Annotated in this window: 59 protein-coding genes, 1 pseudogene and 1 riboswitch (2 of these 61 cut by a window edge); of the genes and pseudogenes, 25 read left to right on the forward strand and 35 right to left on the reverse strand. The window is 62.1% G+C overall.

Annotated elements, in window-relative coordinates; translation table 11 throughout:
• On the reverse strand, window positions 1-957 hold the 5' portion of the coding sequence (locus AC1RJY_RS07525) for an LLM class flavin-dependent oxidoreductase (protein ID WP_498602014.1). Its footprint begins 141 nt before the window's first position; only the first 957 of its 1,098 coding nucleotides appear in the window; it begins with the start codon at window positions 955-957; its stop codon lies off the left edge, out of view.
• Between the two features lie 35 nt (window positions 958-992).
• A riboswitch (SAM riboswitch) is annotated at window positions 993-1,102 on the reverse strand.
• A gap of 222 nt (window positions 1,103-1,324) precedes the next feature.
• Here AC1RJY_RS07525 and AC1RJY_RS07530 point away from each other — a divergent pair.
• Entirely contained in the window at window positions 1,325-2,461 is a 1,137-nt protein-coding gene (locus AC1RJY_RS07530) for an LLM class flavin-dependent oxidoreductase (protein ID WP_498602015.1), read from the forward strand.
• A 39-nt stretch (window positions 2,462-2,500) separates the two neighbouring features.
• Window positions 2,501-2,950, forward strand: a complete 450-nt coding sequence (locus tag AC1RJY_RS07535) for a rhodanese-like domain-containing protein (RefSeq protein ID WP_011776062.1) — start codon at window positions 2,501-2,503, stop codon at window positions 2,948-2,950.
• On the opposite strand, the gene AC1RJY_RS07540 is transcribed toward AC1RJY_RS07535, so the two are convergent.
• A complete protein-coding gene (locus AC1RJY_RS07540) occupies window positions 2,914-4,446 on the reverse strand; it encodes an MFS transporter (protein ID WP_498602016.1) in 1,533 nt (510 codons plus the stop codon). The genes AC1RJY_RS07535 and AC1RJY_RS07540 overlap by 37 nt on opposite strands.
• Before the next feature lie 193 nt (window positions 4,447-4,639).
• Between AC1RJY_RS07540 and AC1RJY_RS07545 the strand changes: the two genes are divergently transcribed.
• Window positions 4,640-6,046 carry a PLP-dependent cysteine synthase family protein gene (locus AC1RJY_RS07545; protein WP_498602017.1) on the forward strand — a complete coding sequence of 469 codons (1,407 nt, stop codon included), beginning with the start codon at window positions 4,640-4,642 and terminating at the stop codon, window positions 6,044-6,046.
• Window positions 6,047-6,429: 383 nt separating this feature from the next.
• Here the strand turns inward: AC1RJY_RS07545 and AC1RJY_RS07550 are convergent, their stop codons facing one another.
• Genes AC1RJY_RS07550 through AC1RJY_RS07560 form a run of 3 tightly spaced genes read right to left on the reverse strand, consistent with a single transcriptional unit; the run spans window position 6,430 to window position 9,394 of the window.
• Window positions 6,430-7,590 carry an LLM class flavin-dependent oxidoreductase gene (locus AC1RJY_RS07550; RefSeq protein ID WP_498602018.1) on the reverse strand — a complete coding sequence of 387 codons (1,161 nt, stop codon included), beginning with the start codon at window positions 7,588-7,590 and terminating at the stop codon, window positions 6,430-6,432.
• A gap of 23 nt (window positions 7,591-7,613) precedes the next feature.
• Complete coding sequence (locus AC1RJY_RS07555; RefSeq protein WP_498602019.1) at window positions 7,614-8,273, reverse strand: methionine ABC transporter permease; 660 nt, start codon at window positions 8,271-8,273, stop codon at window positions 7,614-7,616.
• Window positions 8,274-8,275: 2 nt separating this feature from the next.
• Window positions 8,276-9,394, reverse strand: coding sequence for a methionine ABC transporter ATP-binding protein (locus tag AC1RJY_RS07560; RefSeq protein WP_498602020.1), 1,119 nt, complete (start codon window positions 9,392-9,394; stop codon window positions 8,276-8,278).
• Between the two features lie 221 nt (window positions 9,395-9,615).
• On the opposite strand from AC1RJY_RS07560, the gene AC1RJY_RS07565 reads away from it, so the two are divergent.
• The 6 genes from AC1RJY_RS07565 (at window position 9,616) to AC1RJY_RS07590 (ending at window position 14,424) form a co-directional block, all read left to right on the forward strand.
• A complete protein-coding gene (locus AC1RJY_RS07565; RefSeq protein WP_498602021.1) occupies window positions 9,616-10,500 on the forward strand; it encodes a MetQ/NlpA family ABC transporter substrate-binding protein in 885 nt (294 codons plus the stop codon).
• A 59-nt stretch (window positions 10,501-10,559) separates the two neighbouring features.
• Window positions 10,560-11,909 (forward strand): LLM class flavin-dependent oxidoreductase, encoded by a 1,350-nt coding sequence (locus AC1RJY_RS07570; RefSeq protein WP_498602022.1) that lies wholly within the window; start codon window positions 10,560-10,562, stop codon window positions 11,907-11,909.
• Window positions 11,906-12,448 (forward strand): GNAT family N-acetyltransferase, encoded by a 543-nt coding sequence (locus tag AC1RJY_RS07575; RefSeq protein WP_011776069.1) that lies wholly within the window; start codon window positions 11,906-11,908, stop codon window positions 12,446-12,448. The genes AC1RJY_RS07570 and AC1RJY_RS07575 overlap by 4 nt, the downstream gene beginning before the upstream one ends.
• Before the next feature lie 221 nt (window positions 12,449-12,669).
• Window positions 12,670-12,840: a hypothetical protein gene (locus AC1RJY_RS07580; RefSeq protein ID WP_178994140.1), complete on the forward strand. Its 171-nt coding sequence runs from the start codon at window positions 12,670-12,672 to the stop codon at window positions 12,838-12,840.
• Window positions 12,841-13,135: 295 nt separating this feature from the next.
• Window positions 13,136-14,242 (forward strand): glycosyltransferase family 2 protein, encoded by a 1,107-nt coding sequence (locus tag AC1RJY_RS07585; RefSeq protein WP_011776071.1) that lies wholly within the window; start codon window positions 13,136-13,138, stop codon window positions 14,240-14,242.
• Window positions 14,243-14,250: 8 nt separating this feature from the next.
• Window positions 14,251-14,424, forward strand: a complete 174-nt coding sequence (locus AC1RJY_RS07590; protein ID WP_017200667.1) for a hypothetical protein — start codon at window positions 14,251-14,253, stop codon at window positions 14,422-14,424.
• Window positions 14,425-14,517: 93 nt separating this feature from the next.
• Here AC1RJY_RS07590 and AC1RJY_RS07595 read toward each other — a convergent pair whose 3' ends face one another.
• Window positions 14,518-15,768 carry a hypothetical protein gene (locus AC1RJY_RS07595; RefSeq protein ID WP_498602023.1) on the reverse strand — a complete coding sequence of 417 codons (1,251 nt, stop codon included), beginning with the start codon at window positions 15,766-15,768 and terminating at the stop codon, window positions 14,518-14,520.
• Between the two features lie 364 nt (window positions 15,769-16,132).
• Between AC1RJY_RS07595 and AC1RJY_RS07600 the strand changes: the two genes are divergently transcribed.
• The 3 genes from AC1RJY_RS07600 to AC1RJY_RS07610 all read left to right on the forward strand — a co-directional run bounded on the left by AC1RJY_RS07600 (window position 16,133) and on the right by AC1RJY_RS07610 (window position 18,698).
• Window positions 16,133-16,630: an NUDIX hydrolase gene (locus tag AC1RJY_RS07600; protein ID WP_043806326.1), complete on the forward strand. Its 498-nt coding sequence runs from the start codon at window positions 16,133-16,135 to the stop codon at window positions 16,628-16,630.
• A gap of 329 nt (window positions 16,631-16,959) precedes the next feature.
• Window positions 16,960-17,946, forward strand: coding sequence for a DNA/RNA non-specific endonuclease (locus tag AC1RJY_RS07605; protein WP_498602024.1), 987 nt, complete (start codon window positions 16,960-16,962; stop codon window positions 17,944-17,946).
• A gap of 419 nt (window positions 17,947-18,365) precedes the next feature.
• Entirely contained in the window at window positions 18,366-18,698 is a 333-nt protein-coding gene (locus AC1RJY_RS07610; protein WP_498602025.1) for a hypothetical protein, read from the forward strand.
• Between the two features lie 425 nt (window positions 18,699-19,123).
• Here the strand turns inward: AC1RJY_RS07610 and AC1RJY_RS07615 are convergent, their stop codons facing one another.
• From AC1RJY_RS07615 to AC1RJY_RS07625, 3 genes are read right to left on the reverse strand one after another with little or no spacing between them, the layout of a single operon-like run.
• Window positions 19,124-19,918 carry an alpha/beta fold hydrolase gene (locus AC1RJY_RS07615; protein WP_498602026.1) on the reverse strand — a complete coding sequence of 265 codons (795 nt, stop codon included), beginning with the start codon at window positions 19,916-19,918 and terminating at the stop codon, window positions 19,124-19,126.
• Window positions 19,919-19,972: 54 nt separating this feature from the next.
• Window positions 19,973-20,164 (reverse strand): helix-turn-helix transcriptional regulator, encoded by a 192-nt coding sequence (locus AC1RJY_RS07620; RefSeq protein WP_043470667.1) that lies wholly within the window; start codon window positions 20,162-20,164, stop codon window positions 19,973-19,975.
• The gene (locus AC1RJY_RS07625) at window positions 20,161-20,598 is read right to left on the reverse strand and encodes a hypothetical protein (protein WP_498602027.1); all 438 of its coding nucleotides are present in this window, start codon (window positions 20,596-20,598) and stop codon (window positions 20,161-20,163) included. The genes AC1RJY_RS07620 and AC1RJY_RS07625 overlap by 4 nt, the downstream gene beginning before the upstream one ends.
• A 64-nt stretch (window positions 20,599-20,662) precedes the next feature.
• On the opposite strand from AC1RJY_RS07625, the gene AC1RJY_RS07630 reads away from it, so the two are divergent.
• Both AC1RJY_RS07630 and AC1RJY_RS07635 read left to right on the forward strand, forming a co-directional pair.
• Window positions 20,663-21,235 carry an MOSC domain-containing protein gene (locus AC1RJY_RS07630; RefSeq protein WP_498602028.1) on the forward strand — a complete coding sequence of 191 codons (573 nt, stop codon included), beginning with the start codon at window positions 20,663-20,665 and terminating at the stop codon, window positions 21,233-21,235.
• Between the two features lie 70 nt (window positions 21,236-21,305).
• Window positions 21,306-22,004 carry a hypothetical protein gene (locus tag AC1RJY_RS07635; RefSeq protein ID WP_498602029.1) on the forward strand — a complete coding sequence of 233 codons (699 nt, stop codon included), beginning with the start codon at window positions 21,306-21,308 and terminating at the stop codon, window positions 22,002-22,004.
• Between the two features lie 118 nt (window positions 22,005-22,122).
• Here the strand turns inward: AC1RJY_RS07635 and AC1RJY_RS07640 are convergent.
• From AC1RJY_RS07640 to AC1RJY_RS07650, 3 genes and pseudogenes are all read right to left on the reverse strand, one after another.
• Window positions 22,123-24,091 (reverse strand): annotated as a pseudogene (locus AC1RJY_RS07640) (ABC transporter ATP-binding protein).
• A complete protein-coding gene (locus AC1RJY_RS07645; RefSeq protein ID WP_498602030.1) occupies window positions 24,088-25,821 on the reverse strand; it encodes an ABC transporter ATP-binding protein in 1,734 nt (577 codons plus the stop codon). The pseudogene AC1RJY_RS07640 and the gene AC1RJY_RS07645 overlap by 4 nt, the downstream one beginning before the upstream one ends.
• A gap of 82 nt (window positions 25,822-25,903) precedes the next feature.
• Complete coding sequence (locus AC1RJY_RS07650) at window positions 25,904-26,581, reverse strand: FMN-dependent NADH-azoreductase (RefSeq protein ID WP_498602031.1); 678 nt, start codon at window positions 26,579-26,581, stop codon at window positions 25,904-25,906.
• A 126-nt stretch (window positions 26,582-26,707) separates the two neighbouring features.
• On the opposite strand from AC1RJY_RS07650, the gene AC1RJY_RS07655 reads away from it, so the two are divergent.
• Together AC1RJY_RS07655 and AC1RJY_RS07660 are read left to right on the forward strand one after the other, a co-directional pair.
• Window positions 26,708-27,124: a winged helix-turn-helix transcriptional regulator gene (locus AC1RJY_RS07655; protein WP_498602032.1), complete on the forward strand. Its 417-nt coding sequence runs from the start codon at window positions 26,708-26,710 to the stop codon at window positions 27,122-27,124.
• 43 nt (window positions 27,125-27,167) lie between these two features.
• A complete protein-coding gene (locus tag AC1RJY_RS07660) occupies window positions 27,168-28,004 on the forward strand; it encodes an alpha/beta fold hydrolase (RefSeq protein WP_011776086.1) in 837 nt (278 codons plus the stop codon).
• Between the two features lie 4 nt (window positions 28,005-28,008).
• Here AC1RJY_RS07660 and AC1RJY_RS07665 read toward each other — a convergent pair whose 3' ends face one another.
• The 6 genes from AC1RJY_RS07665 to AC1RJY_RS07690 all read right to left on the reverse strand — a co-directional run bounded on the left by AC1RJY_RS07665 (window position 28,009) and on the right by AC1RJY_RS07690 (window position 32,664).
• The gene (locus AC1RJY_RS07665) at window positions 28,009-29,541 is read right to left on the reverse strand and encodes a CYTH and CHAD domain-containing protein (RefSeq protein ID WP_498602033.1); all 1,533 of its coding nucleotides are present in this window, start codon (window positions 29,539-29,541) and stop codon (window positions 28,009-28,011) included.
• A 145-nt stretch (window positions 29,542-29,686) separates the two neighbouring features.
• The gene (locus AC1RJY_RS07670; RefSeq protein ID WP_210065939.1) at window positions 29,687-30,301 is read right to left on the reverse strand and encodes an SRPBCC family protein; all 615 of its coding nucleotides are present in this window, start codon (window positions 30,299-30,301) and stop codon (window positions 29,687-29,689) included.
• Between the two features lie 113 nt (window positions 30,302-30,414).
• Entirely contained in the window at window positions 30,415-30,846 is a 432-nt protein-coding gene (locus AC1RJY_RS07675; RefSeq protein WP_498602034.1) for a hypothetical protein, read from the reverse strand.
• Between the two features lie 403 nt (window positions 30,847-31,249).
• Window positions 31,250-31,513, reverse strand: a complete 264-nt coding sequence (locus tag AC1RJY_RS07680) for a hypothetical protein (protein ID WP_498602035.1) — start codon at window positions 31,511-31,513, stop codon at window positions 31,250-31,252.
• Complete coding sequence (locus AC1RJY_RS07685; RefSeq protein ID WP_167532113.1) at window positions 31,510-31,668, reverse strand: hypothetical protein; 159 nt, start codon at window positions 31,666-31,668, stop codon at window positions 31,510-31,512. Before AC1RJY_RS07685 ends, AC1RJY_RS07680 begins: the two co-directional genes overlap by 4 nt.
• 231 nt (window positions 31,669-31,899) lie before the next feature.
• Window positions 31,900-32,664: an IclR family transcriptional regulator gene (locus tag AC1RJY_RS07690; protein ID WP_011776092.1), complete on the reverse strand. Its 765-nt coding sequence runs from the start codon at window positions 32,662-32,664 to the stop codon at window positions 31,900-31,902.
• A 252-nt stretch (window positions 32,665-32,916) separates the two neighbouring features.
• On the opposite strand from AC1RJY_RS07690, the gene AC1RJY_RS07695 reads away from it, so the two are divergent.
• The 4 genes from AC1RJY_RS07695 to AC1RJY_RS07710 all read left to right on the forward strand — a co-directional run bounded on the left by AC1RJY_RS07695 (window position 32,917) and on the right by AC1RJY_RS07710 (window position 36,182).
• Complete coding sequence (locus tag AC1RJY_RS07695) at window positions 32,917-34,134, forward strand: CaiB/BaiF CoA transferase family protein (RefSeq protein ID WP_498602036.1); 1,218 nt, start codon at window positions 32,917-32,919, stop codon at window positions 34,132-34,134.
• On the forward strand, window positions 34,131-34,949 hold the full coding sequence (locus AC1RJY_RS07700) for an enoyl-CoA hydratase/isomerase family protein (protein ID WP_498602037.1): 819 nt from the start codon (window positions 34,131-34,133) through the stop codon (window positions 34,947-34,949). The genes AC1RJY_RS07695 and AC1RJY_RS07700 overlap by 4 nt, the downstream gene beginning before the upstream one ends.
• A gap of 101 nt (window positions 34,950-35,050) precedes the next feature.
• Complete coding sequence (locus AC1RJY_RS07705; RefSeq protein WP_498602038.1) at window positions 35,051-35,632, forward strand: dTMP kinase; 582 nt, start codon at window positions 35,051-35,053, stop codon at window positions 35,630-35,632.
• A 94-nt stretch (window positions 35,633-35,726) separates the two neighbouring features.
• Window positions 35,727-36,182: a hypothetical protein gene (locus AC1RJY_RS07710; protein ID WP_498602039.1), complete on the forward strand. Its 456-nt coding sequence runs from the start codon at window positions 35,727-35,729 to the stop codon at window positions 36,180-36,182.
• 19 nt (window positions 36,183-36,201) lie between these two features.
• Here AC1RJY_RS07710 and AC1RJY_RS07715 read toward each other — a convergent pair whose 3' ends face one another.
• Window positions 36,202-36,963, reverse strand: a complete 762-nt coding sequence (locus tag AC1RJY_RS07715) for an NUDIX hydrolase (protein WP_498602040.1) — start codon at window positions 36,961-36,963, stop codon at window positions 36,202-36,204.
• A gap of 77 nt (window positions 36,964-37,040) precedes the next feature.
• Here AC1RJY_RS07715 and AC1RJY_RS07720 point away from each other — a divergent pair, with 77 nt between their 5' ends.
• The 4 genes from AC1RJY_RS07720 to ggt all read left to right on the forward strand — a co-directional run bounded on the left by AC1RJY_RS07720 (window position 37,041) and on the right by ggt (window position 42,059).
• On the forward strand, window positions 37,041-38,060 hold the full coding sequence (locus AC1RJY_RS07720) for an SPFH domain-containing protein (RefSeq protein WP_498602041.1): 1,020 nt from the start codon (window positions 37,041-37,043) through the stop codon (window positions 38,058-38,060).
• A 9-nt stretch (window positions 38,061-38,069) separates the two neighbouring features.
• Window positions 38,070-38,972, forward strand: a complete 903-nt coding sequence (locus AC1RJY_RS07725; RefSeq protein WP_498602042.1) for a diacylglycerol kinase catalytic domain-containing protein — start codon at window positions 38,070-38,072, stop codon at window positions 38,970-38,972.
• A 193-nt stretch (window positions 38,973-39,165) separates the two neighbouring features.
• A complete protein-coding gene (locus AC1RJY_RS07730) occupies window positions 39,166-40,110 on the forward strand; it encodes a hypothetical protein (RefSeq protein WP_498602043.1) in 945 nt (314 codons plus the stop codon).
• 107 nt (window positions 40,111-40,217) lie between these two features.
• Window positions 40,218-42,059: a gamma-glutamyltransferase gene (gene ggt, locus AC1RJY_RS07735; RefSeq protein WP_210065924.1), complete on the forward strand. Its 1,842-nt coding sequence runs from the start codon at window positions 40,218-40,220 to the stop codon at window positions 42,057-42,059.
• A gap of 132 nt (window positions 42,060-42,191) precedes the next feature.
• On the opposite strand, the gene AC1RJY_RS07740 is transcribed toward ggt, so the two are convergent.
• The 13 genes from AC1RJY_RS07740 to mpaB all read right to left on the reverse strand — a co-directional run bounded on the left by AC1RJY_RS07740 (window position 42,192) and on the right by mpaB (window position 52,408).
• Window positions 42,192-42,377, reverse strand: coding sequence for a hypothetical protein (locus AC1RJY_RS07740; protein ID WP_498602044.1), 186 nt, complete (start codon window positions 42,375-42,377; stop codon window positions 42,192-42,194).
• 31 nt (window positions 42,378-42,408) lie between these two features.
• On the reverse strand, window positions 42,409-43,107 hold the full coding sequence (locus AC1RJY_RS07745) for a hypothetical protein (RefSeq protein ID WP_498602045.1): 699 nt from the start codon (window positions 43,105-43,107) through the stop codon (window positions 42,409-42,411).
• Window positions 43,108-43,833: a hypothetical protein gene (locus AC1RJY_RS07750; RefSeq protein ID WP_498602046.1), complete on the reverse strand. Its 726-nt coding sequence runs from the start codon at window positions 43,831-43,833 to the stop codon at window positions 43,108-43,110. It abuts the gene before it with no gap.
• Window positions 43,834-43,853: 20 nt separating this feature from the next.
• Window positions 43,854-44,564 carry an ABC transporter ATP-binding protein gene (locus AC1RJY_RS07755; protein ID WP_498602047.1) on the reverse strand — a complete coding sequence of 237 codons (711 nt, stop codon included), beginning with the start codon at window positions 44,562-44,564 and terminating at the stop codon, window positions 43,854-43,856.
• Window positions 44,561-46,252, reverse strand: coding sequence for a daptide biosynthesis intramembrane metalloprotease (gene mpaP / locus AC1RJY_RS07760; RefSeq protein ID WP_498602048.1), 1,692 nt, complete (start codon window positions 46,250-46,252; stop codon window positions 44,561-44,563). Before mpaP ends, AC1RJY_RS07755 begins: the two co-directional genes overlap by 4 nt.
• The gene (locus AC1RJY_RS07765; RefSeq protein WP_498602049.1) at window positions 46,249-47,481 is read right to left on the reverse strand and encodes a YcaO-like family protein; all 1,233 of its coding nucleotides are present in this window, start codon (window positions 47,479-47,481) and stop codon (window positions 46,249-46,251) included. Before AC1RJY_RS07765 ends, mpaP begins: the two co-directional genes overlap by 4 nt.
• Window positions 47,478-48,293, reverse strand: coding sequence for a daptide-type RiPP biosynthesis methyltransferase (gene mpaM, locus AC1RJY_RS07770; RefSeq protein WP_011776108.1), 816 nt, complete (start codon window positions 48,291-48,293; stop codon window positions 47,478-47,480). The genes AC1RJY_RS07765 and mpaM overlap by 4 nt, the downstream gene beginning before the upstream one ends.
• Before the next feature lie 84 nt (window positions 48,294-48,377).
• Entirely contained in the window at window positions 48,378-48,515 is a 138-nt protein-coding gene (locus AC1RJY_RS07775; RefSeq protein WP_159101474.1) for a daptide-type RiPP, read from the reverse strand.
• Between the two features lie 46 nt (window positions 48,516-48,561).
• Window positions 48,562-48,687, reverse strand: coding sequence for a daptide-type RiPP (locus AC1RJY_RS07780; RefSeq protein ID WP_272941661.1), 126 nt, complete (start codon window positions 48,685-48,687; stop codon window positions 48,562-48,564).
• A 48-nt stretch (window positions 48,688-48,735) separates the two neighbouring features.
• Window positions 48,736-48,879, reverse strand: a complete 144-nt coding sequence (locus AC1RJY_RS07785) for a daptide-type RiPP (RefSeq protein WP_014922770.1) — start codon at window positions 48,877-48,879, stop codon at window positions 48,736-48,738.
• Window positions 48,876-50,099 (reverse strand): daptide-type RiPP biosynthesis dehydogenase, encoded by a 1,224-nt coding sequence (gene mpaC, locus AC1RJY_RS07790; RefSeq protein ID WP_498602050.1) that lies wholly within the window; start codon window positions 50,097-50,099, stop codon window positions 48,876-48,878. The genes AC1RJY_RS07785 and mpaC overlap by 4 nt, the downstream gene beginning before the upstream one ends.
• The gene (gene mpaD, locus AC1RJY_RS07795) at window positions 50,096-51,082 is read right to left on the reverse strand and encodes a daptide-type RiPP biosynthesis aminotransferase (RefSeq protein WP_498602177.1); all 987 of its coding nucleotides are present in this window, start codon (window positions 51,080-51,082) and stop codon (window positions 50,096-50,098) included. Before mpaD ends, mpaC begins: the two co-directional genes overlap by 4 nt.
• Window positions 51,083-51,385: 303 nt before the next feature.
• A complete protein-coding gene (gene mpaB, locus AC1RJY_RS07800) occupies window positions 51,386-52,408 on the reverse strand; it encodes a daptide biosynthesis RiPP recognition protein (RefSeq protein WP_498602051.1) in 1,023 nt (340 codons plus the stop codon).
• A gap of 277 nt (window positions 52,409-52,685) precedes the next feature.
• Between mpaB and AC1RJY_RS07805 the strand changes: the two genes are divergently transcribed.
• On the forward strand, window positions 52,686-53,087 hold the full coding sequence (locus AC1RJY_RS07805; RefSeq protein WP_498602052.1) for a hypothetical protein: 402 nt from the start codon (window positions 52,686-52,688) through the stop codon (window positions 53,085-53,087).
• A 600-nt stretch (window positions 53,088-53,687) separates the two neighbouring features.
• On the opposite strand, the gene AC1RJY_RS07810 is transcribed toward AC1RJY_RS07805, so the two are convergent.
• The 3 genes from AC1RJY_RS07810 to AC1RJY_RS07820 all read right to left on the reverse strand — a co-directional run.
• Window positions 53,688-54,098: a hypothetical protein gene (locus AC1RJY_RS07810; RefSeq protein WP_014922775.1), complete on the reverse strand. Its 411-nt coding sequence runs from the start codon at window positions 54,096-54,098 to the stop codon at window positions 53,688-53,690.
• Between the two features lie 97 nt (window positions 54,099-54,195).
• Window positions 54,196-54,945 (reverse strand): ThuA domain-containing protein, encoded by a 750-nt coding sequence (locus tag AC1RJY_RS07815; protein ID WP_011776116.1) that lies wholly within the window; start codon window positions 54,943-54,945, stop codon window positions 54,196-54,198.
• 1 nt (window position 54,946) lies between these two features.
• Window positions 54,947-54,989, reverse strand: partial view of a Gfo/Idh/MocA family protein gene (locus tag AC1RJY_RS07820; RefSeq protein WP_210065906.1) — the 3' portion only. It continues 1,061 nt past the right edge of the window; the window shows 43 of its 1,104 coding nt (coding positions 1,062-1,104); the start codon falls outside the window, past its right edge; its stop codon occupies window positions 54,947-54,949.

A 54,989-nucleotide genomic window follows, 5' to 3' on the forward strand; every position in this document is an offset into this window, starting at 1 on the left:
CAGTACCGCTGGCTTGAGGCGGACGCCGTCGGCTGCTGCGAACAGCGTGGTGAGCAATTCCACCAGCCCTTCCGCGCTGCCCACGTAGCGGGCACCGCCCGTCCACTCTTCGTACGAGTCCAGCTCGGCCAGGCGGTCCTCCGCGGCTTGTCCACGGGAATCGAGGATGACGTCCAGCTCCACGAGTGTCCGTGGAGCGCCGGCCGTGGCTGCCGCTTGGGCTGCCTTTGCGAGGGCGTCCGGGGTTTCCGCGGTGATCAGGGCAACGTCAGCTTCGACGGCGGGAAGCAGCTCAGCGGGCGCGAACACCACCACCTGGCCTTGCAAGGGGCGCGGGATGATGGACGGTCCCTTGACGGAGAAGCGTTCACCTTCGAAGTCGGCGTGGTGCAGCTTGTCCCGGTCAATGTAGCGGCCGGTGGAGACGTCACGGATCACCGCGTCGTCTTCCCAGGAGTCCCACAGCCGGCGGCTCGCCTGCACGGCGTCTGCGGCTTCGCTGGTGTTTTCTCCTGCAGGCAACGGTGCTCGGCCCACCGATCGGGCTTCCTCTTCAAGGTTGTCCGCGTTGACCAGCCACCCTGCCCTGCCCAGCGAGGAGTAGTCCAGGCTGGCCAACTGCGTAGCCACATGGAACGGTTCGGTGAAGAGCGTTCCGGCCTCAGGGACAAGACCGATGGACCGGGTGATCGCTGCTGCAAAGGCCGCCCGCTGGATCGCGTCCAAACGGCCCGCAATCCCGGTGCTTCCAGGATCCACAACGCGGGTGTCCTTGAACGTTGCCACATGGAAACCGGCGATGTCCGCTGCTTGGACAGTTTCACGGATCCGTGGGCCCCCCAATAGTGCCTGCGGATCATGGTGGGCCTTGCGCCACGACGCTGGGTGGGCGCCATCGCCGTCGAGCTCCAATGCGATGACGCGGGAGCGGAATTCAGGTACAGGAGTGGAAGGCATGATTCTCTCTTTCAGAGCCGCGCGGCGGCCGGGACGACATTCACTTGCCGCATGTGCGGCCTGGTCTGTTTCCGGAGCACCCCGCCACTTAATGCCTGAGGGTTGCCGCAGCACGAGCCGGTCCTTGGCATGCTGACTCTTGACCTGGACTTGAATCTAGGAGGCTGTCCAAGGAATGTACAAACCGCTGGACTTGCGGCGTCAAGGCGGGAAATACCGCGTCAACGGGCTGCCAGATTCGTCATTTTCGGGCCGGAGAAGGCGCTCTTGTGACGGTCCGTTTCGCCGGATTTCGCTGGATTTAGTCCGGTTGAGCGGGGTGACGGATCGGCTTTGGGCTCTGCGCCGGGCTCCGTAGTGTCGTGCCATGCCGAAGCCTTCAGTTACTCCCCTGTCCGTCCTTGACCTCAGCCCGGTGTCGGCCGGGCAGACCCCCGGCGAGGCACTGCGCAGCACGCTTGACCTCGCGGCTGCTGCCGAGGCTTCCGGCTACTCGCGCTACTGGTTGGCCGAGCACCACCTCAATACCGGCGTTGCTGGCTCTGCTCCGCACATCCTTGCCGGTTTGGTGGCATCGGCCACCAAGACCATCCGTGTAGGGACCGCGGCCACGCTACTGGGGAACTACAGGCCGCTTCAGATCGCAGAGAGCATCGGAACGCTCGCGGCAGTATTCCCTGACCGCCTGGACCTGGGCTTTGGTCGCTCAGGTCCGCCCAAGTCGCCCAGCGAACCGGCACCCGGAGTGGTTCCCGCTGCGGAAGCCGTCAGCGATCGCGTGGTTGACGGTTTGCTGATCCCTTCACCACGACCCATCTTCGGCGCTGTCCTGCCCAGGAAGTTCCGGTTGCAGGGTGAACTGCTGGGCCGCTTCCCCGGGGATACGGACAACTTCGAGAACGACGTCCAGGACATCATCGGGTTCTTCACCGGCGACTACCGAACGAAGCACGGCGAGGAAGTCACGGCTACCCCGGCTCTGGGACAGGCGCCGCAGTTCTGGGTCCACGGCTCAACAGCCGGGCCAAGCGCACGGCTAGCGGGAAAACTGGGCCTTCCCTTCGGTGCGAACTACCACGTTGCACCCGCGGGCGTGCTGGACTCCATCGCCGAGTACCGCGCACACTTCGAACCGTCCGATACCTTGCAGGAACCGCACGTGATCGTCTCGGCAGACGTGTTGGTGGCCCCGGACGAACACCAAGCACAGCGACTCGCCCGCGGCTACGCCCAGTGGGTTTACGGTATCCGCAGCGGCCAGGGTGCCATCCCCTACCCCTCGCCGGACGATGCCCTGGATCTTCCTTTGGAAGCGGAAGCCCAGGAACTGATCAAAGACCGCGTGGACACCAGACTGGTGGGCGACCCCCACCAAGTCAGCGCCAAGCTGCGCACGCTGCAACGCGCCACCGGAGCCCAGGAACTGCTCATCACCACCATTGCCCACGACCCCGCCGACCGGCAGAACTCCTACCAACTGCTCGCCGAGGCCTGGGGTCTCTAGCTTTCCGATTTTCCAACCACCACCTACAGAGGGAGCACCATGTCCATCGAAACCACAGTTCAGGAATCAGTCCAGGAAGCGGTACAAGAAGACACCCAGCTGATTACCGCCGAAGCCGCCGCCAAACTCATCGAAGAAGGCGCCCTCCTGATCGATGTCCGCAGCGAAGGCGGCCGCGCCAGCACCGGCGCAGTCCCCGGTGCTGTGGTGGTCAACCGCGAGCATGTGGAGGAAGACTTCAGCCCGGAATCCGCCCACCGCCTGGCCCAAGTCAGCGGGACGGACCAGAAGATCGTGGTGTTCTGCGGCTCCGTGAACGGCTCACGTCCCGTCGCGCAGAAGCTCAAGGTGCTCGGCTACGCCAACGCGGTCCACGTGGACGGCGGCTTCCCGGCACTCCGCGACGCCGGCGTCCCCACCACCGGGCCGACGGCCCCGCCGGCTCCCGCAGCTCAGGCGTCCACTGGTTCGGTGGCCTCCGAACGCTGAGCACCTCCCGCCGTCGGACGTTCCGGCGTAAGTACTGCCGCCGCCGTCGGGGCTTCCATCCCGGAAGTCACGACGGCGGCACTTGCGTTTCTGCGGTCCCGCGCCTCGCGGAACCAGTCGAGTCCGCCGGCGAGCAAGGCGACGCCCAGCAGGACACAGCACATCACGATGCCTTGGTGGAAAGCGTCCCTTGAAGCCTGGCCGGTGGCCGCTCCCTGGGCTTGCAGGAACATGCCTGCGGCCGCGGCTGAACACATTGCCGCCGCGAATCGTTGGCTGAGTTGGTAGAAACCCGCCGCCACTCCGGCGGTGCAGGCAGGTGCGTGCGCAAGCGTGAGTGTCTGGTTCGGGGCGACCACCAGTCCGGTGGCTACACCCTGGGCAAGCCCGACAGCAGCTACCGCGAGAGCCGCTGTCCCGCCGTCGAGCCTTTGCACGAAAAGGTCCTTGGCAATTAGGCAAGCCAAGCTGCCCACGAGCGCGAAGACGATTCCGGCACGCCCGTACCGGGCTACGAAACGCCAACTGAAACTGGACGCCAGCAGCATCCCGGCGGCTTGCGGCGCGAGGATGGCCGCGGCCGCCAACGGCGCCATCCCTGTCCCGGAGAGGAAGTAGAAAGCGGTCACCGCGGCCATTCCGGCGCCGACGCCGAACTGGCAGAGCGCCACCACCGTGCCCAAGGCGTAACCCCTGGATTTCACCAACGAGGCACTAAGCAACGGGGTTCGGCCGCTCCGGTGGTAGAGGATCTCCCAGCCGGCGAAGGCCAGGAGGGCTCCCGTACCGACCGCCAACGACGTCACGGCGATGATGCCCGCACCGTAAATCGTTGGGATGAGGGAAGCGATCACCACACCGCCGAGCAACAAGGCGCCCAGGACGTCTATTGAGGGCTTGCTGTTTTCCAGCCGCTTGGCCGGACGTGGCAGGAGCCTGAACGCAAGCGGCACGAGGATTAGCACCAGCGGAACATTCGCGAGGAACAGGATCCTCCATCCGATCTCGGGGTCGCCCAGGGACAAGACAAGTCCGCCGATCAGCGGTCCGCATACCGCCGCGGACCCGCCAGCGGCAGCGTAGGCGCCAAGTGCTTTCGCACGGTCGTGTCCCGAATAGATGTCCTGCAGGAGGCCAAGGACCTGCGGATTCAGGGTGCCCGCGCCGAGACCTTGGAGGAGCCTGGCGATGATGACCAGCGACGGGTCGGTGGCCAGGCCGCCCACCAGGCTGGATGCCCCGAAGACGGCAATGCCGGCGATGAAAAGCGTGCGCCTCCCGACGATGTCGCCCAGCCTGCCTGCGGGAACCAACGCGACGCCGAACGCCAGCGAGTAGCTGGCCAGGATCCACTGCACAGACCCTGAGTCGGCATGCAGGGAAGCGGACATCGCGGGAACCGCCAACACGAACATTGACTGGTCCAACAGCGTGATGAATCCTGCACCGAGGCAAAGCCAGAGAGCGGAACGTTTAGCGTGATTTCCGTGGCCCATGATTGAGGACTCTAGGCGCGTCCCTGCTGGCTTTTGGCATCGCAAGACACCCGGTTAAGGGGCATTAATCCGGGTTACCGCGGGTGACCTGTTTATGACTCTTTGGGGCTTGTTCGCCGACGCTCCGGTCACGGAAGGACGCAGCGGGAAACGCTTTTTTGTGGGGCGATGTCCGCGTCCTAGCGTGGGCCGCATGACCGTGTATGAATCAGTCTTGGACGCAATCGGCGGCACTCCCCTGCTTCGACTGAAGCGGCTTGGCGAAGGTGTCCGGCCCCGCATTTACGCGAAACTCGAGTTCCAGAACATCGGCGGGAGCGTGAAAGACCGGGCTGCCCTCTCCATGATCCGGGCCGCAGAAAGCGCGGGCCTGCTCGGACCGGGCGGGACTGTGGTGGAAGGGACCAGCGGTAACACCGGCATCGGCCTGAGCTTGGTGGCCGCGCAGCTGGGGTATCGCTCGGTGATCTTCGCTCCGGCGGCCACGGCTGCTGAAAAAATACGCCTCTTGCGCGCTTTCGGAGCCGAGGTCCACCTGGTGGTCGATTTCGTTCCGCGATCCGATCCCGGCCACCTGGCCAATCGGGCGGCGGCCTTCGCTGCGGAAACCCCGGGCGCCTGGCTCGCCTTGCAGTATGACAACCCTGCCAACCCCCAGGCCCACTTGGAGGGAACCGGGCCGGAGATCTGGGCCGACACCCGCGGGTCGGTAACCCACTTCGTGGCCAGCGTCGGGACGGGCGGGACCATTAGTGGAACCGGTCGGTTCTTGAAGCAGGCCAGCGACGGCCTGGTGCAGGTCATTGCCGCCGATCCCGAGCACTCCCGCTATGGAGGCGGCAATGGTTCGCTCAAATACACCGAGGGCGCGGGCCATCCTCTGCACCCGGCGTCTGTAGAAGACATCTGGCCCGAGGCGTTCGACACTGCTTTGGTGGACAAGTACATCAGCGTCAGCGATGGTGATGCCATTTTCACCGCCCGCCGCGCTGCCCGCGAGGAAGGCCTCCTCATCGGTGCCACCGGAGGGACCGCCCTGGCCGCAGCGTTGAACCTGGCCGAAACGTTGGACGAGGACCACACCATCGTGGTGATCCTGCCTGACTCCGGCAGGAACTACCTCTCCACCTACTTCGACGACCACTGGCTCACCTCGCTCGGATTCCTGGAACCCACTGCGCCGGAAGGAACCGTCCGCTCGTTGCTCTCCGGATCGCCCGCTGGAGTCCAGCTTCTGGCGAGTGGCCTCACAGTGGCGGAGGCCGCCGTCGAACTTCACTCCCGGGAACTGGCTCCGAACGAGCCTGTGTTCTTGGTGCTGGACCGGGGCGAAAGCTTTGGAACAGTCCACCCGCGCGAAGTTGTGGGAGTGGTGACGCTAGGCTCGTTGGAAACCGTTCAGCCCTCCGCGCCGGCCGTCTGTGCTGCCGTTCCCTATCGCACGTTTGCTGCGGGCATGCCGGTGAGTCTGGTGGTTGCGGAGAAGACGTCACAGTCCGCGAGCCGAGGCCCGGCGGAAACGGCTGCCGAAGGGGAGAGTGCCGAGCAGGAGATCATCGCGGTCCTGGTCGACGGCCGAATCGCCGCCACCCTCCCCTAACCACCGACGCTCTCTCACATCCCAAGCCCTTCCAGCCATCCCTCTCTCACATCGATGTGGCTAAAGGGGAGTGCCCGGGTGCCGGAATAGCGGTGGATCCGGGGTTGGCCTGACACTCCGGGCTTTGCCTGGCGGGCAGGACTCAAATACCTTCATCGGACGGTCCCAACGGCGGGAGCAGAGCTCGACGGCCTGCACGGTGGAAGCGGGCCGTGGGAACCTCTGCATTACCTTCCAACGAAGAATCACGTATAGAAGACCCACCGCCCGGGACGCCCCTAGGCGGGCGTTGGTGAACCCAACGGGATGTGAGAGAGGGACGGCGGGAAACGCTTGGGATGTGAGAGAGGGTCCACGGGAAAGGCATGGGATGTGAGAGAGGGTCAGGACGCGTCGGCCAGCACCCGTGCCCGGGCGGCGGCTCGGGTTGCAAGGAGCTCCTCGGCGGTGCGGCCATGTTCCCGGTGCGCCACTTCCTGTTTCAGCTGCGGGATCACGTGCTGGCCAAACTCAAGGGCATCAGGTACGAAGTCGTAACCGCGGAGACCGAAGATCTCGAAGCCGAGCTCGTGGTAGTCCAGGATCGCCTGGGTGACGGTGTCATAGGAGCCGACCAACGCCGTCGCGCTTCCTCCTCCGCCGCCTGCCGCTTTGGCGAGGGCCGTCCAGAGGGCGCGGTCGTGGAGGTCCGCGCGTTCCGCTGCCGCGAGGAGCCGTTGGGTGCCGGCGGCTTCGGGCTTCTGGTTATAGTGGCGGACAGGATCAATCACCTCGCCGGCAGACCGGCGGGACTCGAGCCTCGCAAGGATGGCGTGCGCTTTCTCCCAGGCCAGCCCATCGGTCGCCGCGACGATCGGCCGGAACGCGATCTGCCAGCGCAACGGCTCAGTACGCCCCACCGCGGCGGCCCTCGCAAGGATCTGCTCCTGCTGCGAAGCCGCGTCGACCAGCGGCTCACCGAAGAGCGCATAGATGTCAGCTTCGGCGGCGCCCACAGACCACGCGGCTTCCGAGGACCCGCCAAAGGAAATACCCGGTCTTTTCCCGGCAAAGGGCGCCAATCCGGAGGCGAAGTTCTCAAAGCGGTAGTGCTCGCTGTCCCAACTGAATGATTCGCCCGACCATGCCCGTCGCACGATCTGCATGTACTCCTGTGTCCGCCCATACCGCGCATCCTTGGACAGGAAGTCACCTTCGCGGGCTTGGTCGGCTTGGCTTCCACCGGTGATGAAGTGCACGGTCAGCCGCCCTTGGGCAATGTGGTCCAGCGTCAGGAAGGACCGCGCCGCAAATGTGGGGTGGGAGACGTTGGGGCGGTGCGCCAGTCGCAGTTGGATCCGTTCCGTGTTCGCGGCAACCCACGCAGCATGGACTGAGGGATCCTGTGTGGTGGAGTTGTACGCAAAGAGTACGTGGTCCCAGTTGTTGTCCTCGTGGATCCGCGCAATGCGGGCAGCGTAGTGGGGGTCGAAGAAGGGCGTGGTGGCCGGCGAAGTCTCCGTGGAGTCGTTGCCGGCACCCATGCCGAGGAACTCGATAGGCATTGAAGCTCTCCCTGAAAATAGAGTTAGCGGCGAAGGATGCGCTGGGCCAGGAAGTTGCCCAGCAACTGTGCGGCCTGCACCATAACGATGATGATCAGGACTGTCACCAGAGTGACTTCCCAGTTGAACTGCTGATAGCCGTACATGATGGCGAAATTGCCCAGCCCACCGCCGCCGATGTACCCGGCCATGGCAGACATGTCCACTATCGCGATGATCATGAACGTGTAGCCCAGGATCAGCGGTGCCAGCGACTCGGGAATCACTACGGACCACAGGATGTGCAGCCGGCTATCGCCCATAGCACGCGCGGCTTCCACCACGCCCGGGTCGGAGGCCACCAGGTTTTGCTCCACTACACGGCCAATCACGACGCCGGCCATCAGCGCCATGGGCAGGATCGCCGCCGTCGTGCCAATAGTGGTGCCCATGATGATCAAGGTCAGCGGCGCAATGGCCGTGATGAAGATGATGAACGGAATGGGCCGGATGATGTTCACCAGGAAGTTCAGGAACGAGAACACGGCTTTATTGGCAAACAGGTTTCCGGGCCTGGTGGCGTAGAGGGTGACGCCCAGCGCTAGCCCGGCGGTGCCACTGAGCAGGACGGTGATGACCACCATGTAGATGGTCTGTTGGAAGGATTCGCCCAGGACGGGCAGGAGGGTTGTCCAGTCGGTCATGGCTATTCTCCGGCGTTCGCGGGGACGGGAAGGTGCGGTACGGCACGCTCGGCTCGCGCCGCCGTCGGAATTTGGCGTTCGACGGCGGTGACGTCGCCAAGGTCGGCGAGCGCGGCGTCAATCGCGGCGTCGCTGCCCGTGAGTTCGTAGGTGAGTGTGCCCAGGATCTTGTTCTGGATCTCGGTGACGCCGCCGAACACCACGCTGGAGCCCACGCCGTGGCGTTCAAAAGTGGCGGCCACAAGCGGCGTGGGTGCAGCCTCGGAGATGCCAATGGAGACGAGTTGGCCGGGATGCGCGGCGGAGAGGCGGGTGACGGTGTCCGGCTCGGGTGTGCCGTGGACGGCTGTGGAGACGAAGCGTTGGGTGGAGGCGCTCTGGGGGTCGGCGAACACCGTGTACGTTGGTCCGGTTTCCACCACGCGGCCGGAGTCCATCATGACTACGGTGTCGCAGATTTCGCGGACTACGTGCATTTCGTGGGTGATCACCACAACGGTGGTGCCAAGTTCCTTGTTGATGCGGCGCAGGAGCCCCAGGACGTCGCGGGTGGTTTCCGGGTCCAGGGCGCTGGTGGCCTCATCGGCGAGCAGGACGTCCGGGGCGTTTGCCAGCGCACGGGCGATGCCCACGCGTTGCTGCTGCCCGCCGGAGAGTCGGCGGGGATAGGTACCGGCTTTGTCGGCGATGCCCACGAACTCAAGCAGCTCGTCCACGCGCGGCTTGATCTTATCTTTCGGCCAGCCCGCCACCTTGAGGGGGTACGCCACGTTCCCGAACACGGTGCGGGACTTCAGGAGGTTAAACTGCTGGAAGATCATGCCGATTCCGGCGCGGACTCTCCTCAGTTCGCCCTCGGGGAGCGAAGAAATGTCCTGTCCCTTCACGAACACCTGGCCCTGAGTGGGTCTCTCCAAGCCGTTGAGCAGGCGTACCAGCGTGGACTTGCCGGCACCGGAGTAACCAACAATGCCTACGACGGTCCCTTCTTCAACGTCCAGGGTGACGTCATCCACCGCGCGTACCGGTTCCGCTCGCCGGGTGCGTCTGCTTCCTTGGAGTTTGCCGCCTTGGACCGGGAACACTTTACTGACGCCGCGCAGCGAAACGATCGCGCTCACCGGAGCCTCCTTTAGGGGTTGATTGGATGCCCATTCCAACAGCGCCCCAGCCCTCGCATCGAACCCAATGACCCCCTGTGACCTGCGGTTTCTTTCCTTGACGGTGCGCGTCGGAGTGTTGCGAAGGCGTTCGATTCTCACCGCGGCAACTGCCTAGCGTGAGGCGGGGGAACACCCCGTACCTTCCATTCGCATCACTACCCTTTGTACGGAGAAGCATCATGAAGAACCGCCTGTTAGTAGCCGCCGTCGGCCTGATCGCCGCCCTATCGCTCTCGGCATGCGGGGGTGCTTCCAGTGGTTCGTCAACGGCCGCCAACACCAAGGTGGTCATCGGCGTGGACGACGGCGCCGAGGAACACTGGACCCTCCTGAAGAACAAGCTGACGGACCAGGGCATCGACCTTGAGGTCAAGAACTTCACGGACGGTGCCCAGATCAACACGGCAACCCAGCAGGGCCAAGTGGACATCAATCTGTTCCAGCACCTGAAGTACCTCTCGCAGTTCAACGTCAACAGCAACGGCACGCTGGTTCCTGTTGGCGCCACCGCTGTGTACCCGCTGGCGCTGTACTCGGAGAAGTTCAAGTCCGTGGAGGAGCTGCCGGCCGATGCCGAAGTTGCCATCCCGAACAACCCCACCAACCAGGCGCGTGCCTTGCTGAACCTGCAGACCGCGGGGCTGCTGCAGCTCAAGGACGGTGGCAACTCGCTGTCCACCCCTGCTGAGATCACCTCGAGCAAGATCAAGGTTGTCCCGGTGGACAGCAACCAGACGGTCAACGCGCTCAAGGGGACCACGGATGCCGCCGTGGTGAACAACACGCAGGCCCAGAAGGGCGGCTTGGGCGACGAGAAGATCATCTTCAAGGAAGACCTGAACTCGGAGTCCTTGGCACCTTACATCAACGGCTTCGTAGTGAAGGCGGACCGCAAGGACGATCCCACGTGGAAGAAGATCGTGGATGCTTACCACTCCCCCGAGGTTGAGGCGTCGGTGACCAAGCTCAACGACGGCAACCTTCAATTCAAGGCTGACTGGACGGCAGCCAAGCTGCAGGAAGTCCTCACCGCCGAAGAAGAAGCCATCAAGAAAACCAAGTAACTGTTTGCAGGGTGCCCGTCCCGGGCGGGCACCCTTTTCGAACATTCAGGAACAGGCCCATGAACCAGACACTCATCCGTGAACGCCAGCAGATCCATTTCTTCGCCTACCTCGTGGGCACCGGCATCCACCTGGCTTCATGGCGCCACGAGACAGCGTTCCCTCAGGCGAGCATCGATTTCGCCCACCAGGTACAGCTCGCCAAAACTGCCGAAGAAGCCAAGTTCGACGCGATCTTCCTGGGCGACTCCCTGGCGATCGACGAGACGTCCAACCCCGGCATCCTCAATCGCTTCGACCCCATCGGCCTGGTCACGGCCCTTGGCGCGGTCACCAGCACCATCGGCCTCATCGCCACGTCCTCCACGTCCTACGACGAGCCCTTCAATTTCGCCCGCGCCGCCCTCACCGCGGACCACATCAGCGGCGGACGTGTCGGCTGGAACATCGTCACCACCCGGGACCTGACCAACAGTACGGCCGGTAACTTCAGCGCCGATGAACACTTTGACCACAGCCTCCGCTACCGCCGCGCTGAAGAGTTCGTTGAGGTGACCCAGGGCCTGTGGAATTCCTGGGACAAGGACGCTTTCCTCTACAACAAACCGCAGGGACGATTCTTCGACCGCCGGAAACTCAGCCGCCTGGACTATCAGGGCGAGTTCTTCAAGGTCGCCGGTCCCCTCAACATCGGACCGTCCCCGCAGCACTCGCCCTTGCTGGCCCAGGCGGGCACGTCCGTCCCCGGGCAGCAGCTGGGGGCAAGGTCCGCCAACGCGCTTTTCGCGAGCCACCCGGACATACCGCAAGCACGGCAATATCGGGAATCAGTCCGTGCCCAAGCGCAGGCGTTCGGCCGTGATCCGGACGAGCTCTATGTCTACCAAGCCATCTCGCCCGTGGTCGCGGACACCCGCGAGGAAGCTTTGGAACGCATCCGGGAACTGGACAGCCTCATCACCGATCAGCAGGTCCTGGACTTCCTGCAGGAGTACTTCGCCGGCCAGCTCGATTTCACCGGGCTCGGAGCGGACGCCACGGTATCCCAGTCCGGCATTCCCACCATCACCCGGCCCCGGACCGACTTCCGTTCCGCCGGGGAACAGATCCAGGGCCGCGAGGACGAGGTAACACTCAAGGATCTCTATTCGATCCTCACCGGCGACAAACGCAACCACGACTTCATCGGAACCCCGCAGCACGTTGCCGACTCATTGGCACGCTGGCACGCAGAAGGCGCCGCCGACGGCTTCAACCTGATGTTCTCCCTGCTTCCCCAGGATCTGGAGCGCTTCGCCACCGGCGTCATTCCCTTGCTCCAAGAACGCGGTCTGGCCCGCACGGAGTATTCGGGAACCACGCTCAAGTCACACCTCGGACTCGATCCGCAGCAGAAAGGACGACCATGACCACCACAGCAACCGCCGCCACCGGCACCTATGTGATTCGCCAGGCCCGCCACGAGGAGTACGACGCCGTGGGGCGGCTGACATACCAAGGTTTCGGTCACCATCTTCCCGGCGCGCATCAGCCCGACGAAGAGCGTCTCAGTCTCTTGCTGGATGCTGCCGCCAGGGCCCGCGAAGGCGTGCTGCTGGTAGCCGAAGACGTGGAAACCGGCCGCTTGGTGGGCACTGCCAGCCTTCTGCCCTTCGGCTCACCCCTGAGTCGGCAGGCCGAAGAAGGCGAAGTGGAGCTCAGGCTGTTGGCGGTGCTGCCGGAAACGCGCAGGACGGGCCTTGGCCGCAGGCTCCTGAATGAATCTGCCCGCTTGGCCGCCGCCAGAGGTGCCGAACGGGTGGTCCTGGACACCGCCGTCGACAATGAAGCGTCCCAGCGCCTCTACCGCCGTCTGGGCTACGTCCGCCGGCCCGACCGTGAGAAGGAACGGCCCGCACCCAAGGTGCAGCTGGTGGTCTACACACTGGACTTGCTGCCCGCCGCTTGAGTCGCTGAGGCGGGGACGCGACGCACGGGTTACACGGAGTCATGAGGAACGTGTAATCGGTCACACTTAGCCGGATTTACTTGTCAACCGTGGTGGGCAGCATGAACCATGAATGAGGGAATTCGTTCCCATACAACCTGAATCAGCAATCCTCACCGACGAGGATGCGGCCCCTGCGAAGAAGCTTGGGGCTGTCAACGGCCTGAGTGAAAGTACTGACAATGACGACACATACTGACTCCATCACGCTGAAAATCTGGGACAAGTCGGCAATCGACCACACCATCGATGCCGCCATCGAGTCCCTCTCACACCGCGCTGCCGCCGAAAATTGCGGAATCGCAGTCACCCTGAGCGGACCGAAAACCTTCACGGTCAGCCTGAACCGCTAAGCAGCTCAAGCACTACGCAAGAGGACGACGCCGGGACCTCCCGACGTCGTCCTCTTGCGTTTAAGCGCGCGCATCTCCCGCAGTTGTTTGCCTCCCCCCATCTTGTACGGCGGGAGATTCGAACAAGTCCGGGTTCCATTTGTGCACCAGTGGTCCTCGAACCCGATTCGTGACGCCTTATGGAAAGTCCTGAGCAAACCTTGAGTTTTCCTTGACGGTTTCCCTCCCCTGATCTTGCGTTCGCGTTGGAACTCTTAGTGAGTCAACGCGTCAACGCACGAACGGAGGGATCACAATGCTCACGGAAATCACGGCTGCCAGGCCGCGACGATCCCACCGCGCGGCAGGCGGGGTGGTCACCGTCCTGGTTCCGGCACACAATGAGTCTGCCGGCATCACCGAGACGCTGCTCTCCTTGAAAAACCAGACTCATCGCCCGGACCGTGTGATCGTGGTGGCAGATAACTGCACCGATGACACCGAAGAGCTTGCCCTCGCCCAAGGCGCCGAAGTTATGCGCACCGTGGGAAACAAGGACAAGAAAGCCGGTGCCCTGAACTTCGCCCTCAGCGAGCTCCTCCCTGATGCCGACCCAGAGGACTTGGTCCTGGTCCAAGACGCCGACTCGCAACTTGCCCTCGACTTCATCGAAAACGCCACCAAGAACCTGCTGGCTGACGAACTGCTCGGCGCTGTTGGCGGAGTGTTCAGCGGTGGTCCGGGAGGCGGCTTTGTGGGCCACCTGCAGCGCAACGAATACGCCCGCTACGCACGGGATGTGAAGCGACTTCACGGCAAGTGCCTGGTAGTCACCGGCACGGCGGCCCTTTTCCGCGTCAAGACTTTGCGGGACGTCGTGGCCGCCCGGTTGAAGGGCGAGCTCCCTCCCGGAAACGGCAACGGCGGCGTCTATGACACCTCGGTGCTGACCGAGGACAACGAACTCTCTTTTGCCCTGTTGACCCTGGGCTACCGCATCGCGTCTCCATCCAACTGCACACTGGTCACGGAAGTCATGCCCACCTGGCGTGAATTGTGGTCACAGCGGCTGCGTTGGAAGCGCGGCGCGGTGGAGAACTGCGTGCAATACGGATGGACCAAGGTAACCAGGCCTTACTGGGGACGCCAGTTTCTTTCCATGATCGGCGTCCTCGTGACACTGGCCTACTTCGGTTCCCTCCTGTTCGCGTTGATTTCCGGTATGGGCCTGAACCTTCAACCCTTCTGGATTACCGTCACCGGCATTTTCATCCTGGAACGCATAGTTACTGTGCGTTTCCGGGGCTGGAGGTACATGCTCCTGGCCGCAACCATGTACGAAACCGTCATCGATATCTTCCTCCAGGCTGTCCACGCCAAGGCGTACCTGGATGCAGCACTCAACAGAAAGAAAGTTTGGTAAACCGACTCATGTACAACAACCCCGTAGCCCCAGTGTCAGGGGCAGTAGCAGCCGGGATGGGCTCAGGAACGCTTGCATTGACTGGAGCCGGAGACCTCTTCTGGTTCGCGCTGGCTGCCTTTGCCATGCTGGCTCTCGGACTTGCCGTTAAGAGGATCGTTCCGGTCCGGGCACAAAAGTAGGCACGGAAAAACCAGATGAGGCAACGAACCCGCAGTTGTGTCGCTACCTCCAGCGCGACACAATTGCGGGTTTGTTGTATTCGCCGTACTGGCCTACTGCACCAAGGCCGTGCTGGCCGAGAACTTGACCACCGTTGTGTAGCCGGCTTTGGTGCCGGTAACCCGCACGCTCATTGCGTCAGCCTGGTCAGCACTCACCAGCTTGTAGGAACGGGCCGTGGCCCCGGGGATTGCCACACCCGAGCGAAGCCACTGATACGTCAAGGTGGACCCGGATGTCCATGTACCAGGATTGGCCGTAAGCGTTGATCCCACTGTCGGCGTTCCCGTGATAATCGGGGTGGGCGCTACCAAAGTCCCGGCTACTACTGTCGCTGTGGGAGCAGACTCCCTGACGGCAGTTGCGTATCCGGCCTTGGTTCCCGTGACGCGGACCGTCAGGCTGGTGCCCTGATCCGCGGCGGCAAGGACCCTGGTGGCGCTGGTTGCACCGACAATTGCCGTGCCGTTCCGGAACCACTGATAGCCCAGGGCGGTGCCGGTGGTCCAGGTTCCCGGCGCGGCGGTCAACGTTGAGCCGACGGCTGCCGTGCCTGAGATGGTGGGTGTTGGTGCTGTGAGCTGACCCTGGTTGGCGGGAACAAAGGAGAAGTCCCGGATGGTGACTGTTTCAGGAGCCACGTGTGCGGCATCTCCGCCTCCACCGCCGGTTACCCAGAGATTGAAGTGAATTTGTTCCTTAGCGGGAAGCGGGACCGTGGAACCCTCCAAAACGGTTCTCTTGAGCAATGTGCCGTCGTAGCCTTCCCCCGCAAACGTCTCATAGGTCAGCTTGCCCGGTTCCCAGACCATCCTGTGGGTGAGAATCGGGGCATTGGTGACGTCAAAAGTGACGGTGTTGTTTCCCTGCCCAGGCGGCAGTGTGGCGTCAAACCAATACCCATGCCCTTGGGTCACAGGCCAGTCTTCGCCGTAGGCTGCGCCCCCACCCCAGGCAGAGGCTTCACAAAGGTCAATTTCCGTATAGCCCGGCTCCGCGTTGGGGTCGTAGGTGAACAGGCAGCCCCACACCACTTCCTTCTGAAGGGAGCTGACATCCTTTTCCACCGTGGTGCTGTAAGTGCCATACCCGAAACCTTCACGCGTGGACTGGAACTCCGCACCCTTCGGCGCCGACCCCGTGGGGTTGCTGATGGAAAGTTTGACATACCCGTTGGCGTCCGGATTACTCACATTGTTGGCATCCCAGCTCGCGTTATACATGGGCGCCCCGCCCCAAAAGCGCTTTTGCCAGTTGAACCCTTTCCACGCGAAGCTACCCACCGGGCCAGGGTCCTCAGCCATGGGCGTGGTGTCCGCCGCATGCGATGGGCCTATTCCTGTGAACATCGATAAACCGACCGCGACGACCACGGCCAACCCCATTGCTTTTCTTCCCCCATGTGGAAGGAGCCTCACTGAAAATGCCATAGCTGTTTCCTCCTGCTGATGCGCCCAGAACCGTCACCGGCTGTTACCGGTGACCGCAACCACGTTCCACCCCCGAGGAACGCCTGTCCTCGATTATCAAGTAGCAAGGGCCCTGTCGGAAGCAAAACGACCAAGCAGAATCATTTATGCGACATCAATTGGATAACGGCACCCACTCCACGAGTAGCCTTGACGTGACCGAGAATTTTGCGGGCATCACCAAAACCCGGGAGGGCACATCAGCATTCGCAGCGCCGGCATCCTCCTTCACCGACGAAACACGGCCGGGAAATTGGAGCTATGGATAGCCCACATGGGCGGACCCTTCTGGGCCCGCAAAGATGACCACGCCTGGTCGATTCCCAAGGGAGAATTCCCCGAAGACGAGGACGCTTTGGCGGCTGCGAAACGGGAATTTACCGAAGAAATCGGCACCCCACCGCCGACGGCCAGTTACGAATTATTAGGTGTTTTCCGGCAGCCCTCCGGCAAACTCATCACTGCGTTCGCGGCCGAAGCCAGCGACTTCCAACCCCAGCAAATTGTCAGCAACACCTTTCCCATGGAATGGCCCAAGGGCTCCGGTGCCGTTAAGGACTTCCCTGAGATCGACGACGCCCGATGGGTTGAGGAAACCGTGGCCCGGACCAAGCTCGTCAAAGGGCAGCTGCCCATTGTGGACGCATTGGTCCGGCACCTTGGTGAGATGGACAACGACGGCGGCACGCAGGACTGAAGCGACGCCCACCTCGGCCGCGGGCTCCTTCAAGAATCGGCCACCCGTCGTCGTCGGCTGCCACTATGTGCCCCCGTCCATGGCTAATTTTTGTGCTCATTTCAACCCGCCCCGTTCAACACCTAGACAGTTCCATTCAGGACTAGGGGTTGGTGTTTTCACCACCTAATTTGGCGCGAATGGGACTAGGGGTGGGCTTTTGGAGCACCTAGAGCCCGTTTTCCGTGGTTATCGTTTGGCCCGACCGAGCACTTCGATTGGGGAGAATCCATGGCTGGCATTGACCGGTCCGCCCGAACGTCCGCGGACCTAACCACATACGCCGTCCTATGAGCGCGGATTTCGCAGATGTCTGTGCTGCCGGTCCGGGCGCGTCCGGGATCAGTGTTGATGGGCTCCCGCCGCTGCCGGACCCCGACGCCCTCGAGACCCACGCGCGGGCGCTGGCAGTCTCCGGGAACGACGTCCATTCCGGGGTCAACGACGCCGCCAGGACCTGGGCAGGTCTTTCCGGGGCGTACGAGGCCCCCGAAGCCGGGCAGGTCCTGGCCGGGTTCAATCCCGTGTTCGCCCGCTCCCAGGACCTGGCCAACCTGACCAGTAACGCCGCCTCGGTCCTGGCCGCGTACGCGGACCGTGCCAGGGAACTGAAACAACGCATCAACACCCTCCGCGCCGACGTCCGGGCCCTGGACGAGCTCATCGGCGGCAACGATGACTGGCATGCAAACCTGTCCATCGTGGACCGGCACCGCGAGACCATGGACAAAGCCAGCGCCCTGGCCCAAGCGATCCTCGACTCCGACGCCACCTGCGCCACGGAACTGGCCGCCCTCACCGGCGGGCAACGCTACAGTGCCCCTGCCATCCCGAGAGCGACCCTGAACGGCAAGCGGATGCCCAACGTCACCTACAACGTGGTCGTGAAAACTGACGGCGGCCTGGAGAACCACTTCACGATCATCACCGATGACTTCGCCAAGCCCAAGAGCGTCGAAGCACACATCACCGGACTACTCAAAGGCGACATCAACCGCAGCGCGTGGCAACAAATACTCGCCGGCCGCCGTGTCGGCGGATTCGGCCACGACGGCGGCAACCTCATCGCGTCCCTCTTCGCAGGGCCAGGCGAAGGCGCCAACCTCCTGGCCCAACTCATGTTCCAAAACAGAGGCCACGGAACCCCCAACGTATCCGCCAACACCCTGGCGTTCTTCCAACTCGAAAGAGACCTCATGACCAAGGCCCTCCACCGCGTCGACACAGGACAACCCCTAGGCTTACACCTAAAGGTAGAAGCCATCCCAGGACCATAACCCGGGCTGCCCAGTGGGCTCAAAGTATCCCATGTTTTTGATAAGGACTTGATGCAAGATGATTTTTTCCCGAATCTTGAGTCCCCGAAATAGAGAGGCTCTTGATGCAGGATTCCGTGGTTGATAGCCCCCTTATTCGGCAGGGACTAGGCCGCCTTCAAGAGCACACTTTCTCCAAGGCCGGACTAGGCTTTGGCGCTCAGGAAGTCATAAGCACCTCGCTGATGTTTCACGATACGTCGAGGCGCTACGTCGATGTTTGCCGCGACGGTCAGTGGGGTGGCCGAGACTGGAAAACCGATTTCTCATCTGAACTGCTTGACTACTGGCTGATGGAAGTCAGACGGGAACTATATGTTCCTGGAGCCGGCGCTTGGAAAACCTTCAGGGTGTTTCTTTCCCCGTCCGACAAAGGGCGCGTGGAGGCATTCGATTATGAGATTCTGACTCGCGGCATATTCGGTGATCCGAAGAATTCCAACAGCGCAGCATCAGGGCAGGCCGTCAAGATGGATCTTCTGACCTTCCCCCGGACACTGGACAACATTCAGGGATGGATGTGGACTGCGCTACGGACGGATGCTCTGGCGCCCCCGGTGTACAACTCTCAATTGAATACCGTCGAGTGGGACAACAAACGCCTTCCCGTCACCGAAAACGGCACCGACTTCTCCGTCGAACCGGAGATCATTGACCCATCCAAGGAACCGGGTGTCTTCGCAAAGATCGGCCGAAAGCTCTTCGGCGGGTAAGAAGGAACACGCCGAACGACCTGCAGTACCACCGCACCTGGAGCAGCCGCGATCCAAGCTTTGGGAAGAAGCGGAGCTGCGTCCGCCGTCGTCGGGCTCCATAGTCCACTGGACTGCTCAAAGGCGACATGAACCGCAGCGCGTTGCAACAAATACTCGCCGGCCGCCGTGCCGGCGGTCGCGGCTACGACGGCGGCCACCGCCTTGCCTCCCTCTTCGCAGGACCAGGCGAAGGCGCCAACACTCTGGCCTTCTACCAACTCGAAAGAGAGCTGATGGGCAAGGCCCTCCACCGCGTCGGAACCGGACAATCTGGGCTGCCGGACAGCGCCGAAGTTACGGACGGCTTCGATTTGGAGACGCCAGTGACACGCGAGTTTTCGAACCTGATGCCCGATCCGACAGCCACCTTTCGAATGCAGGACTCACGGACGCAATCCCCTAGCGTTCTTCCTCGCGATGAACTGCCGGATCCACTCGACCGTCTCCGGGTGGTCCAAGTGAAGGCCGTGCCCTGCACCGGGAACCCTCACCAGGACGGAGCGTGGGATGTGCTCGCGAAGAAGCAGGGCATTGGGCAAGGGCGTGAGCGCGTCCTCAGTTCCATGGAGTATGAGCGTGGGTGCTTGGATTTCGCTGAGCCGACTCCAAGCATCGTGCTCGCGACTGGCCGTGAAATGGCGCGCTTTGGCCCAAGCCGAAGCATGGGAGTTGAAGAACGTATGCGTCGCTGCGGGATTGTTCATGACCCACTCCGCATCGAAGAAGAGCGGCTCCAGACGCGACATATCTCCACTGGTCAAGGCTTCCAGGGCCGCCTTATCCGGAAGGGTTCCAGCGTCGGGCCACTTTCCACCGCTCGTTGCGGCAAGAACCAGAGTGCGGACTTTTTGCGGATGATCGATGGCCAGCCATTGGGCAATCCGCCCTCCCATCGAGTGGCCGTACACGTGTGCTAAATCCACACCCGCGGCGTCAAGGACAGCAACAGCATCTTGGGCGAGAAGCCGCGTCGTGTAGCGCTCGGCGTCACCCTTCCCGCTCCGACCAATCCCCCGGTGGTCGAAGCGGATGACGCGGTAAGAGCGGGACAGAAGTTCCGCCGTCGGGCCCCAACCGTCCATGGACGTGGCCTGTCCGGCGATCAGGAGCATTGGTTCGCCCTCGCCTTCAGACGTCCAGGCGAGTTCAGCGCCGTCGGCGGCCTCCGCAAAGTTCACCGTGCCACAGTATCCGGGCCGCCCTCAAAGCGCTGCGGCGCAGGACACAGTGTGTCAATCAGCAGTGAAAATGTCCTCTATGGCGCAGTCGAAGGTGCGCGCAATGAGGAACGCCAACGGCAGCGAGGGATCGAACTTCTCACGTTCGATGGAAATCACCGTCTGCCGGGACACTCCGAGCGCGGCAGCCAAGTCAGCCTGCGTCCAGTTGCGTCCGGCCCGGCGCTCGGCGAGGTTGTTCTTCACTTCAGAGCCCGGTGGCGGATTACGAGGTAACGCACCCCGGCGTCCACCGCGCTCAAGCCAACGACAGCCAGGAGGACCGGCGTCGCATCCACGGTGATGCGTCCGATGACCAGCACCAGGACAGCAACCAGCACGGCGACCAGAATATCCAGGAACGCACCCGCTGCGGCTTGGCGCATCCACTGCAACTCAACACTCTGCTCGCCATGCATATCACGCGTGACCGTGTGGTTCGACACGAAGACCTTGGCTCCCAGTGACATAGCCGGGTAGGCGGCACAAAGGGCTCCAATCCCCGCAGCGAGCCAGAAGTCATCCGGATTTGATGCACCCACCAGGACAGAGATGGCGATTGTGAGGATGGCGCCGAGGATGATTGCCAAGACGTAGTGATGGAAAGGCGCCCGCCTGGATGTAAAGGAAGCTTTACTCATCTTGAAAGTAAAGCACCCTTTACATCCAGAGGCAATGGTTGCGCATCGGGGCTAGCGTTGAGGGATGACCGCTGACTACAGGTACGACGTCGAGGTGCTGCACCTTTTGGTGTCGCCGGCCCACGCCTACTTTGGCCGTGCCCGGGAAGGCGCGGCGGAGGTCCCCACCACCGACGCGGACCACGCGGAACTGGTTGCGGGCAAAGGCATTGTTGGCGACAGGTTCTTCGGCAAGGCCGCACACATGGACGCTGCCGTGACGTTGTTCGCGGTGGAGGCTCTTGAGTCCATCGCAGCTGAGCTCGGAGCCGGACCGTTTGATCCCCTCCTCACCCGTAGAAACGTGGTGCTGCGAGGAGTTGAGTTGGCCCCGTTGCTTGGCCATGAGTTCACGCTTGAGTCCGGCGGAGACACGGTTCGGCTTAAGGCCGGGCGACCTGCCCACCCCTGCGCCTGGATGGATGAAATGCTCGCCCCCGGCGCTCACAAGGCCATGCGCGGGCGTGGTGGTGTCCGGTGCCAGGTGATCGCGGGCGGCTTGCTGCACCGAGGCCCCGCAGTACTGGTCAGCCCCGTGCCGCTCGACCCGACTAAGGCCGGGGACGCGAACGTGCTGAGGCCATCGAGGTTGCCATAAGGACCTCCACCCCGCGTCCGCGAAGGTCAGCACCCTGTCATTCGATGGCCTCCCCGCATAGGGTGATCAGGTGGATACCGTCAGCAGCAAAGTACAAGCCTTGGCCGGATCCGCGTTCGCTGCGCTCTTCCGGGCCATAAAAGTTGTGCGTCCGCATAGGCCGATCCACCCAAAGGGCATCCGGCTGGTGGGAACCTTGGAAAGGGACGCCGGTCCGCGGGAGCCGTCGGGAATCCCTTGGCTGGACACTGCGGGGAGCAACGTGGTGGACGCGCGGCTCTCGCGCTCCATCGGTTTGCCGGACGCCTTCCCTGACATCATCGGATTGGCCGTGCGCTTCACTGAGCAGGACAAACTGTCCGACATGCTCCTTGCCACCACCGGCCCGACAGGTCTTGGCCGGTTCATCCTCCGGCTGAGGCGGGATGCAGCGTCTGCGGTTTTCTCCAGCATGATGCCGTACAAGTCTGACGACGGCCCCGTATTGATAGCAGCAAGGACCATCGGCGGACCCGCTAAGCTGCCCGTGGAACCGAGTGCTTTCCGGTCACTTCTGGGTGATGAGACGTGGATCCTTGAACTCCATCACGGCAGCCCACTGGGTCCATGGAACAGGTTCGGCACTCTAACCCTCAGCCTCGCCGACCATGCCGAAGATACCCCCGAGCGATTTGATCCGGTCCTCAATCTGCTTCCAACAGCAGGAACGTACGGCTGGACGAGGCGACTGCGCGAACCTTCCTACGCGTTGGCCCGCCGACGGGATTAGACGCGTGGCTTCCAGCCCTTCTTTGAGCCATCAGTACCTCAAAATCAACCTACGGCAGTTGTAGACCGACCCGCCGGCGTCGAAAGATGGGCCAGAAGCGTACGCCGCGGGCCGCGCCTCACACCTCGGATACCGGCGCCGCGAACTGCGCCTCGTACAGCCGGGAGTACGCCCCACCCGAGGCCAGCAACTCCGAGTGCGTCCCCTGCTCCACGATCTGCCCGGCTTCCATCACCAGGATGAGGTGGGCGTCCCGAATGGTTGAGAGGCGGTGGGCGATCACGAAGCTCGTCCGGTCAGACCTCAACGCGTTCATGGCTTTCTGCACCAACACCTCAGTCCGGGTATCCACCGAGCTTGTGGCCTCGTCCAGGATCAGCACCGATGGGCGGGACAGGAAGGCCCTGGCAATGGTGAGCAGTTGCTTCTCCCCGGCTGAGTACGTTTCCGCCTTCGTCGTCGAGCAAGGTGTCGTATCCCTCGGGCAAGGACCGAACAAACCTGTCCACATACGTCGCCTGCGCGGCTTCCATGATTTCCGCTTCGGAAGCGGTTGGCCGTCCATAGGCAATGTTGTCGCGGATCGTCCCGCCGAACAGCCAGGTGTCTTGGAGGACCATCCCCATCCGCGAGCGCAGCTCCTGCCGCGAGAGGGACGCGATATCCACGCCGTCCAGGGTTATGCGCCCGGAGTCCAGCTCGTAGAAACGCATCATGAGGTTCACCAACGTGGTTTTTCCCGCTCCTGTCGGCCCAACAATCGCGATGCTCTGACCCGGCTCGGCAACCAAACTGAGGTCTGTGATCAGCGGCTTGTCCGGGGAGTACCGGAAGGACACGTTCTCGAACACGAGCCGCCCGCGCGAAGGACCAGCACCGGAAGGCTCAGGTTCGGCCGACTCTTCCTCCTCATCCAGCAGATCGAACACACGCTCGGCCGAGGCCACCCCGGACTGCAGCATGTTCGCCATGGAGCCGAGCTGCGCCAAGGGCATGGTGAACTGCCGTGAGTACTGGATGAAAGCCTGGACATCGCCCAACTGCATGGAACCGGAGGCCACCTGCAGACCGCCCACCACGGCAATTCCCACATAAACCAGGTTCCCGATGAAGGTCATGGCCGGCATGATCAGGCCGCTCACGAACTGCGCCCCGAAGCTCGCCTGATACAGCTCCGAGTTCTTGAGACGGAATTTCTCCTGCACCTCGTTCTGCCGTCCGAAGACCTTCACCAACGCATGCCCGGTGTAGGTTTCCTCGATCTGGCCGTTGAGTTCGCCGGTGTTCTTCCACTGCGCCACGAACAGCTTCTGCGAGCGTTTTGCGATCAGCAGCGTGGTCCCCAGCGTCAACGGAATAGTTACTAAGGCAATCAGTGCCAGCAGCGGCGAGAGCAGGAACATCATCACCAACACACCCACCACGGTCAGCAGGGACGAGACCACTTGGCTGATGGATTGCTGCAGGCTTTGGGAGATGTTGTCTACATCGTTGGTCACCCTGCTCAGCAGCTCGCCGCGCTGGATGGAGTCGAAATAGCGCAGGGGCAGCCGGTGGATTTTCGCTTCTATCCGCTCACGGAGGCGGTACACGGTCCGTTGAACGACGCCGTTGAGCACGTACGCCTGCATCCAGCCGAACGCTGAGGCCAGGACATACAGTGCCAATGCCCACAGCAGCACCGAGGCCAACGCACCGAAGTCGATTCCGACGCCGGGCGTGAGTGCCATGGCGCTCAGCATGTCGGCTTTGCTGTCCTCACCTGAGGCGCGCAGCCCTGCGATCACGTCGGCTTTGGAGGCACCAGCGGGGAGCTGTTTGGAGACGACTCCGGCGAAGATCAGGTTGGTGCCTTCACCCAGCAGCCGGGGTCCGATCACGGACAAAGCAACACTGACCACGGCGAAAACCAGCACCAGGATCAGCCAGAATCGTTCAGGCCGCAGCGTTCCCAACAAACGGCGGGCGGAGGCACTGAAGTTCGAGGCCTTCTCGGCCGGGATGTTCATACCGGCGAAAGGACCACCCCTGCCCGGCCCCATGGCCGGCCGCTGGGGACCGCGGGGGCCAGCTGACACAGAACTCATGCCGCCTCCTCCGCCGCGAGTTGGGAGGACACGATTTCCCTGTACGTTTCGGAAGTCTCCAGCAACTCGTCGTGCGTTCCGCGCCCAACGATCCTGCCGTCGTCGAGCACCAAGATCTGGTCAGCATCCGCAATGCTGGAGACCCGCTGCGCCACGATCACCAGCGTGGCTCCGTTAATGTGGCGTTTGAGGGCCTGCCGGAGCCGGGCATCAGTGGCGGTGTCCAAGGATGAGAAGGAGTCGTCAAAGATGTAGAGCTCAGGCTGCTTCACCAGGGCACGGGCGATCGCGAGCCGTTGCCGCTGGCCGCCGGACACGTTGGTGCCGCCCTGCGAAATGACGGCGTCCAGGCCGCGGTCCATTTCCTCAACAAAGTCCCGGGCCTGGGCCACAGCGAGCGCCTGCCACAATTCATCCTCAGTGGCGTCGGGTTTGCCGTAGTGAAGGTTGCTGCGGACCGTCCCGGAGAACAGGTAGGGCCGTTGCGGCACCAGCCCGATGTGCCCCCACAGCAGGTCCGGGTGCAGCTCTCGGACGTCCACGCCGTCCATTCGTACGGATCCGGAGGTGGCGTCGAACAGCCGCGGCATGAGGTTCACCAAAGTGGTCTTGCCCGCGCCGGTGCTGCCGATGATCGCGGTGGTCTCGCCCGCCCGGGCGGTGAACGAAAGCCCGCTCAGCACCGGCTGTTCGGCACCCGGGTAGGCGAATCCGACGTCGCGCATTTCCAGTTCGCCGCGGCGGATGCCGCCCGTGACAGGGTTCGACGGCGGCTGGACACTTGAGTCTGTTTCCAGCACCTCGCCGATGCGGTCGGCGGAAACGGACGCGCGCGGGATCATCACGGCCATGAACGTTGCCATCATGACGGACATGAGGATCTGCATCAGGTAGCTCAGGAACGCGATCAACGTGCCCACCTGCATGGAGCCGTCCTCGATCCTGAAGGACCCGAACCAGATCACCGCCACGCTGGAAACATTCATGACCAGCATGACCGCAGGGAACATGAGCGCCATCAAACGGCCGGCCCGGAGCGCAACGTCAGTGACGTCGTCGTTCGCTTTGCCGAACCGTGTGGCTTCCATATCCTCCCGGACGAAGGCCCGCACCACCCGGATGCCGGTGAGCTGCTCGCGGAGGACCCTGTTGACGGCGTCGATCCGGACCTGCATCTTCCGGAACAGCGGCACCATCCGCGTGACGATCAGCCCGACAGCCACAAGCAACACCGGCACGCACACTGCGATCAGCCACGATAACTGCGCGTCCTGCCGCACCGCCATGATCACGCCGCCGATGCTCAGCATGGGCGCCGCGACCATGAGCGTACAGGACATGAGCACCAGTTGCTGTACCTGTTGGACGTCGTTGGTGGATCGGGTAATCAAGGACGGCGCCCCGAATCTGGTGACCTCCTGCTCCGAGAATTCCCCCACCCTGCTGAAGATGGCATCCCGGAGGTCACGGCCCATCCCCATGGCAGCCTTCGCACCGAAATACACGGCAACCACGGCACAGGCGATCTGCAGCAAGGTAATGAGCAGCATGAGTCCGCCCATGCGCAGGATGTAGTCGGTATCACCGGTGGCGACGCCGTTGTCGATGATGTCCGCGTTCAGCGTCGGCAGGTACAGGGACGCGATGGACTGCGCCAACTGAAAGATGACGACGGCGATCAGCAGCCGCTGATGCGGCCGCAGGAACCGAACAAGAACCTTCCACAGCATGGGATCTCCGAGCCAGCCGATGTGAACCGAAGGCCAGTTTACGTCTGGTTGCTGCGGGCAACTAGAGGAAGTTCTCGCTGATTTAGTCTGTGGCGAACTGCAACCGCCCCACAGCCTGGAGCTTCCCCGCGAACAGCAGTGCGGCGTCGCTGAGTTCATTCTCGGCAAGAATGCGAGTGCCTTCGACGTCCGCGTTGAGCACTGTCGGGGCGAAGCGGACGTGCGTAGCGTCCTCGATGCCCACAAAGTTCAACCAGTCAGCAACGTAGCTGCTGCTGAAGTCGGAGCCGAAAGCTGCCGGAACCCCCGGGGCATAAACACCGCTCGTGTGGATGGCGACGGTCTGCTTGCCTTCCATGAGTCCGCTATAGCCCCTTTCGGGGTCGAACCCGAAGCTCCAGCCGGGCTGGGTGATGATGTCGATCCACTGCTTCAGCACGTAGGGCACGCCCGAGTTCCACATGGGAATGTTGAAGACATAAGCGTCTGCGGCTGCGAATTGGTCAAAGACTGCGCGGGCGGCTTCCCAGGCCGCAACCTGTTCCGGTGTCTGGTCCTGACCTGTGAAGACAGCCATTTTCGCCGCGGCCGCGGTCCGGCCGAAAGCCGGCAACGCGCCGTCGTCCAACAGGTTCACCGTCTCCACCTCGAAGGTCTCCGAGGCAGCAGCCTGAACGGAGTCGATGAAGTGGCGGGCGAGCCGCAGAGAATCGCTGTTCGCGTAACGGGGCGAAGCGTTGATGTGGAGGATGGAGGGCATGGTGTTCCTTTCGAATCGGGGGAAGCTTTTACCCCCGATTCGATCCTCACCCGAGTACGTCGTACAGCGTAAGAACGCACTTTATTGTGCCCAAGGCACCTCAAAGTACCTGCAATGATGAGGAGCATGACACTCACAGCTGATCAGACACGGCGCAGAGCACAGCACCACTACAACGCCTCCTTGGAGCTCTGCCCTGCACGCCAACTGCTGGAAGCCATCAGCAGCAAATGGGTGACGTTGGTGATGCTCGCCTTGGAGGAAGGGCCGCAGCGGCACAGTGGACTGCGCCGGCGCATTCCGGGAGCCAGTCAGAAAATGCTGACTTCCACGCTCCGCTCGCTGGAGTGGGACGGACTGATTCACCGTGAAGTCACTGCATCTGTTCCGGTGCGGACGGACTATGAGCTCACACCCCTTGGCCGGTCCCTGCTCCCGATCATTTTCGACATGAAGGAGTGGGCTGAGGACAACATGGATGCCGTGGCTGCGTCCCGCCAACACCAGGACAGGGACCGCGCCAGCGTCACCCCCGGACAGTAGGCTGGAAACGTTCGTGTTGAACCGCATCGAAGGGACTTGAGTTTTGGCTTACATCACCGTCGGAAACGAAAACAGCACTGAGATTGAGCTTTACTACGAAGACCATGGGACCGGCCAGGCAGTGGTCCTGATCCACGGCTATCCGTTGGACGGTTCCTCCTGGGAGAAGCAGACTGCAGCACTGCTCGACGCCGGCTACCGCGTCGTCACGTACGACCGCCGCGGGTTCGGCAAGTCCAGCCAACCGACTGAAGGCTACGATTACGACACCTTCGCCGCTGACCTGAAGACCGTGCTGGATACCCTGGACCTGAACGACGCCGTGTTGGTGGGCTTCTCCATGGGTACCGGCGAGGTTGCGCGCTACATCAGCACGTATGGCTCGGCCCGCGTTGCCAAGGCTGTGTTCCTTGGTTCGCTGGAGCCGTTCCTCCTGAAGACCGACGACAACCCGGACGGTGTTCCCCAGGAGGTCTTCGATGGCCTTTCGGCCGCCGTCACAGCAGACCGCTATGCCTTCTTCACCGATTTCTTCAAGAACTTCTACAACAGCGATACCTTCCTTGGCACCGCACGCCTCAGCCAGGAATCCGTGGATGCAAGCTGGAACATCGCCAGCAAGTCGGGGGCCTTCGCATCAGTGGCCGCCCAGCCCACCTGGCTCACGGACTTCCGCGCAGACATCCCCAAGATCGATGTCCCGGCCTTGATCGTCCACGGCACGGCGGACAACATCCTGCCGATCGACGTCACGGGCCGACGATTCAAGGACGCCCTGCCTAGCGCCGAGTACCTGGAAATCGAGGGCGCACCGCACGGGCTGCTCTGGACGCACGGGGCCGAAATCAACGACGCCCTGCTGGCGTTCCTCAAGAAGTAAAGCCCTAGGAGTTTTTGAGGCGTAGCTTCCGAGCCTTCTTGCCTTTCTTCAGGTACTCCTGCTGCTGCGCGTCGGCGGTGGTGCGCTCCATCGCGTGGAGCACGCCATATGTGAAAGCACCGCTGCCGACGTCCGGCACCGATCCGAGCTTCAGCAGCTCCGCCCGCGCCATCACGCTGTCCTGGTGGTCGCCAAGGATCGACTGAACCCTATGCGCCGCACTCCCCAGCTTCACGGCACGCTTGCCGTGAATGCTCTCCACGGCCGCCGCGGCGAAGCGCAGCTTCTTGGCGGCCTTCCGGACTTCATGGAACGCCTTATCGCGTTGAGGCCCGACGGCGGCACTCACCGCTTCGTCGTGCCGTTTGCGGAGCCTTTTGCCGGCTTTGTTAACGAGCTTTGCCGTGGTCTCCTTGGCCGGCCCGGAACCCTTGGACGTAGAGGGTGGAACGTCGATGAAAGCTTCCAGATCGTCCAGTAATGTGAAATAGCGGGGGCTGTTCAGCCGGTTCCTGATGGCGGACATCGCAGTTTCGGCCCTCAGAGCCATGCGCTCTTCCAGTTCATTGTGGAGCTGACCCAGGACGAGCTTCCCCGGCAATTCATCAAGGCTGTTCTTCAAGCGTTCGTGCAAGACTTCCACATCGCGATACCGGCCAAGGGTCTTTGCAAGCGATTTCAGCTCCCCCTCCAAGTCCTTCACCGGTGCCTGCTCGAACAGCGCGCTGTAACCATGCAGCACTGCACGGATGCGGCGGATTTGGGAGCGCATTTGGTGGACTGAGTCGTCCCGGGCAAGGCGGACGTGGGAGTCCTGAAGGAGCAGATCGGCAACTTGTTCGTCCAGATAATTGAGCACCGGGATCACGGCTGGACCGTTTCCGCTGGGCTCTTCACGGTCTGTTCGCTTCGAAGCGGGCCACGAGTCGCCCAGTGCTGTGGCCAGTTTGGAGGTGCGCTCGCTCGGCTTTGCTCCGGCGTCGGAAAGTTGCTGTGTCAGGGTGCTCAGCAAGGTATCGTCACCGTCGCCGGTTTCGTCCGGTGCCAGCTCCACCTCCCACTCCCTCCATTCCAGCTGACGAGGTTCACCGATTACGGACTGGGCTTGGACCGAGTCGTCCACGAAGTCGGCCATCCGGTGGCCATCGTTGCCATACAAGGAGTAGCTGGTACGTTCCGTGGTCAGTGTTGCAACTGCAGCCACTGCGTGACCCCGGGTGTAGGCAATGATGCGGTCCATGAGTTCTACCGGGACAGTATCGGCTCTGCCCAACGGTGCTTGGATTTCCGTTCGCTTTCCCGCACTGTGCGGGAGCTTCAGGTGCCAGCCGGCGTCCGGCCCACCCGTGCGGCGTCGCAGTGTGATTCCCCGGGAAGCAAGGGCCAGGTGACGCGTGTCAAAGTAGATGGCTTCCAGGCTGTGGGTTGCGGGTTCACCCACGCGCCCTACCCCGTCGATCGCTTTCAGGTCAGGCAGCGGCGTGGACGCTTCGGCGTCGAATTTCTGCTCAACTTCCATATTGCTGGACGTTGCCATGACTGCCAGAACTCCCTCTGCCGTTGATTTTCCTTATGCCACGAGGGCCGGCCCGTTGTGATGGCCGGCCCTCGTTGGAGCTACTTTTTACTTCTATAACCAGTTTGAGCCAGTCCGGAGCCTGGCGCCAGAGCTGGAGCCCTTACTAGAGACCAGGAGTGCGCGGCTGCGGCGGCTCGGCAGGACCCTCGTTGGACGCGGGCGCTGAGACGTCGGCCGCGGGCGCTGAGAGATCCGGATCGACTGGCGGGAACTCGGCTGTCGCCACTCCCCCGTTTCCGAAGGGTTCGCCCGTGTCATCAACATCTCCACCGGACACCGTGCCACGCCAGGCACCTGTTTCATGCCCCTGGGCTTCGATGAACTTCTTGAACTTGTCCAAGTCGGCACCAACACGCAGGCTGTCCACTCCAAGGGCGGAGCCCGCCTTTTCCGCGAGGCCATCCGGCTCCCAGACGATCTCCACGTTGACCCGGGTGCTGCCTGCGTCGAGGGGCTCGAAGCTCACCGTCCCCCCGTTGCGGGGACCGTCCACGCTGGCCCAGCTGACCAAGGAATCGGGGACCTGCTCAATGATCTGGGCGTTGTATTCGCGCTTCACGCCGCCCACGTTGGTTGAGAAGTGAAGGCCCGTTTCATCGATCTGCTCTACGGCCTCCACCCCGTTCATGAATTGAGGGAAGGTCTCGAACTGCGTCCACTGGTTGTAGGCAACAGATACAGGTACATCCACTTCGATTGACTTATTGACCGTAGCCATAGGTTGCTCCTTCGATCGTGTCTCGGGTGCTTACGCGGTACTGCTTGTGGCGCGCCAGCCAGCTGGCTGCTTAACCAGTGGCGCGCCTGTCTAAAGCGCGCCAGCCAAAGCTCTTAGCCGGCGTCGAAACTTTCATCGTCATCGTCGTTGGGAGACTCTTCTTGTGGCAGGTCGTTGCCGCTGCCGTCCGGCAATTCATCATCGTTGCCGTCGGGCTGGGTGGACTGCTCGGCCAAGTACTGCTCGTCGGTTCCGCCGAAACGGCCCGCGCCTGGTTCGCCGGAGCTGTCCGAATCCTCAGGATCCAGGTGGCTGAGGTTCGGCGCGCCGGTGCCTTCTCCGAGGGAGGCTTCCTCGATGTCTTCTTCCACGCGGGGCTGGGCCTGCCCTCCGCCGGCTTCCTGCTCTGCCGTAGGAGTGCCGTAGCCTCCCACTTCCTCTTCCGGTGTGGCATTTTGCTTGTCCATGAGACCTGTCCTTTCCAAAGCGGTGAACGTGTTTATGGAACTCTTCGAACCTATAAGTGCAGCTGGTGGCATGTCCATGCCCTGACGAAATTAGTCAGTAATCTTAGCGATTTGAGAGTGAAAGCGTTACTGTTCAGCCCCTAAAATCATCGACTCACGATGGTTGTGGAATTTCGCAACCACCCTGGGGATCCAATCCTGTGTAATTCAATGGCCCCGCGACAATATTCAGGGCGATGGTGGCAAACTGCGAGCACTGCGCGGGCGGAGCCGTGAAGTAACCCCGCTGACCCGCTGCCACGGCCCCAATAATGAGCCACACCACCACGAACAGCCCGATAAGAGAACCGATCCGCATCACTACCCCAATCGCTGAACTGACATCCCCAGCTATTAGTAAGCATACTGACAAACCTGCCGAAGACCAAAGAAACGCGGCCACGACCGGGATTTCTCCCTGCCGCAGCCGCGTCTCCCCGAATCAATCCGTAGGGTTTGTTTCGGTTGTCAGACCACGGTTGTCCGCGGTCTTTTCGTCCTTCTCTTCGGCCGGCCCGGGCGGGTTGGCTGATTCGCTGGGACCAGCGTCGACGGCGTCTTCCGGACTTTCCGACGACGAATCACCCACTGATACCTGGCTGCTCGATTCCGGCGCCCCGGGGTCCCTGGGAATGGGATGTCCCGGGGTGGTTGTTCCATCGCGAACTTGCGCGAAACCGGCAACCTCGCTCGGATCAGTGGTCATGCGCGCGACCGACCACGACCCACTACCCAACCAATAAGGGCCAGCACCAACAGGATGATTCCCACCCACAGGAGGAAACTGAGGGCTTGGTTGAATCCGCCGACGAGGAGCAAGATGATCGCGATAACACCGGCGATTATTAAGAGTGTATTCATTGAGCTACGCATCCCTTCAATAACGGTTGTCTATTCAGGAAGGCGTCCGCTGGTACTCCATTTCTGAAGCGCCACCCATGCCAACGGGCACCGATCGGAGAATTACTCCTCCATATCGCTTACGTACCCCCACGGAAATGCGTTCAAACAGAACTCATGCCCGGGAGAGGCACGTACATAGCATCATGATAGGCGTGCACTGCCCCGCGGCGAAGGAGTTCGACAGGAAACTTAGTACGCTTTTGTCGAGAACGCTCCAAGGGCCCGGCTGATCTCCAAGGCAGTTCCTGCCGCAGCCTCGCCATATTCCTGATACTTGGCGGGCACAATTCTGCTCGATGGCCCGGAGATGGAGATGGAGCCTGCAGCGACCCCGCCGGAACCCAACAGAGGCACGCCGATCGAGGTGATCCCCGTACTCAGCCCCTGCTCATTGATGGAATATCCGCGGGCCCGGGTGTCCGCGATCATCACGCGAAGCTGGGCAGCGTCCACCACGGTCTGCGGCGTCAAGGCTTCAAGCTGGCCGGCCAGATACTCATCCACAAAGGCGTCGTCGGCTGCCGAAAGGTACGCGATTCCCGTGGAGGAGGCGTGCATGGGGAGCCTTGACCCCAGGGGCAGGAACGCCCGGAGGACATGCGGGGTGTCCAGGCGTTCGATGATCAGCATGTAGCCGCGGTCCGGCACTGCCAGGTGCACGGTCTCGGTGGTGTCCAACTGCAGCGCGTTCAGTGGACCCATGGCGGCATCACGGATAACCGAACCACTGCTTCCGCGGCTGGCAACGGCAAAGGCGTGGTTGGTCAGGACCCACTTCCCGGCCTGAGCCTCGGACTGCGCAACCCACCCCAGCTCGCCAAGCGTCCGGAGCATGCGCAGCACCGTCGCCTTGGGCACATCCACTTCACGGCTCAGCTCGGAAAGGCCGGCCGGCTGATTGTCCGAGACCGCTTCCAGGACCCGAATTGCCGTGACCACGCTCTGAGTACTCATCCACACTCCCGCTTGACCGAGTTCTTTCCGTGCCCTACATTACAGGCGACTTCCCAAAATGAACCAACGGTTCATCCAGTGAACCGATGCAGCTTGATTGGAGAAAGTGCCCATGTTCGCAGCGGATGCCGGCGTTGGCGTGTGGATGGCTGCAATGACCATCGACACGGTGGTGGTCAGGCGGCTCGTCCTTGTTGGCGCCCTGGTGCTTCCGTCCAGTCTCTTAGAACCCTTCATCGATAGGACAACACAGTGCTCAAACCACTCCGCGGAATCACCGTGATCGACCTCAGCCGTGCCCTTGCCGGCCCTTACTGCACCGCCCTCCTGGCCGATATGGGTGCCAGGATCATCAAGGTGGAAAGCATCAACGGGGGTGACACCGCCCGCCAATGGCCTCCGTTCCAGGACGGTCACAGCCTCTACTTTGACTCCGTCAACCGCAATAAAGTCTCGGTGTGCATCGACTTCTACTCGGCGGAGGGGCGTGGCATCCTCGCCGGCCTGATCGCTGACGCGGACGTCCTGGTGGAGAACTTCAAGCCCGGCACCCTGGAAAAGATGGGGTTCACTCCAGCACGGCTGGAGGAACTCAACCCGGGACTCGTGGTTGGATCCGTCACCGGCTTCGGCAACACCGGTCCGCTCAAGGACGACGCCGGACTGGACCAGGTGATCCAAGGAATGTCCGGGCTGATGTCCGTCACTGGGCCCGGACCCGGCTCGGCCTATCGCGTGGGGGTGCCAATCGTGGACATCACCTCGGGAATGATTTGCGCGTTCGGAATCGTCTCCTCGCTTCTGGGGGCCCGAAACGGCGAGCGCCCCAGCCGGGTGTCCACTTCCCTTCTTGAGACCGCGCTGAACCTTTCAGCCTTCCAGGGACAAAAAGCCCTGAGCCTCAGAGAAGCACCTACGCCGCAGGGCAACAATCACCCCGTCATTGCCCCATATGGCATGTTCGCCACGGCCACGGAGCCCATCAACATCGCGGTGGGAAGCGACAAGCAATGGCGGGCGTTCTGCGACTTGCTCGGCATTCCCGCAGCCGTCGAGGACCCCCGGTTCATCACCGGAGCGGACCGTTCGGCCAATAGGGACCCGCTGTCAGAGCTCATTGAAAGTACTCTCAGCGCCAAGTCCGCCGCCGACTGGGTTCCCCTCATCAGCCACGCCGGAATCCCCTGCGGCCCTATCTATGACTACACTCAGGCCCTCGCCTCGGAACAGGTTGGCGCTTTGGGACTCGTGCAGCGCCGCCAACGCGCGGATGGGTCCGAGCTCCCCCTGCTCCGCGGCCCACTCAGTTTGGACGGCGAGGCCAGCGAAATCCTTTCGCCGCCTCCGCTGCTGGGCGAGCACACCGCCCAAGTACTGATGGAACGCGGAATGACGCACGACGACGTCACCCGGCTTGAGCGCGAGGGTCGTGTTGTGTGCGGGTCGGCAAAGATTGGAGCAACGCGATGAGCACCGTTTCCGAAGTAGCGCGTCCCCGGACCGGCCGAATCTCTGTCGCGATCGCTGACGGCGTGGCCAGTGTGGAGATTTCCAACCTGGCGCAGAGAAACGCTCTGACCAAGGACATGTGCCTGGAGATCCAGGAACTGATGCCTCAACTGGACGCCGATCCGGACGTTGCGGTGGTTTTGCTGCGCGGCGCCGGAGATACGTTCTGCGCCGGGGCGTCCATCAGTGAACTGGCCTCGGTGCTGCTGGATCCCCAGCCGGACGGTTCCACGGCGGATCACCTCAGCAGGGCAGATTCGGCCATCGCAGCCCTGTCGAAGCCCGCCGTTGCCCTGGTGGATGGCGCCTGCATGGGCGGCGGGTGGCAGATCGCGTCGGCTTGCGACTTCATCATCGCCAACGAGCGTGCCGTCATAGGGCTCACCCCGGCCAAGATCGGCATCATCTACCCACGGCCCGGCCTCGAACGGCTGGTCCGGTTAGTGGGACATGCCAACGCGAAGTACATCCTGCTCACCGGACAGACGTTCAGCGCTCCTGAAGCTCGAGCGCTCGGGCTGGTTGCCGACGTCGTGCCTTCCGAATCCTTTGAGGAGAAGTGCGCAGCGCTTGTCCGTTCCCTGCGGAGCCGCTCCCGGTTCTCCATGCACTCCATGAAGCGGCTGGTGGACTTGACGGACAGTGTGCCTGCGGCCGGCATTGATCAGGAATGGGCGGCAGCTTGGTCGGCGATGCCCGACAGCCCGGACATGGGGATCGGCATCAGCGCATTCCTGAACCGCGAGCAGCCCCGGTTCATGTGGCGGCCTGCATAGTGAGCAGCCCCTGAGCTGTGATCCGCGCCTCATCCGGCACAACTGAGGCCCTCCCCGCGTTGTACAGGGAACGAGTTGTACAGAAGACGAAGGGAGGGCTCATGCTCATTGTTCTGACGGGAATTGACGGCTCAGGAAAAACGACGGCGGCCCGCGCCTTGGTCGATTCAGCTCAGGCTGAGGGACGAAGCGCCCTGCTGCTCAGTAATCACGCTGCACGCCGAAGGATGTCGCTCCTATCGGCGCGGTATGGGTGGAAGGTGCCGCCACGCGTCGCGGACTTCATCGAAACCGGCGTTCGCGTGTTCAACGTGCTGGTGAACCACGCGCGCGCCCGGCAATTCGACGGCCTGGTGGTCATGGACCGCCACCTCCATTGCCAGCTGGCCTTACGCCAGGCCAACGGATTGCGTCGCGGCCGGCTGCTGCCATGGCTGCTGGAGAAACTCCCGGCTGCTGACCTGCACGTCCACTTCGACGCGGATCCCACCATCGCCCATGAGCGGGTTATGGCGCGTGGGACGGACCAAGAGACAGTTGCCGATCTGAGGGCATTCAGGGACGCATACCGTTCACTGCCTGAATATGAAGACTTTGCCGTGGTGGACGCCAGCGGCGAACCTGGCGACGTCCAGGCCCAGCTGAACCGTGTGATCACTGGTAAGGAACCACTCCACGCCTAGCCCAAGCGGCTCGCAGCGCGGCCGGTTGACTTGCAGCATCTCTTTTGCAGGGTAGGCTCGCGCAGATGAGCCGGCTTGCGAAGGAACATCTTCAGTGATTTCAGAGGCTAGGATCAGCCGCGGATCCCAGAAAGTCATTTCAAGCGTTGTGGGCGTGGCCTGCTTCTTCATCATTGCGACTGCTATTCCCAGCGGCGTCCTGCTAATCAGCCTGGCGCTGGCTGTTCTTATGCTCCTTTTGACAGCGCTGGTGCTGCGTATGACCGTGAGCATCGAATCCACAGAACGCACCTTGGTATTCAGATGCCGGCCGTTCTACTCCCGGACGGTCCCACTGAAGGACATCGTCGATGCCTCCCCCGCCCCATCCAGCTCCCTGACCGAGGGCTTTGGCATTTGCTACTTGGGCCGGAAAACATGGGGGCTGCTGGTCGGCGGACCAGCCATCGTCATCGAAACGCCCAACCGCACGTGGATCATCTCGACCCCGAACCCCGAGTCCACAGCCGCAGCCATCCTCGCCCACGCCGGCAAACTGAGGGACAGGTAGTTGGGTACATAGCGGCCGGTCAATCCCGCGGGCGCATTAGCGGAGGGTTGAGTACGGCGCGGGTTGGCTGGCCCGGCGTCGGACGTGCCTCGGAGGCGAGCCTGAACAGCGCAGCCGGCCGTCCGGCGTCGCCCGTTGTCATTCGGCCGGTGTCTTCAAGAAATCCAGGCGTCCCCGTGGCTTTTCTGTGGAAGTTCCGCGGGTCCAGGCGTGTGCCCCACACAGCCTCGTAGACGGAGCGGAGCTGGGCGATGGTGAACTCCTCGCCGCAGAACGCCGCGCCCAGGGGCGAGTATTCAAGCTTCGACTTTGCCCGCTCCAAGGCGTCGGCGAGGATCCGCGCGTGGTCGAAGGCCAGATCAAGCTTCCCATCGAGGACATCACGAACCAGGTACCACGCAGCCTGCTCAGCGTCACTACCGGCCGACAACACCGGGAAGTCCGGCGCCAGCAGCAGATGAGCCACGGTCAGGACGTCGCCACGAGGGTCGCGCCCCTTCGGGCCGTAGCTCCCCAATTGCTCCAGGTGACCCGGAAGATGTTCGACGCCGGTCTCCTCCGCGAGCTCCCGACCAGCCGCTTCGAGGAGGTCCTCGCCCGCGAGCACGAAGCCACCCGGTAGAGCGAGCTTGCCGCGGAAGGGCTCAATAAGGCGGGTGATGAGGAGGACGTTCAACTCGCCGTCGCGGACCGTCAGGGCAACGACGTCGACTGTCACGGGGAAGCGCTCAGGCGCCGGATGGGATTCAGGCATGAAGCAATCGTAGGAAATTATCGTCATCTTGACAATAAAGCTGGATCCACTCTAGTGTTTGATTATCGTCAAGTTGACGATAATCAAATGAAAGAGAGAACATCATGGCCAACATCAAGCGCTACCCCTGGATCAGCCACTTCCTTGGCAGTCCCACCGGTTACGTCGTCCACCTCCAGAAGGGGACGGTCAGGCACCAAGGAGTTGGCCAGGCATTCTGGTTCCGCCCCGCGAACTCGGTACTGAGCGAGGTCCCCGTAGATGACCAGGAACTGCCCACGCTCTTCCACGCCATCACCCGCGACCACCAGGACGTGAGTGTTCAGGCCAACGTGACCTACCGGTTCATCGATCCCGTGGCCGTCTCCATGCGCCTCGACTTCGGCTTGCAAACTGCGGGCAAGGCGCCGGCAACCGGACGTGAGCAGGTGTCCACCATCATCGGCCAGCTGTGCCAAAGCCACGCGATCGACCAGATCGCCACCACCACACTCGCCGAGGCGCTGGAACGCGGAGTAAGCCAACTGCGTCTCGTCCTTACCGAAGCACTGCGAGCCGACGCCAGGCTTCAGTCCACTGGCATCGAAATCCTCGGCGTGCAGGTCCTCGCAGTTCGTCCTGAATCCGACGTCGAGCGCGCCCTCCAGACTCCGGTACGTGAGCAGCTCCAAGCCGAAGCGGACCGGGCTGTGTACGAGAGGCGGGCAGTCGCCGTCGAACGTGAACGCACCATCTCCGAGAACGAAATGGCGAGCCAAATCGAACTGGCCGTACGCCGCGAAAATCTGGTGGCCCAAGAAGGCGCAAACGCCCGGCGCGCTGCTGAAGAGAAAGCAGCCGCGGGACTCATTGAGGCCCAGGGTTCAGCTGAACGAAAGGGTATTGGCGCCGCCGCCGAAGCCAATCAGATCCGACTGGTCGGCGAAGCAGCTGCAGCCCGCGAAGCCGCAACCATGGAGGTCTACCGCGGCATGGAACAGGCCACACTCCTGGCGTTGGCACTCAAGGATGCAGCCGGCAGCCTCCCGAACATCGGGAACCTCACCATCACTCCGGACCTGCTCAGCGGAGCACTTGCCGGACTGTTCAAGGAACCCGCCGCTACTGTAGAACCCACCAAGTAAGGACCGGTCATGGCAACCCCGCGCATCGTCATCGTCCACCGACGAACAGAACTCCAGGAACTTCTGGACCGGCACGCCACCCGTGGCCAGGCCGAGTTCTTCCTCCGTACGCGTGGCCGCAACATCCAGGACGTGCAGGATCGGCACGATCAGCTCACCTCCGCTCTCGCAACCATCAGGGCGGCAGTACCCTCCGATTGGCGCCAGGCAGAAGTAGAACGGGCGGACCTGAGCCGCTTCCTGCTCACGGCCGAGGACATCATCGCCGTGGTGGGGCAGGACGGACTCGTGGCGAATGTTGCCAAGTACCTGAATGGCCAGCCGGTGATCGGCATCGATCCTGAGCCAGGCGCAAACCCGGGCGTACTGGTCCGGCACACGCCCGCAGCGGCCGCCGCCTTGCTGGGTGCCGGCGACCTTGGGCGGCTCCGCTGCCAAAATCTCACCACCGTGACGGCAACGCTCGACGACGGTCAGCAGCTTTCGGCGCTCAACGAAGTTTTCGTCGGGCACGCCTCGCACCAATCGGCGAAGTACTCCATCGCAGCGCCGGGTTTCACGGTTCCGGGCGGGCAAACAGAGCGGCAGTCGTCGTCGGGCCTCATCGTCTCCACAGGGACCGGCGCCACCGGCTGGTGCGCCTCCATTGCTTTGGAACGTGGAGGGCGGGCACTGCCTGGACCCACCGATCCGCGGCTCGCATGGTTTGTCCGCGAAGCCTGGCCCTCCCCGGTCACCGGCGCCTCGTTGACCGAAGGTGTCCTGGAAGCAGGCGAAGTCCTTCGGATTACCGTGGCTTCCGATCAACTGGTGGTGTTCGGCGACGGCATGGAAGATGACCGGCTGACGGCATCGTGGGGGCAGGAGATCACGGTGCAGTTGGGGCAGCGGCCGCTGAAGCTGGTTGTTTGATCTTCACCTGTGCAGCCACCACCCACTTTGATGGTGGATTCGAGCCAACACGCCGTTTTTAGGCCATCCCCCTGGGCCGGATCGCTCAAAGTTAGTGATGACGGCCCGCCTTGCAGCAGCAACGTCCCGCAGGTTATTCCATTCGGCGCAGTATTCTAGGGCTTCATACCCCTGCCGTACCCTAGGAGCTTCCGTGAGCCATGCCGAGATAGCTACCGAGCGGACTGACGAGTCAGAGAAGCGTCCACGCGGTGCCGCGAGCAGTGCGGCCCTGGGGTTATTGATTGGCATCCTTGCCGCAGCGTTGGGCCTCGTCCCTTGGTGGATTTCCGGTGCCCGGTTGCCTCTGCAGAACCTCTGGGCAACGCAGGTCATGCCGGGCCAGATGCCCTTGGCACTCCTGCCCCTGAGCCAATATGAGGTGCTCACCCTTGTCGCTCTCCTGACAACGGGCGGCGCAGCAGCGGGGCTTGCGATACGTGTCTGGTCCCCCGTTCGACGCCGACTCGTCACGTGGTGCGCGATAGTTGGCCTGCTCTTGGTCCAAGTAGCTGCCACCGTGCAGTCATTCGAACTCCTCGGCCAAGGGTTGATGCGCGGGACCCTGGCGCAGTATTACCGTGCGGGTCTGATGGCCGGCGTCATTTGCTCCATCCTCGCCGCGGTCGTCGCTCTTCTGCTGATCGCTTCGAAGTCAACAGTGGCAACAACCATTGGGGGCGGACTTATGGCGGTCCCCTTCACATCCTGGGCCGTTGAATGGGTGGTTGGCGTTGTTGGGCACACGAATGTACCCATCGCGGTCCCTTCCATTGCCCACTGGCTTCCAGCGATTGTTGTGGGTTGCGCCCTGGCTTGGTGCGGTGTGAAGCCCCTTGGCCGCTTGGCTGTTTGGGTGCTAAACCTCGCTTTCCTGTGGGTAATCCCCGCTGTCTTTACAGCCGTCCAGTCAGTTCTTGGGACCCGGGTGATAGCTGGGGATATCCCTGAAATGGTGCTGATGGGCAGGGAAGTGCTCACGGCAGCCCTGGGTCCCGACGGCGGAGCCGTACCCACTGTGTTGTTGGCCCTGGCTCTTGGGCTGGCAGGCGTAGGCATTCGAGTCATCGCTGCGCGGCGGGTCCACAGCACCACCTGATTGCCGATTCTGCTTCAAGAATCAACCGTTGTTCCTCGCCAAACCGCGAGATAGGGTGACCGGACCGTCCACCCACATCATCGTCTGGAACAACTCTGGGAGACACCATGACACATGTGAGACGTCAATTGGCTGCGGTCACGGCAGCCTTGGCACTAACCGCGACGAGCGGCGCGATGGCCAGTCCGGCCTTCGCCGATCCCCGCGAAACAGACAAGAAAGCCACGGCCACAGGCTACGGCGGCGCCGTGAGCACCGTTGATCCCGAAGCTTCTGCAGCCGCCATCGACGTATTGAGGAAAGGCGGCAACGCAGCCGACGCAGCCGTCGCTGCAGCAGCAACCTTGGGCGTCACCGAACCCTATAGCGCCGGCATCGGTGGCGGCGGTTACTTCGTTTTCTACGACGCCAAGACGCAGCAGGTAGGGACCATTGACGGACGTGAAACCGCACCAGCGGGCATCACACAGGATGCCTTTATCAACCCCGCGGACCCCGAGGGAAAGCCCTACCGTTTCACGCCGGAACTCGTCACCAGCGGCGTTTCCGTGGGAGTGCCCGGCACGCCCGCAACCTGGGAGCGGGCCCTGGAGCGTTGGGGAACCATGAATCTCCGTGAAACCCTCAAGCCTGCCATCAAGGTGGCTGACAAGGGATTCGTGGTGGACGAGACGTTCAGACAGCAAACCTTGGACAACGAGGTCCGATTCGATGCGTTTACCTCTACCCGTGACCTGTTCCTTCCCGGCGGCGACGCCCCCGCCGTCGGAAGTGTGTTCAAGAACCCCGAACTGGCCGACACCTACAGGCAACTGGCTAAGGAGGGGACTGATGCCTTCTACGGCGGCCCGCTCGCCGAGGAAATCGTCAAGACTGTACAGGCTCCGCCGAAAACCGCCACAACCGAGCTCCCCGTCCCCGTTGGCTCCATGACGGTGCAGGACCTGGCCAACTACAAGGTGCTGGACCAGGCCCCTACCAAGGTGGAGTACCGCGGCTACGACGTATACGGCATGGCACCTTCCAGCAGTGGCGGCACCACGGTGGGTGAGTCGCTGAACATCCTGGAGAATTACGATCTCAAAGGCATGAAACCTGTCGATGCCCTGCACCATTACATCGAGGCCAGCTCGCTTGCCTTCGCAGATCGTGGCGCCTATGTAGGCGATCCCGCTTTCGTGAATGTCCCCACCCAGACGTTGCTCAACCCCGTGTTCGCCAAGGAACGCTCCTGCGAGATCAGTCCGACGACCGCGGCAACCAAGCCGGTGGCCCCCGGTGACCTGAAAACGTTCGACGGCGCGTGCCCGGCTGCCGTGGCACCGCTCGCCAAAGACACGGATACAGAGAACATCTCAACCACGAACCTGACTGTGGCAGATAAGTGGGGCAACGTGGTTGAGTACACGCTCACGATCGAGCAGACCGGCGGTTCGGGAATCGTTGTTCCGGGTCGAGGCTTCCTGCTCAACAACGAACTGACCGACTTCAGCACGGTCTATGACCCGAAAGATCCGAACCGGATCGAACCGAACAAGCGGCCAAGGTCCTCGATGTCGCCGACCATTATTTTGAAAGATGAGAAGCCGTTCCTGGCCCTGGGCTCTCCAGGGGGTTCGACCATCATCACTACCGTGCTGCAGACCATCCTGAACCGCGTCGACTTGGGCATGACTGTTTCCGAGGCTTTGGCTGCCCCGCGGGCTGCACCCCGGAATGGCGCGACCATCAGCTCCGAGCCTGCGTTTATTGACGCTTACGGTCCGGCGTTGGAGTCCTTGGGGCATGATCTGGTTCCGGCTGGTGACGCCTTCACTTCTGCTGCCGAGATCGGAGCGGCTACCGCCATCGAGTTCAACCCGGACGGATCGCTGACCGCAGCCGCCGAGCCGGATCGGCGTGGTGGAGGTTCGGCGATGGTGGTGAAGCCAGCCAAGCCCGGCAGGTAACGCGTAGCTCAAACCTGGCAAACGAAGCCCGCCCCGGAGGCGCCCGATGAGGGTCGCCTCCGGGGCGGGCCTCTGCTGCGAGGCCGGGTCCCTTCGCCACAGGTATGCCGAGCCACAGTTGCTCCGAATTGCTCAAGGTTGGCGGTTGTTCCTGAGCTCCCGACTGAACTTCCAGAACATGACCAAGGATGCAGCGGCCAAGATGATGCCGGAAGCCGTGGACCACCACGTCAGATCTTGATTTGAGATGAAGATTGACACGGCATAGGCACCGAGAACCGATGCCAGAAAGAGCCAAGTCAACGGGATGCGATTCATTGTGTATTCCTTAGTTGAAGTAGATGAAGTGTCACGCCAGATCCCGCTTGAGAAACACCAAGAATGCAACCGCTGTAACTACTAAAAGCCAGCTCACAGCTCCAACGAAAGAACCGAATGCGGCTATGTGGACAGCAAGTTGGTCCGCCCAGTCAGCGGCTAAAACCGGGAAGAAAAACTGCTCGGCATCTCCCAACCACCCGGCCAGGAGTTCCGGAAGTACCAAACTCAGGGGCACCACGAAGAGGCTCACCAGGTGGCTGCGAATAAGGGAACCGATGGCAAAGCCCCATAGCGACCCCATGCAGGCCGTTCCCGCAAACGCAAGGACTGCATGAAAGCTGAATCCCCATGCTCCATCCAGGATTTCTCCGGACAGGCCGAACAGCACACCTATGGTCGCTCCCACCAGAAGGGCCGCCAGGGCAGTGCTGGCGGCCCGGGCAGTGAACGCCGGACCTCGTTGGAAGTGCAGTACCCGGCGTGTGAAGCATCCAGCCCGATAGTCCGAAGTGAATGCAAAGGATCCCACCACTGCGGCTCCTGTGAGCATGAGGGACATGCTTGCCTGCCGAAGAACCTCAATCCCCGGAGATGTTGGGGATTCCAGACCCGCCATGCCAAGGAGTACGGCGATGAGCCCTACCACCAGCAGGGCACCGACGGCTGATCCCAGCCACAACCACGGCCGCCGCAGCTCAGAGAGGAAAGCGGGCACCACGTGAACCATTTAGAACTCCTTACCGCGAAGAAGCCGCACAGCGCACAAGCCCGCTGCGAGGATCCACCCCAGTGATACAAGGAAGGCTGGAAGGGGATCCATTAAGCCCTCGAAGGGCAGTGACGCAATACCCGCCAAAGCGCTGGAGGGAAGCCAGCGTGCTATCTCAGCGGCGCTTGCAAGGAGAGGCAACTCAAGGGCTAGCGGTACCAGCAAGGTGAGTATCGTCGTCGCGTAGTAGTGCCGAATGATCCATCCGAGTGAACAACCCCACAGGGAACCCATAACTGAGGCAAGCACCACGCCAGGCAACGCCTTCCATGACTCGGCAGTCAGCAGTTCGGCCCGCACATCAGAAGGCAGTGAAAACGCTATGCTCACGCCCCAGATTGCGATCCCGCTGATGACCGTGGCAAGTCCGACAATTACTGCGGCCAAGTATTTGGATATCAGCACTTGCTTCAGCCCTGACATCACCACACTTCGCCGAAGGGTCCCGTAATAGGACTCCCGGGTTACCAAATAGCTCCCCGCGAAAGTAGCCACTGGCACAATGCTCGCTGCCAGGGCCCAAAAGACTTGAACGTTGTCCGCCGCCGATACCGCACCGGAATTACCCGGCCAGCCGAGGAAGTTCGCAACAAACCATGGGATCAGTGCGGTGAATGCCAGTACGCCCACGACCGAATATCCGCTGAAGTACCGGAGGAGCTCTGAACGGAGACCACTGGTCAAGGAACGGAGAGCAACTCTATTCACCGGGCACCCTCCAGAATCTTGAAGTACGCGGATTCCAGACTGCCCGCGCCTAGGGCCTTGGCTTCCTCGATGGTGCCTCGAAACAGCACCCTTTGCTTGAGAATCACAACTTCGTCCGCAACCTGCTCCAACTCCATGAGCTGGTGGCTTGAGACGACGACGCTGCCTCCTGATGCGGCGAAGTCCCGGAGGAACCTCCGGAGCCACTGGATGCCCTCGGGGTCCAGTCCGTTGGCGGGTTCGTCAAGGACAAGCATCTCTGGGCTACCCACCAATGCGGAGGCAATTCCCAGGCGTTGCCGCATGCCCAGCGAATAGTCCCGGACCTTCTTGTTTCCTTCGGCTGCGAGATCCACCAGTTCAAGAATCCGCTCCACATTCCCCGGCTCAGCCCCGACGGCGAGCTGGCAGATCTTCAGGTGGCGGCGTCCCGTCAACCCGGGCTCCACGTCCATTCCGTCCAGATTCACACCAACTTTGGTGGCGGGTCTCCGCAGTGACCGGTAGTCAGTGCCAAATACGGTTGCGCGCCCGGACGTTGCTTCCAACAGCCCGGTGAGCCCTGCGAGCGCCGTGCTCTTCCCTGCCCCGTTCGGACCAATCAGGCCCACAACACGTCCGGCCGCAACGTCGAACGTCAGTTCTTCAACCGCGAACCGTGAGCCTCTCCTCTTGCTGAACCCCTCGAAACTGGCGTGGATTGTCATTGGTGCCCTCTCGTGGATTCGGTAGCCTGCCCGGATGGGCCTGGCCACAGCGGCGAATTGATGGCCGCATCCCACAGCCACTCCCCCAAGCTCGTTTCTCGCTGGCTTTTCACTTCGGCGCGCCCGGAGGAAGAAAGGTTGATCCCGGATTCCAGCTGGCTCGGGTAGGCAAGTACTGGCAGGTTGTTGCCGGCCAGCGCAATCGGGGCGATGGTGTCCAGCGGCGCCAGGGAGTTCCACGGCGGCTGGTCACCGAGGGTGGCCTGGCCAAGATTCTCGTGAATGATCATTCCTTGCGATTGCAGAGTGACATGATCGCCGGGTTCGAAAGCCTGGCCTGTGCCTTGAAGAGGCGCCACAATCAGTAGTTGGCCGTCTGCGTAGGTGTAGCCAGCTATGGACGCCGGCCTCACGGGCACCAGCGCAAGGAGTGCTCCGACGGTAATGGCTCCCAGCAGGACTACCAGGATCCGCCTCCACGCCGGGCTTCCATTCCGGCCTGCCGCACGGAAGAACCGGACCACGCTCCTGAGGGCCATCGCCAGCAGGAGGCAAAGGACTCCGAGAACAACAAGGTGCCCTGTGTAACCAAGCTGGAGGAAAACCGGGACGAGTCGTTGGAATCCGATCACCATGAAGGCAATACCTGAAACGAAGCTCGCAAGCCCGAACCAGGGCAGGAGTCCCTGGCTAGGGTCATTGCGCCGGCTGGGGTCAGCGCGCCGGGAACCGAGAACGCGAGAGCTGACAACGTCGGCCAACGCAGCGATCGACTTCTTCCGGAGATGGGGAATGTCCACCGCGGACATCAGTGCTACGTAGCCATCCAATTTGATGAAGGGGAAGAGATTCAGCACCGCCACTGCGTAGCAAATCATCCCGTAGAGGACGGCTGCGTCCTTGATCGGGGACTCCGGAAGAAACGCTTGTACCGTCATGGCAATGCTCCCCAGTGCGACGTGCACCAGAGGACCGGCGAGAGCCACGAGTACCCGCTGCTTCCTGGAACTCAACCGCCACCCGTCGGTCACGTCGCAGAAGAACGCCGGCGACAGATAGAACAGCATGATCCCGATGCGCCGCGGTGTCCCACCAAAGTAGGTCAGCGCCATGCCATGTCCCAGTTCGTGTAGCAGTGTGGACACAAACATCGCCGCCACCACATACAGATAGGCCTCCAAAGGAAGAGGCGTTGCGAGGACACGCCACATACTGGGCCCGGCCATGAACGCACCCACTAAGCCGCTGAGCAGGAGCAACAAAGCCACGACGGCTCCACCAGGCCGAACCATTGCTGTGATTGCCGGGCGGAAAGCCTCAAGCAGTGGTGCCGGATTGAAAAGGGTGAACTGCACTGTCAGGGGTGCCCTGAACTGGACCCGTCGAGCCTGAGCGGGCTGTGCACCGGCGTCGAAAATTCCTGTGTGCGCCAATTGGCGCACAATCCCCTCCACGTCCTCAGGCGTCCAGGCGGGTCCCAGTAGTTGAGCGAGCTGGGCCGGTTGCATGGCACCATCCACGGCGTTCAGAACGCGGGCGACGTCGGACGAGACTCGCGCTTTCGGCACACCATTGACCGCGACTATCCACGGCCCGTTTTCCTGCAGCGGTGCGTCGATGGAAGCCGACGGTGCGAGCTGCACCGGCCACTCGGCAACTCCCTGTGCCGATGTTCCTGGCTTCCTCATATCAGCGGATGCGGGGTGGAGGAGCTGCCCGGCATCACGAATAACTCCTTGGTCTCGTCCATGGTTAAAGGAATGGCCCCCGGGCAGACAGCTTTGCCGGCAACCCAACCCAATTCCCGGATTGCTGCAGGAAGCCTGTGTGTGAGGTTGACCCAGTGGGAGCGGACGTTCCGTCCGGCCAGGTGCTTCACCAGAGCATCGAGATCGGGCTCGGGGTGCTTGCTGGGAAAGTTGGACGGCTGGAAGGATCCAACCCACCGGCGCAACTCAGCGATTGCCGGTGCAGTGGCCCAGAAATGTGCACGGGAGTCGTCATCAGTCACGGTGGCGACAGAAGCGGCGGAGAGCGGACTGGCGGAGGCTGGGTCCGCGGACTGTGCGCGGGTGAGGAAGAGCTCCCGGATTTGCAGCCCTTCCTGAAGCGCTCCCCTGAGGGCGCTTACAGGGTCGGAGGCAGCTTTGAGTCCCACAGCGCCATAGCAAACGGGCCCCTTTTCCTCCGTGATAATGCATACGGCAGTCAGCAGCGGACTCCCGTTGTTCGGAATGAAGGCAAGCATGGGCTCCACGCCGGCAGCCCGCGCAGCAACGAGGAGCAAGCTCAGGCCCCGGGCCTCCGCCCCCTGACGCACCGCGACGGGCATGCTTTTTGCGTCGAACTTTTGCAACGGAATCTTGTGGCGCCAAGCTGCAAGAAAGGCGTCTCGCTCCATGACCTCTGCGATGGCCGAGGTCTGGGCAAAGGCTTCAGAGGGCCCGGACGCCGCACCGTTGGGTGAGGGGTCAAAGAACGCATCCCACGAGTTCGACTCGCCACGGCCGGGGGTGTAGTCCACCACAGGCGCGGGCACTTGCGTGGGTTTCCCCGTGAGCAGGTCAACGGCACGGTACCAAGGGACGTCGCGGGCAAGGGCGGTCACGTGGCCGAGCCCGGCACTGACAAAGTCGATTTGCGTGTCGGCGCTTCCGTTTCGGGCCAGCAGATACTCGGAATCTGCCGGCACGGGAACCAAAGCGAATCGTTCCACCGCTTCGCCCGCCCCTCTTGTCAGGGACGCACGCCTCGAGACGTCGAAGGCCCCTACTGCAGAAGCGATCCGAGTACCGGGCGCGCCATTGCTTAGCTGCCCCACGGTCCGCCACAGGCCCATCTCGTTCGGTACGTAGACTGACGCTTCGGACACCAGTCCCAGGGAAGGATGGAGCGTTCGCACGGGATCTACGCTCATTTGCCGCATACCCACAGCTCCACGTCGTTCAAACCAGGGCTCGGCGACGCTATCCGAACCGGCAAGCGTTCAAGGATGCTGAGACGTTCGGCAGTGATCTCCTCCTCGAGGAGACTGTTGCTCAGAAAGGCGACATCGCTTGCGTATGCGGAGGATCGATAAGTGCCGTCCACGCTGAAACTGACATGGACCATGGTCACGTGACGCGCTCCGTTGACGGGGTCCCGGCTTTCCGCGGTGATGAGGAATGCGTCGTCCCCAAGCGCCGAAATTGCAGTGCCGTCGTTGTTCACTGACGCTTCGTGGCTGTCCGCGTTCAAGACCGTTAGGAGGAAGCGACCGTCCGGCGTCAAGCAGTCGCGCACTCTCCGGAACAATTCACGCCTGCCCGCCGGCTCGAGGAGCGTGATGGAACTGGCGCCGAGAACCACGCAACCGTATCCGCCGTCGACTTCGAAGCGGGACATGTCAGCCTCCATCAGCTCCAACGCCACACCGCGCGGGTTGAAGGCCTTGGTGCCTGCTTTTTTCTTCAGCATGGCGAGCATTTCCGGTGAAGAATCGACGGCGGCCAACGGACGACCCAGGGCAAGGAGAGGCCGGGTGATCCGTCCGGATCCTGCAGCAAGTTCAAGGATGGGGCCCGAAGTTTTGCGCACGGCTGCAAGGATTTCGGGGAGCTCGGTCAAGTCGTTGGCGGTGATCTGGTCGTAGAGGCGGGATCCTGAAGCGCTGTACAGATCCTCTGGCGGATCGACGTGTCCCAGGACCCGAAGGATGGCGTCAGCGGTCTTATCTGGTGCGATGTTCATCAGCTCGTGTTCTCCGGGAGTTGGAATTCGGTCTGGAGCTCACGCGGGTGGTGGCCGAACTTGGCACCACCCGCGTGAACTGGCTTAGGTAGCGGCGAGGCCGACGACGATGCCGGCGATGATGATGACGTCACCAACGCGGATGTACCACGGTGTATCGTCCGGGGTGTCGAGGTTTTCCAGCTCTTCGATGGTCAGCTGAAGGTTCGAGGTTGCGATCATTGACTCCTCCTTTCTCGTTTCTCTGGATGCGGGGGGCATCGGAGCTTTAGGTGATGCTGACGGCGATCAGGCCGATGGCAACTCCTTGGGATACACCGATGAACCAGTTGTTGAAGTCCGGGGTATCCATCGACTCGATCTCCTGGATGGAGATATTGAGCTGATTTTGCATTCGCTTTCACCTCCCCTCAGGGTGTGTCTCGGCTGGTGTGGGACGCGGTCAGGTGATGGCGACTGCGATCCCCACCAACGCCAGTCCTGCCGTGATGCCTTTGATTCGTTCGTCCCAGTCGTCCGGAACGTCCATGGCTTCAAGCTCCTGGATGTTGAGGTCCAGGGCTTTGAGTGCTGTGCTGCTGTTCATGTGCTCACCTCCTCTCCCTTGCCGCTGGTAGATCGCCCGTTGAGGCCTGACAAGACGTGGTTTCCGCCCGCAGCTGCGGTGAGAACGTGCTGAATCTTGGCGGCATCGATGCCGCGAAGCATCGGAAGCGCTGCGCCCCAATTCCGGAGGGTGGCGTCCCTGGTTCGTACCAGCGTTTCCTCGCTGATCGTCTCGAGTCCGGCGATGCCCCATCGACACATCAGCTGGTTGACGCCAAGAGCCGGGCTGGGGTCAAGGTCAGGGACTTCCTGGGTGACCGCGGACCAGAGCTGTTGGAGGCGCTGGCTATTACCCCACGCTGCAGTGCCGTTCTCGATTTCCTCCCAGATAGGACCGATCACGCACGCCGTCGCGGTCATCTTTCGCGCCCCGGACATGTAGGCCAGCTCATTTGCGAGGTACCAGTGCTTCGCCCCGTAGGGATTGCGGCCCATCAGCGACCATCCTGTGTGCGTCTCCATGCTGAGGCGGGCCGCGGTCAGCCGCAGCTCCGGCGCATCGTGCAACGTCAGCCGCTGCCCCAACCGGACGATTCGTTGGATGAGGGAATAGCCGTCGTCGTCGAAGATGCTGTGGCGGCTGCCAACCATGGTCCCTGCCACCCTCAGGAACGCTTCAAGCAGGCCCTCGAAAACCAGGTGTCTGGGCAGGGTGGCGAGGTGTCCGGCGTCGAGCACTGCCACGTCACCGGCCAGGTTCCGCGAGGTAATCAGGCGGCGTCCGACGGCGGTGTCCAGGCACGCTACAGCGCTGACTTCCGCGCCGGTCCCTACGGTGGACGGCATGAGAATGGTCTTGGGACGTTCTTTGGGGTCCGTGATGGGCGGCAACACCAACAGGCCGGAGCGTTTGGCATGGCGTTCAGCGAAAATTGCCAGGCTAGGGTCTGCGGTGAAAAGACCGGCGAGCTTCACCGCGTCCAGAACTGACCCACCGCCCAGCCCTGCGACGGTCTGCAGCCCGTTTTCGCGGATGAAGCTGCCCACCTTTCGCAGGGTTTCCACCGTGACGGGTGCTGCGGTCAGTTCCAGGACCGGCGCTCCTTTGAGGTCGCTGTCCAGGAGATTGTCGCGGTGTTCTTTGAGTGCGCCGTCCACCACCACGCCCGTTCGGCCACGAGTGAGGTTGCCGAGGTACTTGGGTGCCGTCCCGTCGTCGACGATGACGCAGCGGGTTCTCAACGCGTGATCGGCGATCATTCGAAAACTCCGTCGCATTCGGCGGTGGCCAAGCCTGTTTCTATTGCGGTGCGCAGTTCCTCAAAGTTCTCGTCGGTGTAAATGAGTGCTGGCAGGAGCTGGATCCCTCCCGGCCCTGGTTGCACTATGGCCCCGGCTTGATGGATGCTCCGGACCACCGCCAAAACTCCGTTTGATCCGAGTGGAACGCCGTTCTTGGAGAGGAGCTTCAGGCCCCGCATGCAGCCGCGACCCGAGGAGTTACCTACGCCGGGGGTGCCTTGAAGTTCTTCTATGAGCTTGTTGAGGCCTGACGCCACCTGCTTGGTCAGGATCTTGTGGTCCAATCGCTTCATCTCGGCGATGGTGCTGAGAATGGCGGCACACGTTGCCGGAGTTCCGGCTTGGGTTTCTCCGTGAACAAAGACGGACTCGGTTGCGTCAAAAAGTTGCGTCACCCGTTGGGCTATCAGGAGGGCGGCGCATGCACTGGTGCCGTTGGTCAGGCCCTTGGACGTGACAATCACATCCGGCTGTTGCGCCCATTCATCTGACGCGAACCAGCCATTTACCCTGCCGAAGCCGGTGGCAACCTCGTCCGCGATGATGAGGAAGCCGTGGTGGTCCCTGTGCTTGATGACCTCTTCGATGAAGGCCGCCGGGACCGATTCCGCGCCTGAACCCAGAACGGGTTCCATGATGACCGCAGCGATCCTGTGGCCTTCCCTTTGCATGAGCCGGGCCAGTTCCGCACCGTCGTCGTCGAATCTGATGTGGCGGATGCTCCGCTGATCCACGCCGTACACGGCTTGTCCGAGGTCATCGCCGCTGAGGGCTTGGCTTCCATACGTCAGCCCGTGATAGCTACCGCTCAGTCCGACGATGAGCTTCCGCTCTGGCTGCCCGTTCAGGACGAAGTAGTGGCGCGCGAGCTTCATTACTGCGTCGTTGGCGGCTCCGCCGGAGGTGGAGAAGACGACTCGCTGGAAGTCGTGTGCAGGCAGGCTTCAAGAGTGCTCTTGAAGCCTCGATCGCTTTGCGGTGGGACGTGCGGAAGAGCGGAAGATAGGAGGCCGCGTTGAGTTCCCTGGCAATGGACTCCGCTATCTGGCGGTTACCGTACCCAAGGTTGGTGTTCCAGAGACCGCTTTTCGCGCAGATTCGTTGCCCGCCATCGGCGAAGGTGACATGAACGCCTTCAGCGCTGACAGCCGTGTAGCTATCCTCGTTGAAGTCGTGCTGGGTAACTAGCGGAACCCAGAGAGGAAGCTGTGTTCTGGGGGTGGGGAGAACAGGAACTCCGGTCATCAGCGTGCGCCCATGATGTCGATACCGAGTTGCTCAAAGTGCGTGACGACCGCTCTGGCAGCGCCCTCGGCTACGCCTGCTGAAACCTTGATCGCAGGTGCCACCATCGTGGCAGCCCCCTTGATATCCCTCAGGTTGGAGACGGCCTCGATGATGGCCGCAGCATCCGTACCGATCTTGAATAACCGGCCTGTCTTCGTGTCCAAAAGGGTGTGTTCGGCTCCCGATTTGAGGATGAAAGGAGCACTTGCTGACGGCAGACCATCGTTGAGGGCTGCGCCGCAAAGGCTGACGCCGAAACCCACCAGCTGCGTGTTGGCCCGATCTTCTCTGGGAATAAACTTCCAAGCATCCAGCGCGGCAAGGTAACGCGGGATCCAAGGTTTGGTCGCGAGGGAGTCACTACTGTCCCCGGGGTAGTAGACCGCGGCCACAGCGGACTCGGGCCTGAGAGGGACGGCCCGGACTCGTAAGTCAGGCAGTGAGTCCCCTATTTTGCCAATCTTGGTTCCGTAGGGCCCGGTCCTGATGTAACCGTCCCAGGTGATGTGGAGCCGTGTCAGGAGAAGATTGCGATTCCCGGCCCCACTCAACAGTCCACGTTCGGCCAGCACGGCGTTGACTTCGGTGAGCTGCTGCACAAAGTTGCCACTGCGGAGGGCTTCATCAGCGTCATCGAAAAATGCCTGCCAGTCTTCCTCAGTGGTCATCCTGACCACCGTCACGCCGACCAGGTTCACGAAGGGGATGGCTATATAGTCCTGGATCTCCAAGGCGAGTTTTCCGTCCACCAGGAGCTCTTCCCCGGCAGCGTCAAACGACCCCGAGACCGGGACGATGTCCCCATCCGCTTTGTCCCCGTTCAAGACCAGGATCGTCGAGCCTTCGCCGGCAAGCGTCTTCGCGTACTCGGTGTGCTCTGGATTCTCAACGAAAATAGCGTGGCCCGGGATCCGTCCCGGAATGCCGGTGATCCACTGATCCACAGCGGCGGCAATGTTCTGTTGCTGACTCAGCTTCAATTCCCCAACCCCAATTGTTGTGCACTTCCCTTGCAGTCATCCCGGCGGTTGATCCGGGGCTGCGTTCTGAGAAGGACACTATGGGTGGGCGGAAGGCCCACAGGGTGAAAAGGTGGAATTAGGTGGTGATCGGAGCGAAATTAGGGGTCATTTGGGTGCCCCTAGGTGGTGAATAGGGGTTGACTAGGTGGTGCTGCGTCAGCGTCTGATTGCATGACTTAGGGCTCCGCCTTGGAACGGCTATGCTGGGGCCCTCGACGATTGGGGGCGCCTGAACATGAACAAGATCCACCGCAAAAGCGCCAACAGCTATTGGCTGACGTTGGCTGGCTGTTACGGGCTAACCATTGGCGTAGCCACCATGACAGCAATGCCGTGGCTTTTGATTGTGGGCGGCGTTTTCATCGTCTTCCCCTTGATCGTGGGGTTCTTTTACGGCCAGATCGGTCGGAAGGTCCAGTACCACCTCGCCCCGGAAAGACCGGCGATCGTCATTACTGCTACGGCATCCGCGATGGTGGCGCTGTTCCTGCGCGGCTCACCAATCGTCGCCTGGGCTGGTCCACTTCTGGGCTTGGTCACCTTCATCGGCACATATCTTTGCCTACGCCGTTACGGTCACTTCTATCGGAGTGCCCCCGAGTCTTCGCTCGATCGGGAAAAGGAGCACGCAGGCTGATCTCCAGCGGTCAGGCTCACTTCATCGGTCGCCGAGTCCGATCGACGTCCGCACCTTTTCGGCGTCTCGATCGTTGCCGATCGAATCATTGAAAGTTCATCTCTGAGTTGGAGCCCTCCACCACCTAGATGACCACATTTTGGGCACCTAGAGGCCCATCTCCAGCACTCAATTTCGGGCTTTTCGCCACCTAGGGCTGGATTCACATCGCATCCTTAATCGGGTTACCACTACGTGAAACAGATCGGGTTCGATGGTGAAGTTCTTGTCACTAACAGCGGCGGCATTCTTTGTAGTTACTGCTGTAATCGCGTTCTTCGTTAGTAATCTCTTGCAGGGAGTCCTCTTGACCGCCGCCGCAGCAGCCTCAGTTGGCACGTGGCTCGTGAGTAAACGCGTCCCAAAGTGAGAACTGGCCAATCACTTTCTGTGGCGGGACGGTCCGCACGGCAAAACGGCACCTACGGTGGCTGGGTACGGTTTGGGCTAATCCGAAGAACTTTTGTTGATCTGCGTAGTGTTGCCGAAGAACTTCGAGCTCCGCGCTAGTCCCCCAAGGCCGCTCGCTTCTGTGGAGCGTAACAAGGGTCCAACTTCCGTCTAACCTGCCAGCCGCCCCTCCGGACGTTGACGCTGGGACATCAAGGCAAGCCCGTACAGCAACCCGCGGGCCACACCGAACAACCACGGGAACGGTAGGTCGAAGCCTAGCCAGAACACCGCTTCGACAGGTAGGAGAGCCAGCCCGAGAACAAGCCCGGACCGGCGTCCCTTCCATGCGAGCCAGGCCGCCCACGACGCCACCAAGACCACCACCAGGAATGCCATCAGCAGCGTCACGAAGACCCAGCCCTCCAGGCCGTCCCACGGCCCCGCGTACATCGGAAACAGGTCCATGAACATCGGCAGATACCCGTTTTGGAGGAGGTAGATGCTGACTGGAATCGCAGGAATCCCGAACGCCGCCGCATAAATCCAGGTCAGCACGGCCGCCACACGCGCTTTCTGCATAGCCTTCCCTCGATTCGGCCCGCCCCGCTCCACCGCTCAGTACAAGCAGATAGATCCAGTGTGGAACAGAGGATTCAGCGGTGGAAGCCCTTTGCGCCTACGCTTCCTCGAACCAGCCCCGGGCCGGGTTGGAGACCTCGGGTGCCTCCCGGAAAACACCAGGCTGGGCAACCCAACCAACACCGTTGGCGATGACCTTCTGGATCTGAGGCTGGTGGTACACCGGGTATTCCTGGTCGCCGGGGCTGAAGTAGAAGATCCGACCCTTGCCGCGCGAGAAGGTCACGCCGGAGCGGAACACCTCGCCGCCTTCAAAGGAGCTGATGAAGATCAGGTCATCGGGTTCCGGAATGTCGAACAGTTCGCCGTACATTTCCTGCTTCGGGATGACGATGGGGCTCTCAATGCCGGCTGCGATCGGGTGCGAGGGCTTGACCGTCCATACGAGTTCGCGTTCGCCTTCGTTGCGCCACTTCAATGAGCAGGTGGTCCCCAACAAACGGGTGAAGATCTTGGCGAAGTGCCCTGAGTGGAGAACCACCAAGCCCATACCGCCGAGGACGTGGCGCTGCACGCGTTCCACCACCTCATCAGCGACTTCCCCATGTGCGATGTGCCCCCACCACAGCAACACGTCGGTCTGCTCCAGCACCTCTTCGGAGAGTCCGTGTTCGGGATCGGCGAGTGTCGCCGTCGTGATTTCAGAGTCGGGGTAGAAGCCACGCAGCCCGGCGGCGATGGCGCCGTGGATTCCTTCCGGGTACATCTCGCCAATGGTTGCAGGCTCGTTGCGGGCCTCGTGCACGGCCTCGTTCCAGACGACAATCTTCAATTTCGCATCAGACATTTCAGAGCACCACTTCACGTTGTTCGAGGGCGGATTTGTAGCAA

Source organism: Arthrobacter sp. GW822-FHT05G07 (genome assembly GCF_058799755.1).

Bases quoted from the DNA above. Each gene is read 5' to 3' on its own strand.
- AC1RJY_RS07530 (WP_498602015.1), top strand. From the start codon at position 1,325: ATGCCGAAGCCTTCAGTTACTCCCCTGTCCGTCCTTGACCTCAGCCCG.
- AC1RJY_RS07535 (WP_011776062.1), top strand. From the start codon at position 2,501: ATGTCCATCGAAACCACAGTTCAGGAATCAGTCCAGGAAGCGGTACAA.
- AC1RJY_RS07540 (WP_498602016.1), bottom strand. From the start codon at position 4,446: ATGGGCCACGGAAATCACGCTAAACGTTCCGCTCTCTGGCTTTGCCTC.
- AC1RJY_RS07545 (WP_498602017.1), top strand. From the start codon at position 4,640: ATGACCGTGTATGAATCAGTCTTGGACGCAATCGGCGGCACTCCCCTG.
- AC1RJY_RS07550 (WP_498602018.1), bottom strand. From the start codon at position 7,590: ATGCCTATCGAGTTCCTCGGCATGGGTGCCGGCAACGACTCCACGGAG.
- AC1RJY_RS07555 (WP_498602019.1), bottom strand. From the start codon at position 8,273: ATGACCGACTGGACAACCCTCCTGCCCGTCCTGGGCGAATCCTTCCAA.
- AC1RJY_RS07565 (WP_498602021.1), top strand. From the start codon at position 9,616: ATGAAGAACCGCCTGTTAGTAGCCGCCGTCGGCCTGATCGCCGCCCTA.
- AC1RJY_RS07570 (WP_498602022.1), top strand. From the start codon at position 10,560: ATGAACCAGACACTCATCCGTGAACGCCAGCAGATCCATTTCTTCGCC.
- AC1RJY_RS07575 (WP_011776069.1), top strand. From the start codon at position 11,906: ATGACCACCACAGCAACCGCCGCCACCGGCACCTATGTGATTCGCCAG.
- AC1RJY_RS07580 (WP_178994140.1), top strand. From the start codon at position 12,670: ATGACGACACATACTGACTCCATCACGCTGAAAATCTGGGACAAGTCG.
- AC1RJY_RS07585 (WP_011776071.1), top strand. From the start codon at position 13,136: ATGCTCACGGAAATCACGGCTGCCAGGCCGCGACGATCCCACCGCGCG.
- AC1RJY_RS07590 (WP_017200667.1), top strand. From the start codon at position 14,251: ATGTACAACAACCCCGTAGCCCCAGTGTCAGGGGCAGTAGCAGCCGGG.
- AC1RJY_RS07595 (WP_498602023.1), bottom strand. From the start codon at position 15,768: ATGGCTGAGGACCCTGGCCCGGTGGGTAGCTTCGCGTGGAAAGGGTTC.
- AC1RJY_RS07605 (WP_498602024.1), top strand. From the start codon at position 16,960: ATGAGCGCGGATTTCGCAGATGTCTGTGCTGCCGGTCCGGGCGCGTCC.
- AC1RJY_RS07625 (WP_498602027.1), bottom strand. From the start codon at position 20,598: ATGAGTAAAGCTTCCTTTACATCCAGGCGGGCGCCTTTCCATCACTAC.
- AC1RJY_RS07630 (WP_498602028.1), top strand. From the start codon at position 20,663: ATGACCGCTGACTACAGGTACGACGTCGAGGTGCTGCACCTTTTGGTG.
- AC1RJY_RS07645 (WP_498602030.1), bottom strand. From the start codon at position 25,821: ATGCTGTGGAAGGTTCTTGTTCGGTTCCTGCGGCCGCATCAGCGGCTG.
- AC1RJY_RS07650 (WP_498602031.1), bottom strand. From the start codon at position 26,581: ATGCCCTCCATCCTCCACATCAACGCTTCGCCCCGTTACGCGAACAGC.
- AC1RJY_RS07655 (WP_498602032.1), top strand. From the start codon at position 26,708: ATGACACTCACAGCTGATCAGACACGGCGCAGAGCACAGCACCACTAC.
- AC1RJY_RS07665 (WP_498602033.1), bottom strand. From the start codon at position 29,541: ATGGCAACGTCCAGCAATATGGAAGTTGAGCAGAAATTCGACGCCGAA.
- AC1RJY_RS07670 (WP_210065939.1), bottom strand. From the start codon at position 30,301: ATGGCTACGGTCAATAAGTCAATCGAAGTGGATGTACCTGTATCTGTT.
- AC1RJY_RS07675 (WP_498602034.1), bottom strand. From the start codon at position 30,846: ATGGACATGCCACCAGCTGCACTTATAGGTTCGAAGAGTTCCATAAAC.
- AC1RJY_RS07680 (WP_498602035.1), bottom strand. From the start codon at position 31,513: ATGACCACTGATCCGAGCGAGGTTGCCGGTTTCGCGCAAGTTCGCGAT.
- AC1RJY_RS07685 (WP_167532113.1), bottom strand. From the start codon at position 31,668: ATGAATACACTCTTAATAATCGCCGGTGTTATCGCGATCATCTTGCTC.
- AC1RJY_RS07690 (WP_011776092.1), bottom strand. From the start codon at position 32,664: ATGAGTACTCAGAGCGTGGTCACGGCAATTCGGGTCCTGGAAGCGGTC.
- AC1RJY_RS07700 (WP_498602037.1), top strand. From the start codon at position 34,131: ATGAGCACCGTTTCCGAAGTAGCGCGTCCCCGGACCGGCCGAATCTCT.
- AC1RJY_RS07705 (WP_498602038.1), top strand. From the start codon at position 35,051: ATGCTCATTGTTCTGACGGGAATTGACGGCTCAGGAAAAACGACGGCG.
- AC1RJY_RS07715 (WP_498602040.1), bottom strand. From the start codon at position 36,963: ATGACGATAATTTCCTACGATTGCTTCATGCCTGAATCCCATCCGGCG.
- AC1RJY_RS07720 (WP_498602041.1), top strand. From the start codon at position 37,041: ATGGCCAACATCAAGCGCTACCCCTGGATCAGCCACTTCCTTGGCAGT.
- AC1RJY_RS07725 (WP_498602042.1), top strand. From the start codon at position 38,070: ATGGCAACCCCGCGCATCGTCATCGTCCACCGACGAACAGAACTCCAG.
- ggt (WP_210065924.1), top strand. From the start codon at position 40,218: ATGACACATGTGAGACGTCAATTGGCTGCGGTCACGGCAGCCTTGGCA.
- AC1RJY_RS07740 (WP_498602044.1), bottom strand. From the start codon at position 42,377: ATGAATCGCATCCCGTTGACTTGGCTCTTTCTGGCATCGGTTCTCGGT.
- AC1RJY_RS07745 (WP_498602045.1), bottom strand. From the start codon at position 43,107: ATGGTTCACGTGGTGCCCGCTTTCCTCTCTGAGCTGCGGCGGCCGTGG.
- AC1RJY_RS07755 (WP_498602047.1), bottom strand. From the start codon at position 44,564: ATGACAATCCACGCCAGTTTCGAGGGGTTCAGCAAGAGGAGAGGCTCA.
- mpaP (WP_498602048.1), bottom strand. From the start codon at position 46,252: ATGAGGAAGCCAGGAACATCGGCACAGGGAGTTGCCGAGTGGCCGGTG.
- AC1RJY_RS07765 (WP_498602049.1), bottom strand. From the start codon at position 47,481: ATGAGCGTAGATCCCGTGCGAACGCTCCATCCTTCCCTGGGACTGGTG.
- mpaM (WP_011776108.1), bottom strand. From the start codon at position 48,293: ATGAACATCGCACCAGATAAGACCGCTGACGCCATCCTTCGGGTCCTG.
- AC1RJY_RS07775 (WP_159101474.1), bottom strand. From the start codon at position 48,515: ATGATCGCAACCTCGAACCTTCAGCTGACCATCGAAGAGCTGGAAAAC.
- AC1RJY_RS07780 (WP_272941661.1), bottom strand. From the start codon at position 48,687: ATGCAAAATCAGCTCAATATCTCCATCCAGGAGATCGAGTCGATGGAT.
- AC1RJY_RS07785 (WP_014922770.1), bottom strand. From the start codon at position 48,879: ATGAACAGCAGCACAGCACTCAAAGCCCTGGACCTCAACATCCAGGAG.
- mpaC (WP_498602050.1), bottom strand. From the start codon at position 50,099: ATGATCGCCGATCACGCGTTGAGAACCCGCTGCGTCATCGTCGACGAC.
- AC1RJY_RS07805 (WP_498602052.1), top strand. From the start codon at position 52,686: ATGAACAAGATCCACCGCAAAAGCGCCAACAGCTATTGGCTGACGTTG.
- AC1RJY_RS07810 (WP_014922775.1), bottom strand. From the start codon at position 54,098: ATGCAGAAAGCGCGTGTGGCGGCCGTGCTGACCTGGATTTATGCGGCG.
- AC1RJY_RS07815 (WP_011776116.1), bottom strand. From the start codon at position 54,945: ATGTCTGATGCGAAATTGAAGATTGTCGTCTGGAACGAGGCCGTGCAC.